Below are 57,671 nucleotides of genomic sequence, written 5' to 3' on the forward strand. Positions count from 1 at the left end.
TGAGGTTCTGAGGTTCTGAGGTTCTGAGGTTCTGAGGTTCTGAGGTTCTGAGGTTCTGAGGTTCTGAGGTTCTGAGGTTCTGAGGTTCTGAGGTTAATTTATTATTTATAACCAGACCATAAAAAAAGCTGAACTTTCGTTCAGCTTTTTTTATGTTAAATCTAAAGTCTTTTAATCTAAAGTAAAAACCTTTGTCCCTTAGCACCTCAGTACCTCAGCACCTCAGCACCTTTAAAATTAGTATACCTCAGAAGCTTCTTTCAATTTCTCCATATTGTTTACCAATTGTAACTCGGCAACAATTTTCTGGATATCACCATTCATGATATTTCCTAAATCATAAAGCGTTAAACCAACACGGTGATCGGTTACACGACCTTGCGCATAATTGTAGGTACGAATCTTAGCAGAACGGTCGCCAGAACTTACCTGAGACGTACGTTTTGTAGCATCTTCTGCTTCTTTTTTAGCCAATTCCTGTTCGTATAAACGAGAACGTAAAACGTTCAAAGCTTTATCTTTATTTTTATGCTGTGATTTCTGATCCTGACACTGCGCCACTAATCCCGTTGGAATGTGCGTTAAACGTACTGCCGATTTCGTAGTATTTACAGATTGTCCTCCAGGTCCAGACGAACAGAAGAAATCTACACGAACATCGTTCATATCAATTTGTACATCAAACTCTTCTGCTTCCGGTAAAACCATAACAGTAGCTGCCGATGTATGCACACGACCTTGTGTTTCTGTCTGCGGAACACGCTGTACACGGTGAACACCCGCTTCAAACTTCAAAGTACCGTAAACATCCTCTCCCGAAACTTCAAAAATAACCTCTTTGAAACCTCCCGAAGTTCCTTCGTTCATATCTACAACAGATGTTCTCCATCCTTGAGTTTCGCAGTATTTAGTATACATTCTAAATAAATCTCCTGCAAAAATACTAGCTTCGTCCCCACCCGTTCCGGCGCGAATCTCCACCATTACGTTTTTAGCATCTTCAGGATCTTTAGGAATCAACATAAATTTGATTTCCTCCTCTAGTTGCGGTAAACGTTCTTTTGCTTCATCCAATTGCATTTTGGCCATTTCAACCATATCAGCATCACTTCCGTCAGCAATAATTTCGTTTGCTTCGTCAATATTTGCTAAAACAAGAATGTATTCTTCTCTCTTTTCAACCAGTGCTTTTATGCTTTTATATTCCTGGTTAAGCTGCACATAACGTTTTTGATCAGCAATAACATCCGGCTGAATAATCAAATCCGAAATCTCATCAAAACGCTGCTTTACATATTGAAGTCTATCTAACATTTTCTAATTCCTTTTATTGGACTGCAAAATTACAAAAATTTTGTGGAAAATTCTAGTGTTGTTTTTTTGGGATTTTTTTACGCTGAATAACTTCATTAGCACTTGAATTAATTAACATTTTTATACCCAATTTTAAAAATCAGGTGTTTTTACTTGGTTATTTGTTAAAATTAAAAACGAGGTTTGCTTTACACATAACAAGCTATCAAATATTTTTTTTGAAATTAATCTAGTTACGGTTTTCCATAATAGTCCTTTTATCAAAGGACATATTTTTACAACCTTAAATTAATTGAAAATCTAAAACCTTGTAACATGAAAATCAACAAAGTATTAATTGCATTATCACTTTTTGCAACTGTATCAATAAATTATGCACAGCCAAAACAAAAATCTAATTCTGAAACCAGGCAGTTTATAGAAAATGCCGAAATAACTCAAATTAACAAAGATTGGAATATTAAAGCCGAATTTAAATCTGGACTTGGCGAAGTAGTTTCATTTTTTCCAGTTGAAGCAATTGATTTAAAATCAAACAAAAAAGTCAACTCATTGCAAATGGACATGACCGTTATATATCAATTTGCTGGAAGAAATACTAATTATTTTAAATCTTCATGGATTGATTTAAATGAAGTAGAAGAATTCATAGTTTTTATAGAACAATATGTAATTCCTAATCTAAAAGATAAAACCGAAAGAAAGCAATCTGTTACATATATTTTCAATTCAAGAGAAATTACATTTAGTTTTTATATAGAAAAAAGCACTAGAAGAATTTCTATTTATTTAAAAGATAATGGTTCTACTGATTATGAACATTATTTCTGGACAGAAACACAAGTAAGTAAAATTCCAGAATTACTTACAATGCTGAAAGAAATTAAATAAATCTATTATATACATTTTCACCTCGCTTTATTTATAAATCAGGTGTTTTTACGTGCTTATTAATTTAATTTAATTTAAAGACGATGTTTGTTTTTATAAAACTCAATTATTGAAGTATGACTTATAAAATGATAAAATAAATACTTTTAATTAAATCTGAATCGAAAAAAAATGAAAATATTTTTAGAAGACGTATTTAAAACATCTGGCACACCAACTTATACATTTGTAAAACCAGTAGAATATACAAAACTTTTAGTTTCCTTACGAACAAAGGGAAGAGGATTAATAATAGAAGGGCCTTCTGGAATTGGAAAAACCACAAGTATTAATAAGGCAATTGAAGAAATGGAAATTAACACTCCAATAACATCTCTTTCTGCAAGAAAAAAAGAAGATGTTGATTTAATTCAAATGCTTCCGGAAATTAGTGATTTTGGAATTGTAATTATTGATGACTTTCATGTTCTCCCTAATGAAACTAAAAAGGCTTTATCTGACTATATGAAAACTCTGGCTGATGAAGATTCTATATCTTCAAAACTCATTCTAATAGGCATTAATAAAGCGGGAGATTCACTAGTGTCATTTTCTCCAGACTTAAACAATCGAATTGATACAATAAGATTTGAAGCAAATCCTAGTGAAAAAATTGAAGAAATGCTTTCGTTAGGCGAGAAGGCTCTTAATATACTATTAAATATAAAATCAGAGATTGTAAGTGAATCTAAAGGTAGTTTTCATATTGCTCAATTACTTGCTAAAGAGACATGTATAAATTGTGAAATAATAGATGACCAATCAGATAAATTAGAAACAAACACTAGCATAGAAACAATAAAAGCAAAAGTCAATCAGGAGCTTGGGCGGTTATTTTACACAAAAGCTAGGATATTTGCAATTGGTTCTAAATTAAGAAAGGAAGGAAGAGCTCCATATCTTCATTTACTTAATTGGTTATCGAACAGTTCTGACTGGTCAATTCAAATAGATGAATTACTTAATCAAAATCCTAATATGAAATTGAGTATTAATCAAGTTGTAGAAAAAGGTTTTTTAAAAAAACTAATTGAAGATAATCCTCTTTTACAAGATGTTATTCATTTTGATGATCAATCTAATGTTCTTACAATTGAAGATCCTAAATTTCTGTTTTATATTAGAAATATTTTGTGGAACAAATTTGCTGAACAAATTGGTTTTGTTGGAGTCGAATTTACCAAACCATATGATTTTGCACTTTCATTTGCAGGGGAAAATAGAAATCTTGCTCAAATAATTAGCGCTAAATTGTTAGAAAGAGAAATTTCAGTTTTTTATGATGAAAATGAACAACATAGAATTTTAGCTTCAAATATTGAAGATTATTTAGCTCCTATTTATAATTCGGAAGCAAATTTTGTTATTGTTATTCTTAGTAAAGACTATCCAAAAAAAATCTGGACGAAATTCGAATCCGAACAGTTCAAACAAAGATTTGGAGAAAATACAATAATTCCAATTTGGTATTCAGACACAGACATTAACTTCTTTGATGAATCTAGGAAATATGGTGGATTAACATTCAATATTGATAAAGATATCGAAGAAGAAACAGAAAGAATTGTTAAAGTGATATCCAAAAAACTAGAAGACAAACGAAAAGAAACAAAAAAGGATTAAAAATGAGTTATGATTCTGTTTAAAATTTAACAATCATTCAAAACAAAACAACAATCTATTTACCCTAAATAATAATAAATATGTACAGAGGCTTTAATCTAAAAATACCTGATGATTTTAATAAGTTACAATTTTTAAAGACTGGTAGAGAAATTTTAGAAGAAACAAATCAAAATGTAAAGAAAACTTTAGAAGAGTATCTATTGAATTATGGTTCTTCATTAAATGGAAATAAAATTATTGAAGACTGGTTTCCGGAAATTAATTCACATGTGTTTTTATCACATTCTCACAAGGATAGAGAAAAAGCAATCATGATAGCTGGAATACTGTATGAAAAATTCGATATAACAACATTTATTGATTCTACTGTATGGGGAAATTCAAATGATTTACTAAAAAAAATTGATGATAAGTATTGCCTACATGCAAATAATGAAAACTATGATTATGACAAAAGAAATTATTCTACTGCTCATGTACATTTGATGCTATCAACCGCTTTAAATAAAATGATAGACAAAAGTGAATGCTTATTTTTTCTTAATTCACCAAACTCAATTTCTACATCATTGGAAATAAGTCAAAAAACTAATTCTCCTTGGATTTTTTCTGAAATTGCCACATCAAAAATTATCAAAAAAAAGACACCAGATAGAAAAAAAAGCGAAACAAGACTTTTTTCTACTGAAAGTATGAAATCATTAAATGAAAATGCGCAAATTAAGTTAAATGTAGAATATGAATTAGAACTTTCTCATTTAAAGGAATTAAACACTTCAGATTTTAATAGATGGCTAAATGTCTTTGCTAATTCTCCTGAAGAAGCTTTAGATCAATTATACTCACAACATAGAATTAACCCAAAATTTTTAAAATAATGTCTGACAATAAATTAAAGCATTTAGAATTCTTGCACAATACTATTAATCGAATGAGTACCAATTCATTTATAATAAAAGGATGGGTCATTACCTTGCTATCCGCAATATTTGTATTAGCCGAAAAGGAAACTAATCAAAATTATATTTATTTAATGTTTATAATTATTCCTGTTTTTTGGTACTTAAATGCATACTTTTTATTACTTGAAAGAAAATTTCGCTCGTTGTATAACGACGTTCGAATGAAAAGAGAAGATGAGATTGATTTTTCAATGGATATTAGTAATTACAAAAGCGGAAGAAATAAAATTAAAAATTGTTTTGCAGCTAGTTCAATTTGGCCAATTTATATTTTCTTATTGGTTATTGCAATTATCGTAAAACTAGAATTTAGTTCTAGTAAAATTACTGCTTTACTATTATCTATTCTTCCGTAACGCTCGCACTAGTCAAATCTTATCAACAAATAAAATGCGCAAAAGTTTTTTCAAAACCCTTTGCGCATTTCCTTTTATTACAAAAAGAAACTACTTCTTTCCCAGTAATTTCTTAAATATTTATTTTTCTTTTTCAACCTGAATCAAACGCTCATACTAGCTACAGACAATTTATACTGTATCAGACTGTAAATAAACCTTATGCAAATCATCAAATAACTCCATTTCTTCTTCCGGCAGAAGCTGTAATGCTATTTCAAGTAAAGTCAATACATTAATATCTGTTTCTTTATGAAAAACGGCTAAACTTCGGGCTTCTTTATTCATTAGAACAATACTGGCTTTAAGCAAATCTGAAACCATTAGATTTAATTCGTTATAAGAACATACTTTTAGCGGTATCGTAAATGAAGTGTCTTCTTTATGTTCTAGTTTTAATTTGGTAAAATAATTTCTTTTATTCATTAATTCTGATATTTTATCTTCGCTTTGCGTTTTCATATATTATAAGATTTGATTTACAATTTTAAACAAATATATAAAAAATCAGTAACATACAACCCCTTTCTTACATTCACTTAAAAACAATCGATTACTTGTAATTTCATTTCCATGAAAAGAGAAAGAAAAAGTGAAATTCCAGAAGTTGTAAAAGATCTAGGAATCAAGATTAAAGATATAATTGAAGAAAAGAAATTCAAGCGACGAGAGGTTGCTCATGATGCAGAAATGGATGTTGAAAGTCTAAGAAAATATATTAAAGGTTCGCAAGAAATGAAAGTAAGCACTTTGTTTAAAATTGCGCAAGCTTTAAAAATTCATCCAAGTGAATTGATTAAGGATTTGTAATCAACAAAAGAAATCAATTAAAATCTCTAAAATTGTATTAAAAATTATCGCTCAATAACAATTACCCTCCTGTTGGAGCATCTTTACTTATACATGCAAGTAAAGAATACTATCTAAGCCAAATACAACAACAAAATGCTGGAATTATTAGAAAGAATTAAAATATTAAATAAATACCAAAAAGAAATATCTGACTTATCAGAAGAAAGATTCAATATTTTCAGAATCTGCGGGGTAAACCATTACGAAGTAACACATTCGGCAATTTTAACGGAGCTTTTAAGTAATGATTCTTCTCATAGTTTCGGCACTGCTTTTTTAACAGCCTTTTTAAAAACATTAAAAAAAGAAAATTTACTCCCTGCTCCTCGAAGTGTTTCTTCTTAAATGTCACGACTGCTGTGCGAAGTCTCCTGACTTCGTACCCGATCCAATAATCTACAAAGAAAAAATATTCTAGACTAAATATAGCAACGTGTGCGAAGTCAGGAGACTTCACACAGCTCCTTTAGCATTTATAAAAACTTTCAAATTAAATATATATAAACTATTCAATTCACTACTCCAAAATATTGTTTTTCTTAAATATCGCGAAATGCTGTGCGAAGTCTCCCGACTTCGTACCCGATCCAATAATCTACAAAGAAAAAATATTCTAGACTAAATATAGCAACGTGTGCGAAGTCAGGAGACTTCGCACAGCTCCTTTAGCATTTATAAAAACTTTCAAATTAAATATATATAAACTATTCAATTCACTACTCCAAAATATTGTTTTTCTTAAATGTCACGACTGCTGTGCGAAGTCTCCCGACTTCGTACCCGATCCAATAATCTACAAAGAAAAAATATTCTAGACTAAATATAGCAATGCGTGCGAAGTCAGGAGACTTCGCACAGCGCCTTTAGCATTTATAAACACTTCCAAATTAAATCTATATAAACTATTCAATACATTACTTCAAAGTGTTATTTTTTTAAATATCGTGAAATGCTGTGGGAAGTCTCCCGACTTCATACCCGATCCAATAAGCGATTAAATTTACAAAATACTAATTTGTAAGAAAAATAATTATATTTGAATAAAAAAATGCAAGGCGGATACAAAATAAGAGATCAAAATTTACCTCATTTTATAACAGCAACAGTTGTTGATTGGGTGGACATTTTTACAAGAAAAAATTACAGAGATATAGTTGTAGAATGTTTAGATTTCTGCATTAAAAACAAATCTATGATTTTATATGGCTATGTAATTATGAGCAATCATATACATCTGATTGTACAATCTGAAAAGGGAGAATTATCAGATTTATTGAGAGATTTTAAAAAATTCACTGCTGTAAAAATTTTAGAAAAAATAAAATCTGATCCAGAGAGTCGAAGAGAATGGATGTTAGAACGTTTTAAATTAGCAACAGAAAGTCATTCAAGAAACAAAAATTATCAGTTTTGGCAATATAGCAATCATCCCGAAGAAATTTATACGAACAAATTTATGTGGTCAAAGTTAGATTATATTCATTTAAATCCTGTTCGTGCTGGTATTGTAGAAAAAGCGTCACATTATATTTATTCTAGTGCCAGTAATTATGTTTCGGACATTGGTTTATTAAAAATCGTAAAAGCAGATGTTCTCATTGTTGATGTATTGAACTTGAAAAATTTTACGCGATATAATGAATATTGAAAAATGGAAAATTACAATAAAAAATAGGAACGGGTACGAAGTCGGGAGACTTCGCACAGCATGCTGAAATATTTGCGTGGCAGTAAAATTAATTCCACCGGCAATAAGCGAATAAACACAAACCAGAAATGAAAAATAATATTACAATACTACTTTTAGTAAGCATAATAATGTTTACAAACTGCAATGCACAGACAAAGCCAATTGGAGAAGAGCCTTTAAATTTAGAAAACTTCAATTTTGACACCAAATTATTAGACTTATATCCTGAGAAAAATAAGAATAAACAATTTAAAAATTTTTATGACATAAAAGGAACGGTACATTCACAATTGGTTGAAAAAGATACCACTTACATAAATAATTATTCAGAAAATAAAAAAGCAATTGGCATAGAGTATCTTCAAAAAACTTCAACCTCAATTGACACGATGGCTGTATTTGAAAGTCAGCAGTTCCAGAAAATTAATGTGGGTACGACAATCGATGGTAAAATAAAAGTAATAAATACTGTCGCCGATGAGCTTTCTCAACAAGAATGCGATAAATTAATTAAGAAATTAACAAGCAAGTATGGTAATCCGAAAAAATTGAAAAACAGTTGGAATGAAACTTTTACAATATATGAGTGGACGACTACAAACAGAATTATAAGATTTGTATCTGCTTTTAATGATGAAAGCACAACTATGAAGATAGTGATTAACAAAGAAAATCAAACACTTTCATTGGGAGAGAAAGAAACGTATTATGTTGGTTATTTGTTCATTATAAATCCTTTATTAAAAGCCGAAGTTTTGGGCAAAATGAAAACAGGAGATTTTGTTTTTCTTGACGAAAAAATGGAATAAAAAAACGATAGCGCGGATTTGCAAAATGTGCTCGTAACATTGAGAAATAATATACAAATCATAAAAAAAGAAAAGCTGCAAAAATTATGCAGCTTTTTTACTTTTTCTAAAATCACGCCACAACACACTCCACATTATTTTCTTCAGCAATCTGCATATCGATTATTTTTTGAGCGATCGATCCTCTTTCGAATAAGCGGATGAATTTGAAAACAGCGCTCACAAAATATCCGGGGTTCGAAACTAATCGGGCGATTTCTGTTATTCTTTGGTCTCTTAGCTGAGTGCAGGCTTCTCTTTCGTTTTCTGGAACGGCTACAAATTCGTTGGCAAATTTCCAGGCTCCGTTTCTTGCCGTTTCCATACTGAAATCAATAAAAAAAGTATCTATTTTACCTGTAACTTTTAATATCCACGTAAGTGTCGGCCAGATTTTGATCAGGCATTTTTCGACACCTCCAACCAAACCGCTGAGAATGAAGTTTATTTTATCAAAATCGGCTTTTAAATCTTCGATATCTTCTACAGTGCTGATTTGTGCCGAGGCAATTCCTAAATCAAGATTAATATGGGCGTTCATCCCGAGAAGTAAATGCTGCAATACTATCGGCCAGAATTTATCGGCTTGTTCAAAGGCAAATCCCCAGCATTCAGATGGTTTTTCTTTGGCTTGATATTCATAATACGCTTTTAAATAACGGTTTGCAAAAATAACATCCAATTTTTCCATTCGTTCGCCATTTTGAAAAGAACCAGCCTGAATCCCTTCTTTTACTTTTATAGTTACTTCGCGATACAAAATGGCAAATAAACCTAAATTGCTTTGGTCTATTTTTGATTTTTCTATTATTTCATTCAATAATAAAATTACTTCGTCTATAGTATCAGCTTGTTTCATAGTTATTTATAATTGGTTAAAGTTTGTTTTTGGTAAAACGAATTTAATTATTTTAATCTTTCAATGAACGTCTTTTTGAAGTAATTATCTTATTTTTTCTTCTTCTTTTATATAAAAAAACATCCCAGAAGAAAACTCTCCTGGGATGTTACTATACTTAAAGCGAAAACAATAAAAATATTAAGCCCCTGCTTCTACTTTTAAAATTTCTAATTTTAAATTTCCTTTTTTGGCTGGCCATTCTACAAGATCGCCTACTTTGTAGCCAACCATTGCAATACCTTCATCTGAAAGAACCGAAATTTTGTTTTTACTTACTTTTACTTTTTCAGGACCAACCAAAAGAATTGTTTTTTCTTCGTTATTAATGTGGTCTTTATAAGTTATTTTTCGGTTTATTGAAACAATATCTTCCGGAAGATTTTTTCTCAATACCTGAGACGCGTGTTTTAATTCGCTTAATAAAAGTTCTTCTTCTTGTGGAGTTACTTTTTTTCTTCTTACGTGGTCTTTAATTAAATCGTATGTTCCTGTTGTTAAAATGATATTTTGTGACATGACTTTCTTGTTTGTTTCATTTTGCATAGGGTATAACATACAACTCTTCACTGAAAAGCCTATAGCTTTCAGTGATATTATATCCTAAAAAATTGAAGTATTAAATAAATAAACTATAAATAGCGAAGGTTCCCTGTCCAGAGTCGCGACAGGGCACAATGAATAAACTCTTTTGAGTTTTTTAAGAAAGTATCATCATGTAAATATAATAATGTGTACATCAAGCACATCAAACAGCTGTTTATTAAATAAAAATTTGCAGTTACCATTATTATTACAATTCTAATCTTGGCAAGATACATACATTTTCTTACAGAAAAAAAGATATTATCGCTTATTACTTTTATTTACAGGGATTTTAAATGAAATTGATGCAAATCATCCAATAATTCCATTTCTTGATCTGGCAGAAGTTGTAAAGCAATTTCCAGAAGCGTCATTACATTGACATCATCTTTTAAAACCGACATGCTTCGGGCATCTATCGATTGTATACAACCGATATTTAAAACCTCTATTACAAGCCATAAAACCGTACAAGAAATATCTTATATTTGTTTTAATTAAATCTTTCAAAACGAAATCCAAATATTTAATTCTTATCAAATCGAGAATGGCAAAAAATACTAGAATTCAAAAAAAATAAAGTTATATATACTTTGCGGAATTCTTGCGGAGATCTCTCCTTCGTCGAAATGAAAAAAATGAAATAACTCTGTGTGAAATAAAAAAACTTTGAGCCTTAGAGCCTTTGTGGCAAAAAAATTTAAAACATGGAAAACTTCGACTGGACTTCCTTCACAAAAAAAATAGCTATTAAAGCTAAACTAAGTGACATTTATAATGCCTGGACAATTGCATCTGAATTAGAAAAATGGTTTCTCGAAAAAGTATCTTTTTTTGATGTAAATCAGGAAACAATCGGCAAAGACCAAAACGTTCTGGAAGGCAATACTTATGAATGGTTTTGGTATTTATATGATGATGCCATGTTGGGTAAAATTACTTCTGTCAACGGAAAAAATCAATTGCAATTTACTTTTGAAGGAACTTGTCTTGTCGATATAAATTTGAGTAAAAAAGATGATTATACAATCGTTGAGCTTCGCCATCATAATATTCCAACAGATGATAATTCGAAAAAACACATCAGACTGGGCTGTTCAAACGGCTGGCATTTTTATCTAACCAATCTTAAATCGGTTTATGAAGGCGGCTTAGATTTACGCAACAAAGAGGACAGTTTAGACCCAATGATTAATAATTAAAATAAGTATTCTGCTATTTAAGAATACTTCGCATTTATATATTTAACGCATCAAATAAAAATGAAGACTTATTTTGTTGACTCATTTACGAATGAAAAATTTAAAGGAAATCCAGCGGCAGTTTGTCTTCCTGACATAGAATTAGATGCAGAAAATATGCAGAATATTGCTGCAGAAATTGGTTTTTCGGAAACGGCATTTATAAAACAAATAAAAGACAATACATACAGTATTAGATTTTTTAGTCCGAAAACCGAAATTCCTTTATGCGGACACGCGACACTGGCTTCGTCTAAAATTCTTTTCAGCACAACTTCATTTGAGAGCATCAAATTTATTAACTGCCATAATGTTGAATTGTTTATTGAAAAAGAAGCGCATAAAATAAAAATGCAATTTCCGGTTTACGATACAGAAGAAACCGAAGTGCCTCAAAAACTACTTGATGCACTGGGGATTTTTGAACCTCTGGAAAAAAGATACAGCCCAAACAATAAAATAATTTTACTTGAAATTGAAAATGCCCGTAAACTGGCAGATTTAAAACCCAATTTTACAGCCTTAATAAATTCGCATACGGGAATAAACGGTGTTTTGGTAACCGCAGTTTCAGACAGCGAAAATTTTGATTTCCATTACCGCTATTTCTGGCCTTGGGCAGGAACTGACGAAGATCCTGTAACGGGCGGTATTCAAACCTTTTTGACAAAATATTGGGCTGAAAAACTGAATAAAACCAAACTAAACGCTTATCAATCTTCTTTAAGAACCGGAACTATGAGTACAGAACTTGTACAAGATAAGGTTTATATTCTTGGAGAAGCTGTAATTGTTTTAGAAGGCAATTTTATTTTATAAATCTAAAAACAAACCCAATGAAACTATTAATAACCACACTTCTTTTAATTTCAAACTTTACATTATTTGCGCAATCAAATCAATTCGCAGGCGATTATACGCGTTCACTTTCTGAAGAAGGTAAACATATCATTGAATATAAACTGACTTTAAACCCAAACGGAACATTTGAATTTCATTCGTATCAAAAAATGCAGGGCGGAACTCCGTCTGAAATCAATAAATACGGAAAAGGAAAATGGAGCGCAAAAGAAAACCTGATTAGTTTTTCGGTAAATAAAAAAGAAGATTTAGACGAAAAATATACTTTAGATTTTAGTAATTCTACAGCTCGGTTTGTAACCAAAAATCCAAGAGACAAAAGTGATAAAGTGGTGAAAACGAAACTTCAGTTTTTAGAATCAGGAATTTTCTGGCTGAAAGGATTTGAGGTTTTTAAGATATAAATTAGAAATTCAAGAGATCGGGATTTAATTCTATTAAAAAAAATGAAATACAGAGAGATTAAACCAACTGGATTTTTAAAAAACTTTGTTCAGTGTTTTTGGTATTACGAAACTGACTGCGAAGTACAGCACACTATTTTACCCGATGGTTATTTTGACTTAATTGCAGAGTTTGAAAATGACACATTAATTACCGTAAAACTCACAGGTGTCTGGACAAAACCAAAAGATATCAGCATCCCAAAAAACATAAAATTCTTTGCTGTACGATTTAAACTTTTAGCAATTGAATATCTTTTTCAAAAAGAAATTAAAACTATTGTCGACACTACTATAAAACTGCCATTTACTTTTTGGAATCTTGACACTTATAAATCGTATCAATTTGATCTATTTGTTACTGATACTTTAAACAGCTTAGAAACTTCTCTAAAACATTTAAATGAAATAGACAGCAGAAAACTAAACCTTTTTGAGATAGTTTATTTGCAAAAAACAAAGACGGTTTTTGAACTTTCGAGCCAGATTTTCTGGAGCAGCAGACAAATCAACCGATACTTTAGCACTCAGTTTGGTATATCTTTAAAAGAATTTTTAAAAATTGTTCGCTGCAATGCTTCTTATGAAGAAATTTCAAACGGAAATTTAAGTCCACAGTCTGATTTTTTTGATCAGGCACATTTTATAAAGGAAATAAAGAAATATACGGGAGTTACACCAAAAGAATTAAGCAAAAATAAAAATGACCGATTTTTACAATTATCGAAGTTAGAAGAAAAATAGATTTGCGGTATTAATTTTAAATTTTTATCCAAATGAAAATAAGCAGACTTTCTCCCAACTTTGAAGTAAATGATATAAAAAAGACCGTTGCTTTTTATACAGAACACTTCGAATTTAAACTCATAATGGCTGTTCCTGAAACACAGGACGGTGTTGAGCAAACTTTAGACGAAAACAAAGAATATGTGTATGCCATGATGCAAAAAGACAGCATAGAATTTATGTTTCAGCGTTCGGATACATTTAAAAATGATATTGTTTTTTCAAAAGATTTACCAATAGGAGCCACCGTTTCATTTTATATGGATATTGAAGGCATAAAAGATTTTTATTTAACGCTTAAAAAACAGAACCTTGAAATAACCGAAATCAAAACAACTTGGTACGGAATGCAGGAATTCTATATAAAAGATCTTAATGGCTATATTTTAGGTTTTTCCGAAAAAAATGAATAAATAAAACAGCACAGATCCAAAGGTCTGTGCTATTAAAATTATACAATTAAAACCTCAAAGACTTCATAATAACCAACACAATAGCTTAAAAAACTTAGAATCTCAGCATCTCAGAACCTTAGCTCCTTCTTTTTATTAATACACCTTTTTATTGGTTTTATACCCAAATATGGCGGACTTATGACATTTTTTCAAAAGTCACTTTCTTAATTATTTACTTTCATATCATCAAAAAGAAATAATTACAAATTAACTAAAGCCCCATGTTATGAAAACTACAAAAATGGTATTACTTTTTATCATTCTAATCTCATTCTGTGCTTGCAAAAAGGACTCAAAGGGAGAAAAAGATAATTATTCAACCGTAAAAAAAAGTACTGCATCTTCTGAATGTTTAGCTCCTGCTAATTGGTTTACGATCGTAAACAACACGCGCCAGACGCCTCCGCCAAATGAAGGACCAACAAGCGTTTTTGCCAATAATCAAACAGTAACCAATTGTGACTTTCATCAATGGTCATGGCAAAAATTTCTTTGGCTGACAAATGAAGTCAATGGAAAACCATTCTTTATGACTAATCTGATTCAGGTGAATGCGGCAGGTCAGAAATTAGATCCTACTAACGGAATTGTTTTGACAGATACTGCTCAGGCAAGTTCTAAAAGTGATATTTTAAGAACTCCTAATTTTCCATCGGGTGTTCCTAAACAAACTACAGTCTATTATTCTATATTTATGGACCAACTTCTTTACGACACTATGATAAAATATGGCCCAATTGCCAAAAGTGATCCTTCTAAAGTAAAAGACATCACTTTTCCTGTAGGTGCATTAGAACTAAAAACCTCATGGATAGATGCGAGTGTTCTTAAAGATACTTCTTCTTATTTTGTTACTCAGGGAGTAATAAACGGAGTAAAAACAAAAGTAGCACTTTTAGGAATGCATGTCGTGGGAATTGTAGAAAATCATCCTGAATTTGTGTGGGCTACTTTTGAACATGAAAATCTTGCGCCTGCTTACGATTGGACTAAAGCTACCCCAACAGCCGATGCTCCTGTAACGAGCACAGTTGATTATCCGTTCTTTAATAAAAACAGCACGGCAACGGTTCAAAATATAACTTCAAAAAATGGAATTTATACAGATGTCTTTTCTGTTTACAAATATGGTGTTCCTGTAGAAAAAGCAATGAAAGGTTCTTTTAATGTGCAGCTTTATATGGAAACAAGCCAAAATGGTTCTGAAAACTTCAATAATATTCGTACTATTAACCAAAGCGTTAAAACACAGCTGAAAGGTATATGGAACAATTATTTTTACAACGGTTCGCTATGGATTAATACCGAAGGATACAAAGATACTCCGGCACAAGCAGCTTTATTAGACTCGTTGAGTTATAATCTTTCAAATTCTTCACCCGGAGATTTAACCAGAGGTTCTACAGCTGCTTACAATATTACTATGGAAACCTATGTTCAGGTAGGATTTGGAAAACCATCCTCTATACATGCCAATACAGTAGACAATCTTGTTAATTGCTTCTCCTGCCACAATACATCTAATAATTCGGCCGAATCGCCTCTTTTTATCAGCCATGTTTTTACAGGATATGTACAAAATCTGCAGGGTTTAAACAGAGCACAAATCAAAGACGAACATGTTAAAGAAATTGTTAAGCAATTCAATCAGCGTCTAAGGTTAAAACAATTAAAATCAAAATAACAACCGTTTTACTTTAATATATAAACACAAAAACCACAAGCTCTTGTTTGTGGTTTTTATGTTTTATTGATGAACATAAGATTAAAACAATATTTTTTTTCACACAGATCAAAGCCGATTTTTAGACTGCTTTATGTAAATTCTGTTCAAATCTCTTTTACTTTTTTGTAAACCAAAAAGAGATTAATGACTTTGCAACTTTGGTGCTTTAAATTTCAATACCACTTTTTAAATTGCTAATTTCGCTTTCGAATAAGAAAGAGAAAAATGAAGGTCTGTATTGCTGAGAAACCAAGTGTAGCACGTGAAATTGCATCCGTTTTGGGCGCTAATACCAAACACGACGGATATTACGAAGGCAATGGTTATGCCGTAACTTATACTTTTGGCCATTTATGCACATTAAAAGAACCTAACGATTATAAACCACACTGGAAAAGCTGGGATTTAAACAATCTCCCAATGCTTCCTGAAAAATTCGAAACTAAAGTCGTTCAGAATTCAGGAATCCAGAAGCAGTTTAAAATTATAAAAACCCTTTTTGATAAAGCCGAATTGGTTATAAATTGCGGGGATGCCGGGCAGGAAGGAGAATTAATCCAACGCTGGGTAATGAACGAAGCACATTACAAAGGCGAAATAAAACGCTTGTGGATTTCATCTCTAACCACAGAAGCCATAAAAGAAGGTTTTGACAACTTAAAACCCTCTGAAAACTACGATAACTTATTCTACGCCGGATTTTCAAGAGCGATTGGCGACTGGCTTCTGGGAATGAATGCGACACGTTTATACACCGTAAAACATGGCGGTTACAAACAAGTGTTGTCTATTGGACGCGTACAAACGCCTACATTAGCAATGGTAGTTGACCGATTTAAAGAAATAGAAAACTTTAAACCACAGCCGTATTGGGAATTACAGACTTTATACAGAGAAACACTTTTCAGCTACGAAGAAGGTCGTTTCCTGAAAAAAGAGGATGGAGAAATTCTGGCTGAAAAAGTCAAAGAAAGTGATTTCGAAATTGTTTCTGTTGATAAGAAAAACGGAAACGAATACGCACCAAAACTGTTTGATTTAACGGGTTTACAGGTTTATTCCAATCAAAAATTTGGGTTTTCGGCAGAAGAAACCCTTAAAATTGCGCAGACTTTATACGAACAGAAAGCCATTACGTATCCCAGAGTCGATACAACTTTCCTGCCGGGAGATATTTACCCAAAAGTAACGGGAATTCTGCAAAAACTGACTAATTACAGTCATTTAACAGAACCGCTTTTAGGAAAGAAAATTAAAAAATCGCCAAAGGTTTTTAATGATAAAAAAGTAACCGATCACCACGCAATTATTCCAACGGGAATAGAAATTAATCTGCCGTACAATCAACAGCAGGTTTATGACATAATTGTAAAACGTTTTTTAGCTGTATTTTATGATGATTGTCTGGTTGCCAACACCACAGTTATTGGAAAAGCAGCCGATGTAACTTTTAAAACCACAGGAAAAGAAATTCTTAAAAAAGGTTTCCGTGTTGTTTTTGAAGATCCAAATGCCAAAGAAAAAGAACCGGACTTGCTGCCGAGTTTTGTTGTGGGCGAAAAAGGCCCGCATGAACCTTCTTTTCTCCAAAAAGAAACCAAACCGCCTAATTATTTTACCGAAGCAACTTTACTGCGAGCGATGGAAACTGCAGGAAAACAAGTTGATGACGAAGATTTACGCGAATTAATGAAAGAAAACGGAATTGGACGTCCGTCAACGCGTGCAAATATTATTGAAACCCTATTTAAACGCCAGTATATTGTCCGCAATAAAAAACAGGTTTTACCAACGACAACAGGAATTCAGTTAATTGATACAATTCAGAACGAGTTGATTAAATCGGCTGAACTTACAGGTTCTTGGGAAAAACAGTTAAAAGATATTGAAAAAGGTACTTTTACGGCTGCTGCTTTTATCCGAAATATGAAACGAATGGTTGAAGCTTTGGTAACCGAAGTTCGAAGTGAAACCAGGCACGCCAATATTTCGCATGCTGCAACGATTCAGAAACCAGTTGTAAAAGCAGAGAAAAAGAAAGCTGCAGGAATCTTGGCAGAAACTTGTCCGAAATGCCAGAAAGGGAATCTTATAAAAGGGAAATCAGCTTTTGGATGCAGCGAATACAAATCGGGTTGTGATTTTGTGCTGCCTTATGTTTTTTCAGATAAAAAAATTACCGAAAGCCAGTATTTACGATTGGTTCAAAAAGGTTCAACTGTAAACATAAAAGGCTTCAAAACCGAAGCCGGAACGGTTGAAGGCTTAATTCGTTTTGAAGAAAATTACAAACTAAAATTAGAGCCGAAGAAAACCGCAGCAAAAAAGACCACGCAGGAAACTTCAGATTCATTAACGTGTCCGAAATGTAAAAAAGGAACCATCCTAAAAGGAAAAACCGCTTACGGATGTGCTGAATATAAATCGGGATGTGATTTTAAAGTTACTTTTGATGAAGTCCGCGCGAAACTAAAAGATCAAAAACCAACGAAAGAACTGGTCTACTCTATTTTAGAGGAAAGCGTTTAGTTTTTTCTTGCCACAGATTAAAGGGATTAAAATGATTTTTTTTGTTTTTTTGCCACGAATTTCACTAATTTTCACTAATTTTTTCACGCAGATTCTGCAGATTTAATTTTGATTCTGAATTTAAATCTGCTTGAATCTGCTGAATCTGCGTGAGACAAAATCATTTTAATCCCTTTAATCTGTGGCTAAAACATTTCCCATTTTTCAAAAAATAATTCGTGAAAATTAGTGTAATTAGTGGCAACATTTTTTTTCATACTTTAGTGCTTCCATTTAACATCAAAAACTCATAAATATGTTTCAGAAAATTACTCTTTTAGCGCTTGTATTGGCTGTTGTTTCTTGTCAGAAGAAAGAATCTGTAGAAAAAGATAAAATTAAAATCGCCGACTGGATCATCGGAAACTGGGAAAACAAATCGGCTGAGGGCGTTTTAACTGAAAACTGGCAAAAACTAAATGACAGCACTTTCAACGCATCTTCTTATTTTATAAAAGGGAAAGATACACTGCATTTTGAAACCATAGTTCTGGCTCAAAAAGGCGAAACCCTAACCTATTTCGCAACCGTAAAAGGACAAAACGAAGATAAAGCAGTTGCTTTTGCATCAACCGCAGGGTCTGATAAGCAATTGGTTTTTGAAAATTTAAAACACGATTATCCGCAAAAAATCACATATACAAAAGGCACAGATAATACTTTAACAGCTGAAATTTCTGGGAATTTACAAGGAAAACCGAGTTCAGAGAAGTTTGTGATGACGAAGAAATAAAACATTATATTTCAAACAAATTAAAATCCGTTACTAAATATAATTCATTCCTCCGGAATTCTTCACAATAGTAAAAAGAACCGGAGGTTCGATCAATTTGCAGGGCCGGTTTTTAATCCGGTTTGCGCAAAAATCATCCATAATCTAAAACTCAAAACCTCAGCATCTTAGAACCTTAACAACTTTAAAAAACTACTCATTCTCCCCAATTTTACTTACCATAAAAATCATCATAATACCTAAAAGCGCCATAATTAAAAACGCCCATTTCATACTTAGATATTCAGAGATAAAACCAACCATTGGCGGTACTAATAAAAACCCGAGATAACCAATTGTAGATATCGAAGTTAAGGCAGAACCGCTGCTTAATTTTGAAGATCTTCCAGCAATACTAAACACCAGCGGCACCACGCAGGAAACCCCAAATCCGATTAAAACATAACCAAAAATAGTTGGATAAGCATAAGGCAGAACAAAACAAATTCCAAAACCAACCGTAATTAATATACCACTGTAAAGCAGAATTTTTTTAGTTCCAAATTTCATTACACCATAATCTCCAAATATACGTCCTAATGTTACCGCAGTAGCAAAAAAGACAAAGGCAGCACTTGTTAATTTTGGAGAAGCCTTTAGAATATTTTCGAAATAAATACCGCTCCAGTCATACATCGTATTTTCGCAGGCCATAGATACAAAACAAATCATGGCAAACTTCACCAGATTTTTTTCGGGCATTGAAAAAAACTTCTTTTTAACCGGTACAGGTTCATTATGAATACTCATTGGATAAAAACAAGCCGTAAGGGCAAGCATAAAAACACTTACTCCCAATAAATGATGAGATGGTGCAATTTTTTGGGTCACCATTACATATCCTAAACCCGCTCCAGAAAAAACAGCAATACTCCAAACTGCATGAAAACGCGTTATAATTGATTTTGGATATAATTTCTGCACTTCAAGAGATTGTGCGTTAATAGATAAATTGAAAATATTACGAGAAGCTCCAAAAATTAAAAGTACAATAACCAGCTGCCAAACAAACGCGACTAGACCCGGCAGTGACAAAACAATATTAAACATTATGGCTCCCAAAAGCATAATATAACGACTGCTGTATTTATTCAATAACTTTCCTGTAAACGGCATGGTAAGCATCAAACCAATTGGAAAAGCGAATAAAACAGCTCCAAACTGAGCTTCGGACAAATGCAGTTGTGCTTGTATATGCGGAATTCTTGATACCCACGATGAATAACCAAATCCTGAAAGGAAAAAAAATACGGTATTTGCTATACGATATCCTCTGGGTGTGTTTTGAATTTTTTTGAAGAAAGGTAAAATCATGAAGTCTTTATTTCAGATTGCAAAAATAAAGCTTTTAAAACGAATTACTGTCTGATTTACATTTTAATAATACGTACAAATTTTCAGTTTTATTCTGTAAAAAACAAAAGACTTTTCTTTCTTATTTATCCCTGAAACCCTAAAGAACAAATGAATTTAAATATTATTTGTTAAAAAAACAATAATCTTTACATTTGTGCTGTTTTTATTTATTCTAAATAAGATTTAATTGCAAACCAATTTTTAAACCAATGAAATATTTTAATCCGAAAACGTCACGTTTTCTATTGACAATTAGTTTTGTCTTTTCGTTCTTACTCCTATCTGCGCAGCAAAATGGAAAAATTAAAGGAACCATCACAACTTCAGATGGTGAACAGGCAGCCGGAGTCAACATTATCTTAAAAAACTCAAAATACTGGACCGTATCTGACGAAAGCGGTAATTTCGATTTCAACAGAGTAAAACCAAACACGTATACATTACAAGTTTCTTTAGCAGGATATGAAACTTTAGAAAGCGAAGTTATTGTTACTGAAAGTGAAACTGCAACAGTAAATTTACAATTAAAAGTTTCTAACAAAGAACTAAAAGAGGTTGTCGTAAACAGTAAAAAAAGCATCTTATCTAAAAAAACAGATTACGTTGCCAGAATGCCATTAACGAATCTTGAAAACCCACAGGTTTACAGTGTTATCCAAAAAGAACTTTTACTGGAACAGGTGTCAGTAGACATTAGAAGCGCTGTGCAAAACTCTCCGGGTGTGGTTTCTATAAGTTATCCTTCTGGAGGTGTAGGTGTAATTTTTAGAGGTTTTTCTACGGGAGTTAATGCAAGAAATGGAATGGAAACTGTTTCCGGACGTTCTTCTGTTGATCTTGGTAACGTAGAACGTATTGAAATCATGAAAGGACCTTCCGGAACTCTGTTTGGTTCGTCTGTTTCTTCTTTTGGAGGTGTTGTAAACCTTGTTACTAAAAAACCTTTTGAAACTACTGCTGCCGAAATATCTTACACAACTGGAAGCTTCAACTTAAACCGACTTACAGCAGATATAAACACACCTTTAAATCAGGATAAAACAGTTTTATTCAGACTTAATCTTGCTGTTAACAGAGAAAAAAGTTTCCTTGATTATGGTTTCAACAATACACTTCTAATAGCGCCAAGTCTTACTTACAAAGCCTCTGAAAAACTTACTTTTAATTTTGATGCTGAGCTTTATAACGTAAACAACACAAGACGTACTTACAACACATATGCAGCAACTTCTGGAATTACAAATCCGAATGATTTGAAAATTGATTATAAAAAATCGATGTTCCATGATGATAACGATGCAAAATCAACAGCAACTAAGTTTTTTGCTCAGGCAGAATATGAAATAACAGAAAACTGGAGATCTACAACTGTATTTTCATTTGTAGGTGAAGATGTAGAGCGTAGTTATCAAAGTTATGCTGTTTGGAGTTCTCCAACACAAGCAGCAAGAAGAGTTGGTCTTTGGGGGCCTATTTATAATAACTACACCAACATTCAGGAAAACATCAACGGAAAATTTTCTACAGGAAGTATCAAACATAAATTCCTTGCTGGTGTAAATTACAGACTTTACAGTTCTAATTTTTCAGGAGGATCAACTTTTACACTTGATAATATAGACGTTACCACTCCTTTTGCCCCAATTAGAAGGAAAGCCGTTGATGCAGGACTTGTATTAACAACGTCGCCCGTTGCTGACCAAAAAACGCTTAGTGTTTATGCTTCTGATGTTGTAAATTTTACAGACAAACTTTCTGCCATGTTGAGTTTACGTTTGGATAATTTCGAACGTGCAAAAGCAGGAACTGTTGAAGGCTACAGCCAGACCGCTCTTTCTCCTAAATTAGGATTGGTATATGAACTTGTAGATGATCAGGTTTCGGTATTTGGAAATTACATGAACGGTTTCCAAAATATGCAGCCGGTAACGCAGCCAGACGCGACACAATTAGTTTTAGACCCAATTTATGCTGTTCAGTATGAAGGAGGAGTTAAAGCAGAAGCTTTCAACAAAAAATTAAGCGGATCTGTAAGTTACTACAATATTACAATTGATAACGCAACAAGAATTGATGCTGCGGGATTTACTATACAAGATGGAAAACAAGTAAGTAAAGGTGTTGATTTTGAGTTAATGACAACACCTCTTAACGGATTAAGCATTGTTGCAGGATATGCCTATAATGATAACAAAATTGTAAAAGCATCTGTTGCTGCTATTGAAGGAAACAAAGCAACCTCTGCTCCTGAAAATGTAGCGAACTTTTGGACTACTTACACTTTTCAAAACAAATTAAAAGGTCTGGGAATTGGTGCAGGTGCCAATTATGTAGACAAAAATTATTTTACAGCCGATAACACTTTTTACATGCCATCGTATACAGTTTATAATGCAACAGTATACTACGAAAAACCTTCATGGAGATTAGGTTTGAAGTTTAATAATTTAACCAATGAAAAATACTGGGATTTCTGGGGCACATCGCAGGCACCAACCAGCATATTGGCTAATTTAACTATTAAATTTTAAAACCTAATACACTTAGAACTGACGCCTCAATTTGATCAATTGAGGCGCTTTTAATTATAATAATTTCAGATTTATTTCTATGACATTTAAAAAACTCATTCTTAAAATTCATCTTTGGCTGGGATTATCTTCCGGCTTAATTGTAGTTATACTGGGCATTACAGGCTGTTTGTATGTTTTTGAAGAAGAACTGCGTCCTATTGTTCACGACTATTATTATGCTGATCAGGTAAAAGATAAAAAACTGCCAATAAGCAAGATTATAGAAATCGCAAAAGCAGAAAATAAAAATCCGAAGCAGTCAATTTCTGGATGTCATGTAATAAATGAAGATGATCGTACCGTCATTGTGTGGTTTTTTGAAGAATTGAATCCAGATGCATTTTGGTATTGGAATCAATATAAAACCACTTATCTCTATATAGATCCTTACAGTGGAAAAGTAAAAGAACAGGAAGATTATAATTTTGAGTTTTTTGTTTTTGTGCGAATGCTGCATCAAACTCTGTGTTTCAACAGTAAAATTGGAGATCCCATTACAGGAACGGCAACCATTATATTTATTATTTCTTTAATTACTGGACTTATACTTTGGTGGCCCAAAAATAAACAAGCAGCCAAACAGCGTTTTTGGTTTAGATGGAAAAACACCACAAAATGGAAACGTAAAAATTACGATCTGCATAACATTCTGGGATATTATATGATGATTTTTGCTTTGATAATTGCACTCACAGGATTAGTATGGGCATTTGAATCATACGATAAAGGAGTACAATGGTTATTTAACGGAGGAAAAACCTTCAAAAGAGAAAGAGTATTTTCTGATACTGCTCAATACTCAAAAACCAATTCGATTGATAAAATATACGCTTCTATAAAACAGTCAAATCCGAAGGCAAAAAGCTACTATTTATTTATTCCGAGAGAAAATGATTCACTGGCGGCTTACAATACATTCATTCGTTATAAAAGCCGTTTTGATGACACAGCCATCGATTTTGACCGATATACTGCAAAACCTCTGAGATCGACAAGATATGAGGACAAAAATAACGGTGAAAAATTCCGATTTTTAAATTATGATCTGCATGTAGGCAGTATTCTTGGATTTCCGGGAAAAGTGCTGGCTTTTTTTGCCAGTCTGGTTGCAGCGAGTCTGCCTATTACCGGTTTTTTAATTTGGTGGGGAAGAAATAACAAAAAAAAGAAATAAACGAGCAATTATAAGGGTTATCAGTGTTGTTAAAGAAATTATAATTTCTACATTTGTGTTGTTTTTACTAATTCTAAATAATCCCCCGTAACCCATTTAAAAAGAAAAAAATCATGAATTATTTTAACCGCAGCATGAAGCATTTTATGTATCTGGCAAGCTTGTTATTTATTTTTACAGGTGCAGTAAATGCTCAGCAAAATAACGGAAAAATTAAAGGAAGTATCACAACATCTGACGGTGAACCTGCACTTGGCGTAAACATCATTCTTAAAAACTCAAAATACGGTACGGTTTCTGACGAAGATGGCTCTTTTGAATTCAACAGAGTAAAACCCAATACTTATACCGTTCAGGTTTCGTTAGCCGGTTATGAAACACTGGAACAAGAAGTTACTGTCTCGGGCAATGAAACTACACCATTAAGTTTACAATTGAAAGTTTCAAATAAACAACTGAAAGAAGTTATTATAACCAATTCAAGAGGAAAAACATTTCCAAAACAAAGCACATTTGTATCAAAAATGCCTCTTAAAAACGTAGAAAATCCTCAAGTTTATAATGTAGTTTCGGCTGAATTAATGAAAGAACAGGTAATTACTAGTTATGATGATGCTTTAAAAAATGTTCCGGGAATCCAGAGATTATGGGAATCTACAGGACGTGGCGGCGATGGAGGTTCTTATTTTTCTTTACGTGGTTTTGAAGTTCAGGCCAATGTAGTAAACGGACTGCCTGGTTTAACCAGCGGTAGTTTAGATCCTTCAAATATTGAACGAATCGAAGTGATAAAAGGGCCGTCCGGAACTTTATTTGGAAGCAGTTTAGTGAGCTACGGCGGACTTATTAATACTGTTACTAAAAAACCATACAGCGGTTTTGGCGGTGAAGTTTCATACATTGCAGGAAGCTTTGGATTAAACAGGGTTACGATTGACGTTAATACGCCGCTTGACGATACTGACAGTGTGGCTTTTAGAATTAATGCGGCATATCAGACAGAAAACAATTTTCAGGATGCAGGATTTAGAACTTCTATTTTTGTTGCTCCTTCCCTGTCTTATAAAGTAAATGACAAATTGTCTTTTTTAATTAATACTGAATTTATGTCCGAAGAAAAAACAACGCCATCGATGTTATTTTTAGGACGAGAATCACAACTTCAGTTTGCGAATTTAAGTGAATTGAATTACAGAACCGATTTGTCTTTTTACAGCAATGATCTGCCAATGAAAAATCCGAGATTCAATTTGCAGGGACAAATGAATTATAAGATTTCAGACCAATGGACTTCACAAACTATACTTTCCAGAACCTCAACAAAATCAAGAGGATATTACTCTTATATTTACGACAATCAGGACGGGAATAAAGATTTTGCTTTTTGGATAACTAAAGAAAACTCTCAAACGGCTACAAGTGATATTCAGCAAAATTTTATTGGAGACTTTAAAATTGGAAATATGCGAAACAGGTTAGTTGTGGGTGTAGATTATTTTGAAAGAAATATTATGTTTGGCGGTTCTGGTTATGGCAAACTCTATAATGTTACGGCTCAGGGTGAAGTAAGACAATTAGACCCTGCAAATCCTTACAACTTATCTCAAACTTCTGTAGACAGGTTATTAGCTAATGAAGCAGGTCCCAATTACAATTCAAAAGATGCAACGTATAGTGCTTATGCATCAGATGTATTAAATATTACCCCTTCACTCTTAGTAATGGCAAGTTTAAGAGTTGATTATTTTGATACCGAAGGCAATATCAAAGTCGATACAGATGATTATACGCAAACGGCTTTTTCTCCAAAATTTGGAGTGGTTTATCAGCCAATTCAAGATCAGTTATCTGTTTTTGCAAACTACATGAATGGATTTAGAAATATTGCTCCTTCACCAATTTACGATGTTGATAATGTTTTTGTTGGCTCTATTGTATATGAACCTGAACATGCCAATCAATTAGAAGCGGGTATTAAAGCGGATCTTTTTAATGATAAATTAACAGCTGCTTTAAGCTATTACGATATTAATGTAGCCAATCTTGTTACAAGTACTCTTACTCAGGGAGGCATTCAGGGTGGTGAATCCAGAAGTAAAGGCTTTGAGTTGGATTTGAATGCTTCACCTGTAAAAGGTTTAAGCATCATTGCAGGATACAGTTATAATGACAGCAAAATTACCACAGGAGATATCGACAATGTTTGGTTAGACCAAGGGAAAAGACCTTTTTGGGCAGGGCCAAAAAATCTCGTAAATCTTTGGGCAACTTATAAGTTTGATCAAGGTGCATTAGAGAATTTCGGACTTGGTTTTGGAGGAAATTATGCCAGCGACAATGCTATTTTAGACAGCAATGTTACAGGAAAATTTGTTTTGCCGGCTTATACTGTTATCAACAGCTCAGTTTTCTACAACTCAAATAAATTCCGCGTAAGCTTAAACGTTAATAACATTACCAATAAAGATTATTTTAACGGAGGATGGTCTACAGTAAATCCGCAGAAACCAAGAAATGTGGCGGCAAGTTTTACTTATAAATTCTAAAATTTTGTCCAACTGAGTGACAATACTAACTTATTTTTCATTTAAAGCCTTGCTATAATCATTAGCAAGGCTTTTTCTTTGTTATACTTATTTATCACAAAATATTTACAATTATTATTGATAATTAATCTAAATAAGCATTGTTTAACTGATATTAAACGTTACATTTGCAACAATCAAATAATACCTTTTAACTAAAAATCCTGAGCATCAGCAAGGATTTTTTTTCAATATTAATTTTAAATCATATTACCATGAAATCAAAAACTTTTAAGTTAATAACGTTTGCTTTTTTAATGCTTTTTGCAGCACCTCAACTTTTTGCCCACGCACTTTGGATCGAAACTAAAGCTACGGGAACAAAAGGAAAAGCTCAGGAAATTTCTGTTTATTTTGGAGAATTCTCAGACAATGATATTACAAAAGCAGATAAATGGTTTTCTGATTTAAAAGATTTCTCTTTGGTATTGATTTCTCCATCAAAAAAAGAAACTAAACTTACAGCAAAAGCTTTAGACAATAAATACCAGGCTTTCTTTACTCCGGATGAAGATGGAGTTTATACAATTGCAATGCACCATAAAGTTAAAGATGTTTACGGAACTATGGTTTTAGACTATAACTCAAGCGCAACTGTAGTAGTTGGAAATAAAGCAGCAGGAAATGTTGCTGCGGCAAACAGTAACAAAATCAGTGTTTTTACTGAAAATGCAGATGTTTTGAAAAAAAATACAGCAATTAATGTTTCAGCCCTATATGAAGGTGCTATTGCAAAAGAGCAAAAAATTAAAGTTATTGCTCCAAACGGATGGGAAAAAGAATTATGGTCAAACGATAAAGGCGAAATTTCTTTTACACCAATCTGGCCGGGAAATTACATGGTAGAGTTTGCTTATACTGAAAAAACTTCTGGTGAGCATAACGGTAAAAAATATGATGAAATCTGGAAAATGGCTACATACTTAATTACAGTTAAATAATTTTTAAAACTGTTTTTCAGAATTTTATCTTCGATCAAACCTTGCTCTTATGAGCAAGGTTTTTTTGTTTATAAACGCTGCTTTTTTACTTACTTTTACATCCAAAATATTTTAAACAAATCCACATATATGTCAAATTCAACCAACCAATTAAAGAAAAGTTTAGGCCTTAGTTTTAATATTGCCGTATTAATTGGAGGAACAATTGGCGTTGGAATTCTCAGAACACCTGGGTCTATTGCAGGATTATTAAATAATTACTGGCTCATTATTGCTTCTTGGCTTTTTGGAGGTTTATATATTTTGCTGGGAGCTAATTCGTATTCAGAACTGGCTACAATGTTACCAAAAGCCGGCGGGTCTTACAATTATATTAAAAGAGCTTTTGGCGAATACGCCGGTTTTCTTTCAGGTTGGTTTGATTATATTGTCAATGCCATTCCTCCCGCATTTTACTGCATTGTAATTAGCGAATATACCATCATTCTATTTCCATCTATTGCCAATTATTCTACTGTAATATCCGTTTCATTATTAGCTGCTTTTGTATTACTTCATTTAAGTGGTGTCAAAAACGGAAGCGTGATTCAGCAAATCACAAGTTTCTTAAAAGTGATTTGTTTTGTCGCTTTAGTAATTGCGTGTTTTATGTATAGTGGAGTTGAGATTCCAAAAATAGAAACCGATAGTTCTATTTTTCAAATCGGACTTATTTTTGGATTTTTTAAATCTTTACAGCTTATTATCGGAACTTATAATGGCTGGAATGCTGTCTGTTTTTTTGCAGAAGAAAATGACGATCCCAGCAAAAATATTCCTAAATCATTATACAGCGGTGTCTTACTGGTTGTGGCTATTTACATTTTAGTAAACGCAGCATTTTTTCATGTATTGCCAATAGAAACTTTAGCCAAATCTAATCTGGCTGCAGCCGATGTTGCTAAAATTATTTTTGGAGAAAAAGGAGCTGTTATTGTTACCATAATTTCTATTTTCTCGTTAATTAGTATTCTAAATGCCTTTATGATGATTCCGCCAAGAATTCTTTACGGACTAAGCCGAGATGGCTTTTTTATTGAAAAAGGAACAACTGTAAACAAAGGCGGAACACCAATCGTAGCTCTTTTGGTTTCTTCATTTTTTAGTTTATTGCTGATTATTTTTGTTGGCTCGTTTGAAATCTTGTTCTCATTTGCCGCATTTATCTCCATTATCGTTTGGGGATTGGCATATTTTTCACTTTTAAAATTAAGAAGTGCAGAACCAAATTTACTTCGTCCCTATCGTTCGATTTTATACCCTTGGACAACAATAATTGCTATTGCAGCTTCTATCGCCCTAGTAGCTGGGTTTATTTACAGCGATCCTGCAAGTTTTGCTGTTATTGTTGGAATTACAGTGGTTTCTTATCCTTTGTTTTTGGTTTTAAAGAGGATAAAAAAGTAAACTGCATATTTCAACAGCCCGAATTTGAGGCTTTTAAAAACAACAAACCCGACAGGTTTTGAAACCTGTCGGGTTTAATTTTATAAAATAACAGAAAATCTATTTCTTACTTCAAACCAGCTAAACTCTGCTCGATTGTAGCAATTTTTGCAAGAGCATCGGCTTGTTTTTGTTTTTCTATATTTAAAACTTTTTCAGGAGCTCCGTTTACGAATTTTTCGTTCGAAAGTTTTGCTTCAACAGATTTCAGGAATCCTTTTGTATAATTTAATTCTTCTGTCAGTTTTGCAATTTCTGCTTCAACATCAATATTTCCTGTAATTGGAATGAAATATTCATTTGATTTTACACGGAAAGACAATGCCCCATCCACTTTTTCAGCAACATATTCAAAGGCAGAAACATTTCCTAATTTCGTTACAACTGAATCAAAATAAGTAGAAACATTTTCGCTGTTAATTCCTTTCAATTCAATTGCATCTTTAAAAGGAATATTTTTGTCTTTTCTGATCGTCCTGATTCCAGAAATTACTTCAATTGAGTTTTCAAAATCAGCAATTAATTCAGCGTCAAATGGTTTTAATTCTGGCCAAGTTGAAACGATTAAAGCTTCTTCTGGAGTTCTTTCTGCAATTAACTGCCAAATTTCTTCCGTTAAGAAAGGCATGAAAGGATTTAATAATTTCAAGTTACTTTCTAACATTTCGATCGCTTTCGCGAAAGTTACGCTGTCAATTGGCTGTTGGTACGCTGGTTTAATCATTTCTAAGAACCAAGAACAGAAATCATCCCAAACCAATTTGTAAATTGCCATAAGAGAATCTGAAATTCTGTATTTCTCAAAATTATCTTCAATGTCAACTAAAGTCTGCTGTAATTTTGCTTCGTACCATTCGATTGCCACTTTTGAAGATTCTGGCTGCGCAATAGTTTGTGAAACTTCCCACCCTTTGATCAATTTAAAGGCATTCCAAATCTTGTTCGAAAATCCTTTTCCCTGATTACATAATTCTTCATCAAACATAATATCGTTTCCGGCAGAAGCACTTAAAAGCAATCCCACGCGAACACCATCGGCACCAAATTTATCAATCAAATCTAAAGGATCAGGAGAATTCCCTAATGATTTAGACATTTTACGACGTTGTTTATCACGAACTAAACCTGTTAAATATACGTTTGTAAATGGTTTTTCACCTGCATATTCGTAACCTGCAATAATCATTCTCGCTACCCAGAAAAACAAGATATCCGGACCCGTTACTAAATCATTTGTTGGATAGTAATATTTAAAGTCTGGACTTTCAGGATCCATAATTCCGCCAAAAACTGACATTGGCCACAACCATGATGAAAACCATGTATCTAACGCATCAACATCTTGTTTTAAGTTGTCGGTTGTTAGTTGTTGGTTGTTGGTTTTGGCTTGTGCTAATTTTAATGCGTCTTCGATGTTTTCTGCAACTACGAAATCTTCTTTTCCATCTCCGTAATAGTATGCTGGAATTTGTTGTCCCCACCATAATTGACGAGAGATATTCCAATCGCGAATGTTGTTTAACCAATGCGCATAAGTATTTTCAAAACGTTTTGGATGTAATTTAATTTCTCCTGTTTCTAAAACTGATTTAATGGCTGGTTTTACCAATTCTTCCATCTTCAAAAACCATTGATCTGATAATCTTGGTTCGATAACGGCTTTAGTTCTTTCAGATGTTCCAACTTTATTCAAATGGATTTCAGTCTTCGCCAAAGCGCCGATTTCTTCTAATTCTTTTGCGATTTCAGTACGAACTACAAAACGATCTTTTCCTTGATAATGTAATCCGAAGCTGTTTAAAGTCGCATCTTCATTAAAAATATCAACGATTTCAAGATTGTGTTTTTCACCCAAAGTTTTATCGTTCATATCGTGTGCAGGAGTTACTTTTAAACATCCTGTTCCGAATTCAACATCTACATATTCATCTTCAATAATTGGAATAACTCTTCCGCAAATAGGAACGATCGCTTTTTTACCTTTTAAATGTGTAAAACGCTCATCATTCGGATTGATACAGATTGCAGTATCTCCAAAGATAGTTTCAGGACGTGTCGTTGCAATGGTCAAGAAATCTTCTGAACCTTCAATTTTATATTTTAAGAAAAATAATTTTCCTTGTTGTTCTTCGTAAATAACTTCTTCGTCAGAAAGAGTTGTTTTAGCTTCCGGATCCCAGTTAACCATACGGTATCCTCTGTAGATTAATCCTTTGTTGTATAAATCAACAAAAGATTTAATTACAGATGCAGACATATCCGGATCCATTGTAAATTTAGTACGTTCCCAATCGCAAGAAGCTCCAAGTTTTTTAAGCTGTTCCAGGATTGTTCCACCATATTTATCTGTCCATTCCCAAGCGTGTTTTAGGAATTCTTCACGAGTTAAATCATTTTTATTTATTCCCTCTGCTTTTAGTTTAGCAACAACTTTAGCTTCGGTAGCAATAGAGGCATGATCCGTTCCCGGAACCCAGCAGGCGTTGAACCCTTTTAGACGTGCTCTACGAATTAAAACATCCTGAATAGTATTATTCAGCATATGTCCCATATGCAAGACACCAGTGACGTTTGGAGGAGGAATTACAATAGTATACGGCGTTCTGTGATCTGGTTCTGAATGAAAATAGTTGTTTTTCATCCAATACTCATACCATTTGTTCTCGATCGTCTTAGCGTCAAATTGTGCTGGAATTGTCATTTATTAGGTTGTTTATTCGTTTAACTGTTTAATCGTTTATTTGGGCTAACTGTTTAATTATTATTTGGTCTGCTGACCATTTTTCAATCATTATCCGATTAAACGAATTAATGATTAAACAATTAAACTCCAAAATTGGTTCAATTTTTGTAATTATAATTAACAGCAAAAGTAAATAATTAAGTACACTATAAAAAACGAATTAATAATTTGTGTGTTAATTAAAACAATGTATATTTACTTACAATTAAAAAACAATTTCAAAATGAAAAATGTTGCCTCTTTTATTGCAGTCGTATTGTTTAGTGCAATAGGTTATGCACAAAACGGCCCAAAGATTGAATTTGCAGCCCCGGACAATACGATTGATTATGGAAAAATTTCTAAAAGTGATAACGGACTACGTTCCTTTGAATTCACAAATACCGGCGATGCACCGCTGTTAATTATTGGTGCCGAATCGACTTTGAGTTCAATAGTTGTTACTAAACCTGCCGCAGCAGTTATGCCGGGCAAAAAAGGTAAAATCGATGTAAAATACAATATGGCCAGCGGTCCTATTCGTAAAACAATTACGGTTGAAACTAATGCCGTAAATTATCCTGACGGCCGAGTTGCCCTTAAAATTAAAGGTGAAGTTTTATAAAAAAATTAAAAGCTAAAAATAGTAAAAGCCGTTTCTTTAATGAGAAACGGCTTTTTTGTAATCCTAAATCCGACAGGTTTTAAAAACCTTTCGGATTTGTTGTAGAAACTTACTAAAACGTAACTTTAACAAAGCTTGTTACGCATCAATAAATATTATTTTTTATCCGCACATTCTGCACTGTCAAATTTGTATTTTACGTTTTCAAAATCGATTGGTTTATCTTTAACCAAATACGTAACGCCCATTGTTGTCTGCATGGTTCCGTTTCCTAAAATAAGTTGTTTGTCGCGTTTTAAAAGTGCCATTGGATTTTTGAACGTTTTGTCTTTATTTACATTATCCTTAAAAGTATAATCTATAAATAAAGTATCACCGTGAAATTCACCCGCAACTTCACCCGTTCTTACGGTTGAAGGTGCAACTTTCATAATCATGTTTCCTGTTAGTTTTCCGTTTTTTAAAGTATTCAGCTTTAAAGCAATAGTATCTTTTTCGTAAACAGATTGGTAGCATTCCGAGCTTATAACAGTTTCTGCTTCAGCTTTTGCTGCCTCGGCCTCTTTCTGTTTCTCTTCATTTTTACAACTTTGGAATCCAATGCCAATTACAAGCAGACAAGGTAAAACTAGATTTTTCATATTTTAATATTTTGTTTCATGGTTATTTTATAAAATTAAATAAAAAAGAACTTAAGAAAAAGAGTTTTACAAAATATTGACTACAAAGTTAAACCCGACAGGTTTTTGAAACCTGTCGGGTTTATATAACATCGTAAATAGACTTATAAACTCTTAATTACAAATTCAGATCTTCGGTTTAATTCGTGTTCTTCTTCTGAACAGGCTTCATCGGTTTTACATTTTATAATTGGCACCGACTCTCCGTATCCTTTGGCAGAAACTCTCTTGGCTTCAACTCCGGACTGAATAATAAATTCTCTGGTTGAATTGGCTCTTTTTTGAGACAAATCGGCGTTGAATTTTTCGTTTCCTCGGGAGTCTGTATGCGAGCCAATTTCGATTACCATTCCCGGATATTTCTTCATTAATTCGACAACTCTGCCTAAAACCACTTTAGATTCTTTACGAATATACCACATATTGTAATCAAAATAAATTGGATCTGTTTTAATTATTAAACGATCTTTATCTCTTACAACGTCTTTTTCCTTCTCTAAAATTTCTTTTACTTTTTCGTTCTTTTTAACTTCTGCTGCAACGATTTCAGCTTCTTTGGCTTTTTTCTCTTTCTTCTTTAATTCTATTGCCGCCAGTTCTGTTTTTTTCTTGTTTTCTTCTTCTATAATCAATTCTTGTTTTCTTTTCTTTTCGGCATTTTCTTTTTCTTCAAGTTTAATTACTTCCAAAGATTTTAATGCCAAAGAAGCGTCATTAACTTTATCCCTTGTTTTATCTAAAGTTAAAGTTTTAGACTCATTTGTATATTTTTCCTTGAAAGCCGAAACTTTATAAGAAGCTTCGCAGGAAACGGTAAAACTAAATTTTCCATCGGCAGAAGTCGTAATGGTATTCAGGGTTTTATTCTCTGAATCCTGCAAAATTACAGTTGCATTTTCTAATGCCAGTTTAGTATCAACATCTGTAATAATTCCGGCAATAAACTGTTTGCAGTCTTCTACAATTAAATCTTTAATTTCTTTAAATTGATAAATATCGTCGCTGCCCTTTCCTCCTTCCCGGTTTGAGGCAAAATATCCTTCTTTGGTTTCTGAATTGATATTGAATGCAAAATCATCTAAATTTGAATTTAAAGGCAATCCAATATTAACGGGTTTTGAGTATTCGTTTCCGTTTATATCAGAGACAAAAACGTCTAAAGATCCATAACCTAAATGTCCATCAGAAGAAAAATACAGTTTATTATCTGCGGAAGCAAAAGGAAATTGTTCTCTTTTATCAGTATTTACTAATGGCCCGAGGTTTTTAGGAGTATCAAATGCACCTTTATTAATATTTACTGAATAAATATCAAAAGATCCCAGCGTTCCCGGCATATCCGAAGCAAAATACAATACTTTTTCATCGGCACTTAAAGCGGGATGTTCTACAGAATAATTTGGGCTGTTAAAAGGGAGCGATGTAATATTGGTCCATTTTCCTTCTACCAGTTCGGCTTTAAAAATCTGAAGGTGTGAAACTTTTTTATCGTCTCTTTTTTTCGTTCCGTTTTTAGAATTATTTCGGGTAAAATACATCGTTTTGCCATCTTTGGTAAAAACAGCGTTTGATTCGTGCATTCCGGTTTTTAATTCTTTGGCTAAATAATGTACGATAGAATCTGCAGAATTGATGTTCTTCAAAGGAATCGTAACCAAATTTAAATAGGCTGCATTATCCCATTTAAACTTTTTATCAAAAATTCCGGGTTTTAATTTAACGCCTGCAAAAACCAGATTACCATTGTATTCAACCGCTCCAAATTCTGAATTTGGCGTGTTTATTGGCAGATTTTTTATCTCAAATCGTTTTCCAATTGCTGTGACATTTTCCAGTGTTTTAATGTCTTTCTCGAAATTGGCACTATCTTCTGTATTAGATGATTTAGCGTAATATTCTTTTAAAACTTCATTTGCATCGTTGTAACTATTGGTTGCTTTTAAGGTTTGTGCGTATCTAAAATAGTATTCCCGGCCTAAATCATTATTGTAGTTTTTTACTAAAAGACGATAGTAACGCTGGGCTTTTACCAAATCGTTGGTATAGAAATACGAGTCGGCTAAGTTTTTAATTACTTCCTGCGAAGGTCTGTCGTCTGCCAGTTTTTGATATAAAACGATAGCTTCGGTATAATAAGTTCTGTCAAAAAATTTCTTAGCTCTAACTAATTCCTGATCCTGTGCATTTATAAACTGTATAGAAAATACGAATATAATAACGAGTAGTTTTTTCATATTTTTCATTTTAAAAAAATCTAGGTGATTTATCATATCCTTTCCCTAATAAATCCAAATCAAAAAGCAGCATAATTTCGTGAGTTCCTGAATTGAACTGTCCAAAATTGGTAAGCGTATAGTCGTAAGCATAACCTACTCTAAGTGTTGGGGTAATATTTATATTGAACAATGCACTTACCGAATCATCGATTCTGTAAGCGGCTCCAAATTCAAATTTTTCGTTATATAAAACATTTGCCGAAACGTCTAAAGTTATTGGCGCACCTTTAACAAATTTTGACATAAAAGCCGGTTTCAATTTCAATGCATCATTAAGCTGAAAAACATAACCAGCGGTTAAAAATGTATGTATTTCTTCAGATCCAAAAGCATTTATACCTGATTTTTCTTCTACATATTTTGACTTCAACAAATTAGGAACTGATAATCCAACATATAAATTGTCTCTAAAATAATAAGCTCCTGCCCCAATGTTTGGTTTTGTTGCGTTTATATTTTCTGCGAAAGCAAAATCAGTTTGCGGATCTGTAAATCTAAATCCGTTAAAATTGCTCTGCATTGACGAAAAACCTGCTTTAAGCCCGAGTGAAAGTTTGTTTTTTCCGCCTAATTTTAAAACATAGGCAAAATCAGCATAGACATTATTTTCTTTTTTAGCTCCGTCACCAATATCATCTGAAATAAATGACAGACCCACTTCTATTTTTTCATTAATAGCACTGTGTCCAAAAAAGGTAAATGTTTTTGGGGCTCCTACTGCACCCACCCATTGTGTTCTATACAATCCTCCAAAATTCATCATGGCAGGAACTCCGGTTGCATATGCCGGGTTTACTACGCTCATATTGTACATATAATGTGTGTATTCCGGATCTTGCTGCGCAGAAACTGATAAATAAAAGAGGAAATTTATAAGGAGTATTATTTTTTTCATTTGAAAATTATATTAAATAATATAAAAGAGATTTATCGATTTAAATAAAGACGGCCTTGTTTGGGCGGTTTATTGTCTTTATTAAAATGCAGTACATAAAAATAAACTCCGTTTGGTGCAACTCCGCCTGCAATACCCCTTTTTTCATAATTCATTCCATCCCAGGCTGGTTTATTATTATCTCCTTTATACATTCCGTTTCCGTATCTATTAAAAATTTCAAGCGTATAATTCGGATATAGAAATTCAATATCTTTTATTACAAATGAATCGTTTATGCCGTCTCCATTTGGCGAAAATCCATCAGGAATAAAAAAGTCGTTAGGTACATTATCACAATTTGTTAACGTAACTGTAACTTTGATATATTCTGACGAAAAACAATCTGAACTTGGGAAATTAAATCCATAATATTCTCCTTGTTCAATTAATGGTGTTGATGCCGCTAATAAATTCCCGTTGGTTTCTGCATCGTACCAAACTACAGTTGAAGATGCATTGGTATGGTTCGATAAGTCAGCAATTGTGGGACTGTTTAATCCACAGAAATTTTGTCCGTCTGCATTTAATTCCGGTGCCGGAGAATCGTTTACTGTCACCAAAACCATTGCAGGTTCTGATGTACAGCCTGCAGGAGAAGTTTCTCTAACAAAATAATTCCCAGATTCCAGAATAGAAGTACTGGCTAAAGGTGTTGTAGCCGTTGGCGAATTGTACCATTTATATTGATTTCCGTTTGGCACTAAATTAGCTACTGCCGCTTCATCAACTTTACAAAATGGCTGTGGGTTTACAATAGGCGGAGCGGGAATTGGATGTATAATAAAACTATCTAAAACGCTGTTTAGATTAATATCGCAATTGGTGCTGTTATTCTTTAAATTAGTCAATGAAATAATTGTCGATCCAGTATTTAAAAGCAAACCTGATGGTAGTATAAATTCGGTTTTTCCATTAGAAACAGGTAAAATAATTGTTTCTAAAGAACTTAAATTACTATCTAGCAGCATATACGAAATGGTTACATCTGTCAAAGTTCCTAACCCGGAAACTGTTACCTTAACAGGATCGTTAAGGCAGTAGTCGTTAACTAAAACTGTTACCGTTGCTGCGTTTGGCAGAGGATTGATAATTAAATCTCCTCTTATTGTGGCAGTGTTTGTACAGCCTGTTTCATTATTTGTGATATTAGTAATGGTTATAATTGATACACCACTCTTTATATTTAAACTTCCTGGAATGCTGAAATTTGAATTACCGCCTACAACCCGAATATTTGCCGTTTGACCTAGGGCCGAATTATCTCCCGAAATATTATATCGAATAGTATAATTGCCGTCTGCCAAGCGTAAAGCATTTGTAAGCTGTACTAATGCACTTTTGTTTTGACATGTGGGTTCTGGAGTCAGGATTGCGCCTTCTAAATACGGCAGGGTACGAATTTCTAAATCTGTAGATAAATCATCTATAATATTACTGCAGGTTCCTTTGCTAGTAACGTCAACAATTCCGGTCACGGTTACATAAAAAATTCCAACTTGCCTAAAATAAGAAGAACGTAAAGGGAAACTAAGTTTACCATTTACAAAAAAAGCCTGAATGGTTTCTGTTCCTCCGTTAGGTCCCGAAACATTAAAAGTTACTTTATATTCAGCATCAGGAATAGCTTCTGCTCCTTGAGTAATTGTTGCTGTATATACTGCTGTTGCTATTTGATTTTCGCAAATATCTTTCTCAATTTCAATCTTCGATCCAGTAAAATCTAATCTTTTTTCGAGTGTAATAGCTATAGATGTAGATTTATTAGGACAATTGTCATCTTCAGATAAAACGGTGTAGTTATACGTATACGTGCCGGGGCCATTAACTGCAAATACTTGTTTAAGATCGACAATTGGGTTTGATGAAGAAGTAACTCCCATACCACTCCATAGTCCTCCAGGATCTTGACCAGACAATAATGTCCTCAAATCAAAAGCAGTATAAGTGTCTAAATCAGTAGTTCCGCATAAAGTTAAATCTCTTCCAGTTCCTGAAACCGGCGCTCTGAAAACGGTAAGAATGATAGAAGTTGATAAAGGTGCTGTGTCACATCCCGGAACAGGAGGCACTGTATAGGTAAATTGATAATTACCCTTCATATAAGTTATTGTAATTAACTGGGGGACAACTTGACCTAAGCTATTTGTCCATACTCCATTTGTGTGTGGACTGATAACAGTACTATTGAATGCTGAAAATAAATTATAGGTGTTTTCGTCACTGCATTTTGTAGCATATGGAGCCGGATAGCCTTCGAAAGCCCCAATTGTAACAAAAACTTTTGCTGTATTATTAGTGCAGCCTGTACCAGGAGCTGTATAAGTATATTGGTAAGTTCCTCCCGCTCTAATAGCTTGTCCGTTTAAGATTCCTGTTGAAACGCTCAAACCTTTAGAGCCATTATCATCAGACCATGTTCCGCCTGGGGTGGGACTTCCTCCTAAATAGGAAAACAAAGGAATGGTTCTATTTGAGATATCTTCAACATTACAAATAGTTACAGAACCATCTGTACCAGCGCATTGTGAATAAATTTTTGGAGATAAAACCGTTAAAAAAACAAAAAACAATAAAAATTGTAAGAAATTAATGTAGTTTTTGACCATAAATTATTATTTTCGTTAAACATAATAAAATATGTGTTTACTTTCGTAAAAAACTTAATTTTCTTATTAATTTTATAAATATGTAGAAAGTAATTTACAATTTTTCAAATCAAAAACTAATTCATAAAAAAGCAATTACAACTCATCTTCTAATTTGAATCTAAATTTTAAAACAAGGCTGTTTCTCTCCACTTCAATAGTAATCCAGATAACTTCTTCGGACTTTAAAAGCTGATTTATCTGCTGTAAGGAATATTTGTACGGTCTTTCGTTATTGATACTTACAATAATATCGCCTTTAAGTAAACCGCATTTTTCAGCAGCTGACTGTTTTCTAATATTAACGATTTCAAAAATGGGTTTTAATGAAAATTTATATCTAAAATTTCCTCCATTATTTTGATTCATTTCGCTTTCGTTTAATGATGTAGCAACTTGAACTGTCTCTAAGTGAACCGTTTCCTGAACCCACTGCAAGCCATTATGCTGAATCGTAATTCCGCTTTTATTATAGGTAAAGGGTTCTGAGAATTTACCATTCTTTTTTAGATATAATTTTTGGTCTTTGTAATCTAATACCACTGTAAATCGTTTTAAAACTTCACCTCCAACAGAACCTATTCGATCCGGAACCATTTTTACGTTTTTAATAGATGATGAATCAGGAAATGCTACTATTGGTCTTTTAAAATCAAATTCATCTATTGAAAACATTTTTATTCTGGCACGATGTCCTTCAATATCGCCGCTGAAACCTTTTCCTAAATAATCCGGAAAATTCTTTTTGGGCAGCTTTATTTTATTGTTTTCAAAAATCCAAAATGCATCGCTGTTGCCAATATCAATTAACAATTTAGCTTTCACATCTACACTGTCAACCACCGCATTTGTATATATATAAGGCTTTGATTTTTCTATAGTTATGGGAATGGCTTTAAATTTTTTATTTAATTTATTTCTAAATTTTTCATTATTGGTATGAACAATTATTTTTCTTTTTTCGTAGTTAACTTCAACCAGATTGTTCTTGAAAAATTTATAGCCAATTATTCCATTAACCGGAATACCAATATGAGATGAAAGATTAAAACTTTGGTCCAAAATAACATACAACAGATGATTATCCGATCTTAATCCGTGGGTTTCGAAAGTATTTTTTGTTGATTTCAGTCCTTCAATTTCGTTTTCAGATCCTAAACCTCTCAGTCTGATTTTTTCGACATTATTAAATTTAACTTCCTGCATTTCATCCATACTAAACAAGATCGTTTCCTCGACGCCCGAATCTAATAGAAAATTCAGTTCGATTCCGTTTACCTTTATCGGAATAAAAATGAGGTTATTTATCAATTTAAAGGGAATTACGGCCTTTTTTTTATTGCTTTCAATAATAAAACTATCTTGAGCTTTTAAGCAAAAAGGCAGCAATAAGCCAAAAAACACGACGATATATTTTTTCATTGACAATATTTTATTATAAAATTAGTAAATATATTTATTATTGTTACATTTTTATAAGTACTCGTATTGTTTACGTTAAATTCGAAAAAAAAATGCAAATTTGCACTTCAATAAAAAATCTCATGCCAACAATTTCAAGCAAAGGCAGAAACATGCCCGAATCACCGATACGCAAGCTTGCTCCTTATGCAGATTTAGCAAAGAAAAAAGGACACAAAGTGTATCACTTAAACATTGGTCAACCGGATATCAAGACACCCGAAGTGGCCATCGAGGCGGTAAAAAATATTGATTTAACTCTTATCGAATACAGTCCGTCAGCCGGATATGAAAGTTACAGAAAAAAATTAGCTCAATTTTACCAGCGCCAAAATGTAAATGTTAACTCAGAAGACATCATCGTTACGACTGGTGGCTCTGAAGCCCTTTTGTTTGCACTGGCCACGATTACGGATCCGGGAGATGAAATCATTATTCCTGAACCCTTTTATGCTAATTATCATGCGTTTGCATCTTCTACAAGTGCAACTGTAGTTCCTTTGGTTTCAACTATCGAAACGGCATTTGCTTTGCCAAGTATCGAAGAAGTCGAAAAACTGATTACTCCAAAAACGAAAGCAATTTTAATTTGTAATCCGGGTAATCCAACCGGATATTTATATTCTGAAGCCGAAATCAAACAATTAGCCGGCTTAATTAAAAAATACGATTTGTATTTAATTGCTGACGAAGTTTATCGTGAGTTTTTATATGATGGAGATGACGTACATTTTTCTGTAATGAATTTAGAAGATGTACAGCAAAATGTAATCATGGTTGATTCTGTGTCAAAACGTTACAGTATGTGTGGTGCAAGAATTGGCTGTTTGATTACTAAAAATAAAGAAGTACTGGCAACGGTTATGAAATTTGCTCAGGCACGTTTAAGTCCGCCAACAATTGAGCAGATTGCCTGCGAAGCTGCAATTGATACACCTCAAAGTTATTTTGACGAAGTAATTAGTGAATATAAAGAACGCCGCAATACTTTAATCTCTGAATTGAATAAAATTGAAGGCGTTATTGTAACGAAACCAAAAGGTGCTTTTTATTGCATTGCACAACTGCCAATTGAGGATTCTGATGATTTTGCTCAGTGGCTTTTAGAAAGTTACAGCTTAAATGGTGAAACGGTAATGATTGCTCCTGCAAAAGGATTTTATTCGACTCCGGGAATGGGACTGAATCAGGTTCGAATTGCGTATGTTTTAAACAAAAAAGATCTAATTACAGCAGTAAATATCTTAAAAGAAGCTTTACTGGCGTACAACAATAGATAATACAAACTAAACTTAAACTTTCAAAAGACAATAACAATTCGCGTTATTGTCTTTTGTATTTTAGACCAAATTTAAATTATATCTAACAAGGATCGATTAAATAATAAAAACGATAGAAAAGGTTTCCTATTTATTAATTATCTTTACCGCCTTAAAAAGATATACCCATTATAATAGTAGTTTTTAATGATAAATAACGAAGATTTTTTAGACGAAATAGGTGACAGTCATTTCAGCAGTAATGCAAAAAACCCTTTAAGAGAGGATGCTTTTGATATAACTGATGAAGAAAAAATAGAAAAAATTAAAAAAGATGTTGAAAGCATTCTGCAGACTCTTGGAATGGATTTGACAGATGACAGCATAAAAGGAACTCCAAATCGAGTTGCAAAGATGTTTGTAAAAGAGATTTTTGGAGGTCTTAATCCTGCAAAACAGCCAAAAGCTTCTACTTTTGACAACAATTACAAGTATGGTGAAATGTTAGTAGAGAAAAACATTACGGTTTATTCTACCTGCGAACACCATTTACTGCCAATTATAGGACGTGCTCACGTTGCATATATTTCAAACGGAAGAGTTATCGGCCTATCAAAAATGAACCGTATTGTTGAATATTATGCTAAAAGACCTCAGGTACAGGAGCGTTTAACAATGCAGATTGTTCAGGAACTTCAAAAAGCTTTAGGTACAGAAGATGTTGCCTGCGTTATCGACGCTAAACACCTTTGTGTAAACTCAAGAGGAATTAAAGATATTGAAAGCAGTACAGTAACTTCTGAATTTGGCGGAAAATTCAAAGATCCTCAAACAAAAAGAGAGTTTTTGGATTATATTAAATTAGATACTCAGTTCTAATTTTTTACGATATTTCTATTATATTTATGGTCTAGCCTAGATGGAAGCAGCATTCTTTTATAGACTCGTCATTACGAGATAAAAGATATAGCTAACAGCAGGAATAGCTCCTAAAAAAAATCAACTAAAAAAGAATATGCCTTTATATACAACGCAACCGTTAAAAATATACAACTCACTTTCGGGTGAAAAAGAAAATTTCAAACCAATCCATGAAGGAAATGTTGGAATGTATGTTTGCGGACCAACGGTTTATAGTAATGTACATTTAGGAAACGTAAGGACTTTTATGTCTTTTGACGTAATTTTCAGGTATTTTTTACACTTGGATTATAAAGTTCGTTATGTTCGAAATATTACCGATGTTGGTCATATTGTAGATGATGTTGATGAAGGTGAAGATAAAATTGCTAAAAAAGCACGTTTAGAGCAATTAGAGCCAATGGAAGTTGTTCAGCGATATACTGTTGATTTTCACGACATTCTAAAATCATTCAACTTTTTACCTCCAAGTATTGAACCAACTGCAACGGGACATATTATTGAGCAAATCGAAATCATCAAAAAAATCATTGATACCGGAATTGGTTATGTAGCCAATGGATCAGTTTATTTTGATGTCGTAAAATATAATGAAACTAACAATTACGGAATTCTAAGCGGCAGAAACATCGAAGATATGCTGGCGAATACGCGTGATCTTGACGGACAATCTGACAAAAGAAACCCGCAGGATTTTGCACTTTGGAAAAAAGCAGAACCGGAACATATCATGAGATGGCCTTCTCCATGGAGCGATGGTTTCCCGGGATGGCACTTAGAATGTACCGCAATGAGTACTAAATATTTAGGAAATCATTTCGACATTCACGGAGGCGGAATGGATTTAAAATTTCCGCATCATGAATGTGAAATTGCTCAAAACGAAGCCTGCACAGGACAATCGCCGGTAAATTACTGGATGCATGCCAATATGCTTACGCTTAACGGAAAGAAAATGGCAAAATCTACCGGAAATAATATTTTACCGGGAGAAATTTTAAGCGGCGATAATACTATTTTAAGTAAAGCGTTTTCTGCTTCTGTAACCAGATTCTTTATGTTACAGGCACATTACAGAAGTATTTTAGATTTCTCTGATGATGCTATTACAGCTGCTGAAAAAGGATACAAAAGATTAATGGAAGCTATTGAAGCATTACCTGCAATAACTGCAGGTACTTCGAGTTCTGTTGATTTTGCTGCATGGAAACAAGCTTGTTATGATGCTATGAACGACGATTTTAACACGCCAATATTGATTGCCCAATTATTTGAAGCTGTTCGTTATATCAATTTATTAAAAGAAGGAAAAGAAACTATCTCTGCCGAAGATTTAAAATCATTTTCAACAGCAATAAATGCTTTTGTTTTTGACGTTTTAGGTTTAAGCGATGAGAAAGCTTCTGACAGCAATAATGATAAATTAGAAGGTGTTGTAAACATGCTTATCGGAATGAGAAATCAGGCCAGAGCCGATAAAAATTTCGCCCTTTCAGATCAAATTCGCGATCAGTTAATTGCTCTTGGAATTCAGTTAAAAGACGGTAAAGAAGGAACTTCTTTTAGTATCTAATAAAACAAAGTATTCAGCAATCAGTATAAAGTGTTTGGATTTAAACTTTACTTTAACTGATTACCAAATACTGATCACTGTTTACTAAAAAATATGTTATCAAAAATTCTAATATATCCGTTTGTAATATTGGTGCGCTTTTATCAAACTGCGATTTCACCTTTTACACCCGCTTCATGCAGGTTTGAGCCAACGTGTTCAACATACATGATTCAGGCATTGCAGATTCACGGATTATTTTACGGGGGATATTTAGGAATGAAAAGAATTTTAAGCTGTCATCCCTGGGGAAGGACTGGTTACGATCCCGTTCCAGAAAAGAAATGTTCACATAAACATTAACTTTTTATAAAGATTTGCTCCGCATTTAATATCTATTTTTACAAAACATAATAAAAAAATTACCATATATGACACATCCTTTAAATATCGTTTGGAATCCTTCAGAAGGAATAGATTTAGGATTTTTTATGATTCGTTATTACAGTTTAATGTTTGTAATTGCTTTTGGTTTAGGCTGGTTCCTAATGAAAAAGATTTTCGAACGCGAACATGAATCAATAGACAAATTAGATTCGTTATTTGTCTGGACTGTTTTAGCAACTTTAATTGGAGCTCGTTTAGGACATGTTTTATTTTATGACTGGGAGTATTTTAGAAATCATTTACTTGAAATCTTTTTACCTTTTAAATTCGAACCAAAATTTGAGTTTACAGGTTTTCAGGGATTAGCCAGCCACGGTGCCGCAATTGCTATTATTCTGGCTATGTATTACTATAGCAAAATGATCCTAAAACGTCCGTTGCTTTGGATTTTAGACCGTGTCGTTATTCCGGTTGCTAGCGGTGCTATTTTTGTTCGTTTAGGGAACTTTATGAATTCAGAAATTATTGGTCATGAAACAACCTCTGCTTTTGGAATTCGTTTTTTACATGATAAATTCAGCAAAGCAGAAGCCGTAAATGCAACTCAAATCGCAAATCCAAAAGAAGCTTACAATGCCATTGCAGCAAACCCAAAATTTACTGATTTATTAGCACAGGTTCCTGCAAAACACCCAACACAATTATACGAAGCATTTTGCTATATTTTTGTATTTGCTATCTTATTTTTCCTTTACTGGAAAACAAATGCAAGACTTAAATCAGGATACTTATTCGGATTGTTTTTAGTGCTTTTATTTGTAGTTCGCTTTATTGTAGAATTTGTAAAAGAAAGCCAGGGCGGTATCGAAGAAGAATTAGGTTTATTCTCAACCGGTCAATGGTTAAGTATTCCTTTTATTATAATTGGTCTTTTCTTCATCATTAGAGCACAAAGAAATCCCTTAGCGGCTTCATAGTAAAAGAAAGAAACTTTTAAAAATAATAAAGTCCAGTATAATTCATTTATACTGGACTTTTTCTTTTATTAAGTATGCAAACCTTTTAGGAGGAAACTGGGAAAATTAAAAAAAGATTCTGTTTTAAGTTAGCTTCTTTATATTTATTCCTACAATCAGTAATCCTATTTTTTTTATACATTTATTATAAGCCATTTTATTCTTTACATTTTTTTCTGATTTGTTCTTTAAAGTTTTGTTTTAGTCTCATTCGGATATCACGTTATATTATAACTTCAATTTTACTAACAGTATTCTCTAATTTCATAGCTTTTTGAGGAATGCTGACTATTTTTTTTTCATCTACTTTGTTTTTACAGCTTAAAAAAATGTAAAAAAACAAAGTAGGAGTAAGACCTGTTTTTTCGTAAGCTAGAAATCTTCACCTCTTTTAATTTTATCTACATCAATTTCATCAATAGTATCCTCCAATACCTGCTTCATGTTCTTTATACCAAAATAATTGTGTTTTACTATAATATCTTCAATTTCGGGATGCTCTACAAGCAAATCATATAATGCCGATCCCGCATTACTCCATAACCCAGGATTATGTGGCTTATATTTAATAATTGCAGGTACTTCTATGCTCGCAATCACAGCAGCAATATGAGCTTTTTCAACATCATTAAACATTTTAAATGGATTTTTACTTCCAAATTCTTCTCCTAATTCTTTTTCATACAAAGCAAAACTATAATAATTTAAAGCATAAATAAATCTATTATCGTTTGCCCTAGTATTGTTTTTAACATAGTCTACCAGACCTTGCCTGATACAAAAATTATTATTCAAATCTTTTGTAAAAAAAACAGTGCCAATTAATTGCTTCTCGGTAGGTTGAGAATCATTGTACATTTCATAATAATCCTCTAATAATAGCTTATTTATTCTAGGTTCCTTATCATAACCTAAAGAATTAACTAGACTTTTTAAAAAATCCTGATCATTAACAAGGAGCCAGTCTAAATCAGCTTGACTGTCATTAAATAAATATTTATTTCTTGCAATTATATAATGGGGTATACTAATTGAATAGCTGTTATCTTTATTTATTTTTATAACATCTTCCAAAAATAACGTTGGAATGATGAAATTATATTTTTTAATAACAAATTGATTATTTACATCAAATTCAAATTCAAATTGATTAAGAGTAGAGGATTTTCTATCAAATTTATTAGTAAAAATTGTTGTAAATGCACTGTATTTTTTTACTTTATTATCTTTTATTAAATCACTAATTCTTCTTTCAAATTCACCATTAGACAATGTCTTATAGCCTGCATTTTTTAATTCTTGTGTAACAAAAGGTATAAGAATAAGAAGATCTTTTTCTGAAGGCAAATAAGGATTATCTGGTCGATAATCTATATAATTTGCATTTTTCTGAAGCTTTATAATTTTTTTTATTTCAGTTACATCAATATTTAGAGTATCTTTTTTATGATTATTGACTATTTTTTTAGCATTTTCTTTGTCTTTACAGCTTAAAAAAAATGTAAAAAAACAAAGTACTAGTAAGCTAAATGTTTTCATAATAATGTATCTATTTTTTATCTTGTTTTGAATAATGTACTTTTGGCGTATAAAATCTGCAGGTTGAAGCAGTATAAGTTGATGTTCTGACAGGATGATTCATTAAGTGTTTACTTAACCTCCTCCATTTCAATTTAACAACCCCTTGTAGTTGAATTGCATCGTCTATATCTTCAGGCTTTTCTAGACTTTTAATTGCCTCAATAGTTGTTACTACATCTTTAGTTTTATCATAACTTACTACTACTCCTGTATGTCCATTACTCCCAGCATCGTTTTTCCAGATAAAAATATCCCCTACTTTAGGTTTATAACTTGTAGAATTGTGCTTTTCTAACCATTTTGAGTTATTTTGTGCATAAGTATACAGAGCAGAAGTGTTCATGCTTAAAACTTGTGAGCTCCATTCTATTTTTTGCAAATACCTACAAATTAACTCCGAACAATCCATAACATCTTCTCCTTGTTGCGAGGTTCTGTCTCCATCCTGACTGTACAAAACTTTATAATTTGATTTATCATCTGCAAGCTTTTGGTCTATTGCAATACTCTCCAGCCAGTTAATACCCTGCTGAATTTTTAAATCTGTTGCCACTTGCTTCTCTCCATATTTACAAATATCGGTTTCAAATACAACAGCTGTATTTTTGGTAAACACTTCTTGTTTTTCGGTATGATTTCTTTTTCCATTGGCAAGTGGTACATCATTTCCTACTTGTTGAGAAATAAGTTTTGTGTGTGATTGTTCATTAGCAATCTTATTTATTCCTTTCCACTTAAAAAATGCCATTGAAGATAAAACGGCAACTGCCACATTTGCAACAATTAAATCAGGGTTTTGTACAATATCTGCTCCTTCTCTTTTTGTATAATTGTTTGCATATTCGTAACCAGCCCTTCCTGTAAGCTGTACTAGGCCTCGTCCTCTAAGATCCCAGCCGTCATTGGGCTGCGTATTACCAAGTTCTACACCTTTTGCTGCGTTGGGTCCGTAAGCCAGTTTGGCAATCATTTCTTGATTGGCATATTGGGTAATTGTTTTTTTGCCATTTTTGATTTCTTCAATTCTGCCATATTGATAAGCTTCTCCTCTATGTGTTGCGAAATATGAAAAAATAATTTTGCGTTTTGTTTTGTTTTCATTCCATCTGCCTAGATGCAAATCATCTGCTAAGTAATTAAAACTTTCTCCTGCACCTTTTACAGTGAGCTCTTTACCGCTTTCTACAACGGCCTGTGCAAAAAAATGTGCTTTGTTCCAGCAGGTATCCATACCCAGCTCTTTCATATACTTTGTATATATTGCGCCAACAGTTTCTAAAATAGACAAATCTGTTTGTGTAAATATTTTTTTTAATTGCCCAGCCTTTACTGCAGCAATACAATTTAGACATTCTCCATCTTTATGATTTTTATTCCAAATAGAATCCTCTGCCCCCACCATCAATAAACTATTTATAAATTCTTGCTGTGGGTCGTAAACAACAGTTGTATTTACCGCTATTTTCTGTTCCTGGTAATCGTGAGCTTTTTTATCTGATTTTGCTATTCCCCTGGTTTCTTTTTTTGAAGGTTTAGGAACCGGCACTTTTGCAAATATATCTTCTTTATAATCTGGATTAATTACATTGACATTTTCCGTAGGTTTCGAAACTTTTTTGTAAAACTCAGCAGTTACATAATATTCATGAAATGCCCCTTCGTTTAACTCACCAGGTGCTGACTTTGCATTGACCAGCCATACTTTTCCTAGGTCGAACGTAAATTCTACATCGGCTTTTCCATTTTGCACATTGGTCTCCTTAGTTTGTATACTAATATCGCTAAGATCTTTTTTGCCTCCGTCATTTTCCCATAAAGTAACGTTTATGCGAAATTTTTCCATATTTAGGCAATGTATGCGAGCTGTAATAGTTTCGCCATAGCTAAATAGTTTGGTGGGCTTTTTTCCAAGGCTATCCAAAATTTCGACATGCAGTATCTTGCTTTCTGTATTTTTTTTGGTTTTAATATCCAAAACTGCTTTTTCGCCGTTGGCATCAACCAGCATTCTGATTCCTTTTCTATCAAGGCTCTGCTGGTAAAAGGTATAATCTACAGTTGCACCTGTCTTATTATTTTTGGTCATTTTTACCCATTCATTTCCTAATAATATCCAGACACTCCATTTGATATTTTCGTCAGGTATATTTTCTATTGGATCAATGAATTTAGATGGAGCAGAACTGCCAAAAAAATCATGTATAGAATAATACTCTTTTATTCCTATCACAGGATTGGGATTACCATATATTTTTACTTTGCTCATATTTTTTTACTATTTTACAGTACGGCTATTATTTTTTAAGAACAAATCGCCATTTCATCTTCCAACTCATCAGGATTTAACAAAGGATTAATCTGCTTTAAGGCATCACGATCTGCTTTTTGCATCTGCTGGCTTCCTACTTCGGCGACCTGTCCATGCTTAAAAATTTCTATACATTTTGGTCCGCCTACAGGGCATTCCGCTGTACTGTCTTCTGTCAAAATTTTGCCCTGATTGCTTAAGGTTACTTTTTCATAAGGATCATACCATTGGGGTATTGTCACCATGCAGGGTTTATTACCGCTTGATGTAGGCTGTAAGGTACATTTGCCAAAAGTGCCATTCTTTAAGGTTTGATTAATATCTTTGGTTGTGGCTATCAATTTTTTATTGGCTCCTTTGTCGTTCGCAAAATGTTTTTTTTGAGATTTTACCACTAAAATATCAGTGGCATTCGTGTCTTCACTAAACTTGCATTTGCACGCAGCGCCATCTACAACAACATATTTTTCCATAATCTTGATTCTTTATTATTATACTAAAAGCGATATCCTGCTGTCTACTGTAATTTTACTTTGATCTAAATTTTTAACTTCAACTTTAATTTTTCGTCTCATATCAATCAAATCACATTCTAAGTAAAGGTACTCAATGAGATAATTATTAGGATTCAAGTAATATTGGGCATCATAATGCTCTTCTACATTTTCATCTGTTGATTTTCCGCTTTGTATTACTTCTATTTGGTTAAAGTCATTTAAATAAGGTACTGCTTTTTGAATAACTAAAAATTCCAGATCGTCAGTATAAGCAATGGCAGGAAAATATAATTTTCTTTCCCTTTCAAAACTACGGGTATAGGATCTATGTATTCCGTTAAAATAGGCTCTTAAAAACCAATTCCCGGAAATTAATCTTACTAGAGATTTATCATCATCTATAGCATTTTCAATATTTTGGGCTAATCTCGCAAAGGTTTTTCCATCAAATAGTTCTTTAATAGCTTCTTTTTGATTTTCCCAGCGTTCTTTTAATTTGTGATAACTATTTATATCGACCCATTTTCCGTATTTGTTCACCACAATTCTTAAAGGATATAACAGTTCGGCTGTTTTTTCTGCAACCTTGTAAGCTCTTGTATCAATCGGTTTTTCATCAATCAATAACTCTGATATTTTATCAATTTGAAAAAAATAAAACTCATCATGATTTGTATCTGACTTTAACCATCTTAAACTAAAATTTTGTTCCAGAGTTTGTTTTTTATCATCTTTTTCAATCGTATACAAAACTGAATAGTCATGATTGAGTTCAAAAGGACGAAACGGCAGCACATAATCCTCACTTACAAATAAAACCTCTTCTCTCTTTTTTTGTTTATCCACTTCTTTCCCCATATTACACGGCTTCAATTAAATTTTCAAATGTTTATTTAATTCCAAAATTATTTTATCGCTCCTTCTTCCTCAACTTCTTTTAATTCCTCAATTTTTTTTTGTTCTGCTGCCTCGTTATGCGATTGAATACCATACAATTTTTGATCAGTTTTTTTCTTCTTTTCCGGAGCAGTATTTTTTTCGATTTCACGCTGGCATACTACTACTGAGTTTTCTGTAATTTGGTTCATTGCTCCATCATAATCAGCATTTATATATTGGTTTTTTTCATACCATTTGGACTGCAAATAAAAGACCCAATTGTAATTTTGAGAATCAGGCATTAGCAAATCAATTTGATTGTCTAGGTTTTGTCTGTTATATCCTGTAACCGCAAGAAAAAATAAACGCCCAAAATTTACTTTAACAGGTGCCTGTACTCTTATCGAAGCATATTCGATATCATTATAACTTTTCTTTATTAAAAAAGTAATCAATACAATAGCTTCCATTTCTTCGTCTTTTATTGCTGAATATTTTTTTTCGGGTGTCCAGGTAATAAATTTTCTTGGAGGTATTAACATCATAAAGCAGAATACCATGTAAATACAGGTGGGAACAACAAACGAAATAAAATGTGCACTCATTAAAAGAGTAAAATTTATTCCGTTTAAAAAAGTGTAAATAATAACAAACAGTATACTAGAATATAGTGGAATAATAAAGGAGAACATTAATTCAACACTTTGAGTTTTTAGATTAAACTTCTGAAATATTTTGCGATAGAACCATGTGTTTAAAATGCCTAACAACAAAGAAGCTGTCTGATAAAAGATAAACTCGTATCTAAGTTCTTTAAAGAGCTTGTTATAGCCTAAAAATGCTATAAGAGCATAGATTAATATAAATGATAAGATATATCCATAAAATTTCTTTTTGTACTTTTTTCCAAAATCTTCTACATTATCACTAATAAGCAAAGTAAGTATACCGCAAAGTGCTATAATTACAATTAAAAATACAATGAGCCTAATATCAACAAGGCTTAACAAATGCTTTTTTACCATTTTAAACTATTAATTAACGATTAATTCAAAAAAAGTGTAGATTATAATCTACATAATTTAACCGGTACTAATGTAGCTTTTTTATTTCATTTTATTTTAATAATTATAAATATTTTCTTTCATTTTAACATATTCAAACATAAAAAAAACGGGGCAGCACCCCGTTTCTATTAATATTGTTATTCCAACTACTTACTCTTTTTCTATCTTAAAACATTAACAACTAATTATTTAAAAAAATAATTCATCTTATAAAGAATACGAAACCCCAAATTCTATATTTCTGGTATTATAACCCGAATTTCTATCGCTTAATCCACCATTAGAAACGTGTCTGATATTCGGGCGAATATCAAATTGCAGCTTATTGTATTTTAAAGAAAATCCCACGGCTAAAACATCTGCGAAAGCAAAACCTTTTGACATTCTTTCTGTTTCCGTATCAGTAATCATTGGCCCAATACTTCCGAGAATATAAAACGAACAAACTTCACCAATAGGTTTACGAATTAAAAAACCACAATTGAGAACATATTCATGAATATTTTTTAACTGGGTGTATGTATCTCTTTTTTGCTGATAGTCTGGCGTTTCAGGCTTAACAAAATAAAAATTCAATAATTGATGTTCTGCAAAATTAATTTCCGGCTGAACCAAAATTTCGTATTGAAAATATCTTGTCTGCTTTAATTTATAATAGAGCTGTGCTTTATAAAAGTGATTTGTAAACGTATAGTTTCTATTATTAAATTCACTTCCAAAGCCATAATTAAAACCAAGAGAAAATCTTGAATTATCTTCTTGCGCCGCCATTTTTAAAGCAAAAAGAGACAATAAGACCAAAAGTAATTTTCTATCCATAAATCATCTTTAAATTACCTTAAATATAGCACAAAAAAAAAGATCCAGCTTTCACCGGATCTTTTAAATATAATTTAAGCATTAATTACGCTTTATTATGTTTGTCTTCGATTGTATGTTTTTCATCTTTAGAAATCGTATCAACCAATACTGGTGTTGCGATAAATAAAGAAGAATAAGTACCTACAATAATACCAATTAACATCGCAAAGATAAATCCTCTGATAGATTCTCCACCAAAAATAAACATTGTCAATAATACAATGATCATCATTAATGAAGTATTCAATGTTCTAGATAATGTAGTATTAATAGAAGCATTTACGATATCTTCGAAACTACCTTTACGGTTTCCGATGATAAATTCTCTTACCCTGTCAAATACAATTACAGTATCGTTCATAGAATAACCAATTACAGTAAGAATCGCAGCGATAAAGTGCTGATCCATCTCCATGTGGAATGGCATAAATTTATAACATAAAGAGTAAATTCCTAATACGAATACAACGTCGTGCGCAACAGCTGCAATCGCACCTAATGAATACTGCCATTTACGGAAAGATACCATTAAGTATAAGAAAATAACTGCCATTGCTCCAAGAACTGCCCAGTAAGAGTTTGTTTTAATATCTTCTGAGATTGAAGCTCCAACTTTAGAAGCTTGTAAAACTCCGATTTTTTTACCGTCAAAAGAGTTGATAAATTTATCGTAAGAAGTATTTGGGTAATATTTTTGTAATGCTTTGTATAATTTCTGGTTCACTTCTTCGTCGATAGCTACACCGTCTTCTTTAATTTTATATTTAGTTGTGATTTTTAACTGATCATCATCCCCTAAAATTTTAGCTTCAACCGGAGTTCCAAAAGCAGCAGATAATTCATCTGATACTGCAGTTGCATCAATTGGTTTTTCAAATTTAACCTGGAAAGTTCTACCTCCAACAAAATCAACACCTTCATCCAATCCGTTAATAAAGAAGATAGAAGTCAAACTTACTACTGTTACAATAGAAGAGAAAATATAAGTGAATTTTTTAACTTTAATAAAGTCAAAGTGGAAGTTTGTAAACCAATTTTTAGTAATACTTGTAGAGAAAGTTAAATCCCCTTTTCCTGCAATATTTCTGTCAATGAAAATTCTAGCAATAAAGATAGACGTAAACAATGAAGTTACGATACCAATAAGTAATGTTAAGGCGAAACCTTTAATTGGTCCTGTACCAAAGATAAATAAGATAGCTCCAGTTAATACGTGAGTTACGTTTGCATCAATGATAGAACGCATTGCACCATGCCATCCGTAAGATGCTGCTACAGCTTCTGATAATGTTTTACCTTCTCGTAATTCTTCTTTTGCTCTTTCATATATAATAATGTTCGCATCTACCGCCGTACCTAATGTTAATACAATACCTGCAATACCTGGTAATGTTAATACAAAACCAAAACTTGCCATAATTCCAAATAAGAATAGTAAGTTCAATAATAAAGCAAGGTTTGCATACCATCCAGCTTTACCATAATAGAATACCATCCAAACACAAACTAATAAGAATCCTAATACAGATGAAATAGTTCCTGCATCAATTGCAGCCTGACCCAAAGATGGTCCAACAACTGTAGATTGAATAATATCTGCAGAAGCTGGTAATTTACCTGCATTTAATACGTTAGCTAAATCTTTTGTTTCAGCAACATCAAAAGAACCTGTAATTTCAGATCTTCCTCCGGCGATTGGACCGCTTGTAACACCTGGCGCAGAATAAACGATGTTATCTAAAACAATAGCGATATAACCTTTTTGAGAGAAAGCTCTTCCTGTTAATTCTTCCCAAACTTTAGCTCCCTGACTGTTCATTTGCATAGAAACAGCTGGTTTACCCATTTGGTCAAAAGTATCTTTAGCATCAGTTACAACACCACCGCTCATTGCAGGTACGTTATCTCTGTTTCCTTTTAAAGCGTATAATTCTACAGCTTCAACATCTTTTGATTTAGCATCTTTTATAGTAGTTGGTTTGCTCCAAACAAATTTTGCATTGTGTTGGTCAGCACCTAATAAAATTCTGATTTCTGGTCTTTTGAAATAACCATTAACTGCTGCAGTATCTTTAGTAGCAAAGTATCCTAAAACCGGACCACCACCCTGAACAATCATTTTGTCAAATAAAGGATTATTTCCTTTTTTAGTATCAAGAGAATCTTTAGAATTGTCTGTCAATAAAGCATTCAATGAATCTTTAGCAACCGTTTTAGTTTCTGTTTTCTTAACTTCAGTCTTTTTTAAAGCTTCGTTAGCAGCAACTAAGAAGTTACCAACTTCTTCAATTTTGTAAGTTTCCCAAAACTCTAATTGAGCTTTCCCACCCAATAATTTTTTGATTCTATCTACATCTTTAGCACCTGGAAGCTCTACTAAGATTCTTCCTGTTTCTCCTAATTTTTGAATATTAGGCTGTGTAACGCCAAATTTATCGATACGCTCTCTTAATACTTTGTAAGCACTTTCGATAGACTCGTCAACTTTTCTTTTAATTACTTTTTGAGCTTGAGCATCTGACATTTGAAAATCGATACCACCGTCTCCTTGTAAACTTCTGTTTGCAAAAATATCTGGCGAAGCCAATTTTACAGTTCCTTTTGAGTTAGCCTCAAAAGCTTCGAAGAATTTATTTAAATAAGTCTTATTTCCTTCTAAATTCGCAGTTGCATCAGCTAACGATTTATTAAATACCGGGTTTTTAGAATTATTCGCTAAACCTTTCAATACATCTTTAACAGAGATTTGAAGAATAACGTTGATTCCTCCTTCTAAGTCAAGACCTTTATTTAGCTGTTTGTTTTTTACTTCATTATAAGTGAAGTCTGTAAAACCAAGACTGAATACTTTTTCTTTACCGATAGAATCTAAATATTTTAGCTCTTTATCAGGATTATCTCCTGCAAAAGCTTTAGCCTCACCTTTGACATTATTTGCCACAAAAGTGAATGAAAGTTGGTAAATACTTACCAATGCAAATAGTATTGCGAAAAATTTAATAAGTCCTTTATTCTGCATTATTACTAAAAATTAATTATGTTTTATGTTTGTTTTTGGTTTTAAATCCCCTAAAAATAAGCCCTGACATGAGTTTTTAAAACTAAAAAATCGAGATCACGAATTACTACATTTTTTTTAAATCGAGCAAATATATAATTAACGAAAAGATTAACCAATTTATTTATTAATTAATCTCAAAAAAAAGACTGCAAAAGTGCAGCCTTTTCCTTTTTTTCCTGTTTTTATTATACTAAAATCGATTTTAGAGCATCATTCATGCTGCGAACCGCATCTGCACTTTTAGCAAACAAAGCCTTTTCCTGATCGTTTAAGTTGATATCAATAATCTCTTCAATACCGTTTTTACCAATTATACACGGTACACCTATACAAATATCATTTTGCCCGTACTCTCCTTCTACAAAAACAGAACAAGCAATCATTTTCTTTTGGTCATTTAAAATACTATCAACTAAATAAGCTACAGAAGCTCCCGGAGCATACCAAGCCGAAGTTCCTAAAAGACCTGTAAGAGTTGCACCACCTACCATAGTGTCGGCTGCAACTTTTTGTAATACTTCTTCTGAAAGAAATTGTGTTACCGGAATACCGTTATAAGATGCTAAACGTGTCAACGGAATCATAGTAGTATCTCCATGACCACCAATTACCATTGCCGAAATATCATTTGCCGGTTTGTCTAATGCTAAAGAAAGGTAAGTTCTAAAACGAGAGCTGTCTAACGCTCCGCCCATACCAATAATTCTGTTTTTTGGCAAACCTGTAGCTTTTAAAGCCAGGTAAGTCATTGTATCCATAGGATTGGAAACTACAACTATTATAGTGTCAGGAGAATATTTTAGTACATTTTCAGCAACTGTTTTCACAATTCCTGCATTTATACCAATTAATTCTTCTCTGGTCATTCCCGGTTTTCTAGGAATTCCTGACGTAATAACCACTACATCACTTCCAGCGGTTTTAGAATAATCATTAGTAACACCAGATACTTTGGTATTAAAACCAGTATTTGTCGCACATTGCGTAATATCCAATGCTTTTCCTTCGGCAAAACCTTCTTTAATATCCAACAATACTACTTCGCTTGCAATTCCTCTATAAGAAATAACATCTGCACATGTAGCTCCAACATTTCCTGCTCCTACAATGGTAACTTTCATATTTTTAACTTTATCGGTTATTAATTAATTTATTTAATAAATCGACAATTCGTTTAATCGTTTAAGTAAAATTTAAACAATTAAACGAATTGACTCTTATCTTATACTTTATTAGGCATCGATATTTGCGTAAACTGCATTCTTTTCGATAAACTCTCTACGCGGCGGTACTTCGTCTCCCATTAACATAGAGAAAACTCTATCTGCCTCTGCCAGACTATCGATTGTTACCTGACGTAATGTTCTGAAGCTTGGATCCATTGTTGTTTCCCACAATTGCTCAGCATTCATCTCTCCAAGACCTTTATAACGCTGGATAGCTGCACTTCCTCCCATTCTTTCATTCGCCTGATCACGCTGAACATCATTCCATGCGTATTCCTTTTTATTTCCTTTTTTAACTAAATATAAAGGCGGTGCTGCAATATATACGTGTCCTTCTTCAATAAGTTCTTTCATGAAACGGAAGAAGAACGTTAATATTAAGGTAGAAATGTGACTACCATCGACATCGGCATCACACATAATAATTACTTTATGGTAGCGTAGTTTTTCAATATTAAGCGCTTTGCTGTCTTCTGCTGTACCTACTGTAACTCCTAAAGCCGTAAAAATATTTCGAATCTCTTCGTTTTCGAATACCTTATGGTGCATTGCTTTTTCAACATTCAAAATCTTACCACGTAATGGCAAAATGGCTTGAAAATTACGGTCACGTCCTTGTTTGGCTGTTCCACCAGCCGAATCTC

General features: G+C 32.8%; 48 protein-coding genes (1 of these 48 running past the window's edge). 27 read left to right on the plus strand and 21 right to left on the minus strand.

Features of this window, described 5'->3' with window-relative positions:
* Window positions 1-237 precede the first annotated feature (237 nt).
* On the minus strand, window positions 238-1,314 hold the full coding sequence (gene prfA / locus L1276_RS11435; protein ID WP_253787881.1) for a peptide chain release factor 1: 1,077 nt from the start codon (window positions 1,312-1,314) through the stop codon (window positions 238-240).
* A gap of 315 nt (window positions 1,315-1,629) precedes the next feature.
* Between prfA and L1276_RS11440 the strand changes: the two genes are divergently transcribed.
* The 4 genes from L1276_RS11440 to L1276_RS11455 all read left to right on the plus strand — a co-directional run bounded on the left by L1276_RS11440 (window position 1,630) and on the right by L1276_RS11455 (window position 5,188).
* Window positions 1,630-2,205: a hypothetical protein gene (locus tag L1276_RS11440; protein ID WP_253787882.1), complete on the plus strand. Its 576-nt coding sequence runs from the start codon at window positions 1,630-1,632 to the stop codon at window positions 2,203-2,205.
* Between the two features lie 171 nt (window positions 2,206-2,376).
* Complete coding sequence (locus L1276_RS11445; RefSeq protein WP_253787884.1) at window positions 2,377-3,867, plus strand: TIR domain-containing protein; 1,491 nt, start codon at window positions 2,377-2,379, stop codon at window positions 3,865-3,867.
* Window positions 3,868-3,947: 80 nt separating this feature from the next.
* Window positions 3,948-4,748 (plus strand): hypothetical protein, encoded by an 801-nt coding sequence (locus L1276_RS11450; RefSeq protein WP_253787886.1) that lies wholly within the window; start codon window positions 3,948-3,950, stop codon window positions 4,746-4,748.
* A complete protein-coding gene (locus tag L1276_RS11455) occupies window positions 4,748-5,188 on the plus strand; it encodes a hypothetical protein (RefSeq protein WP_253787887.1) in 441 nt (146 codons plus the stop codon). Before L1276_RS11450 ends, L1276_RS11455 begins: the two co-directional genes overlap by 1 nt.
* A gap of 171 nt (window positions 5,189-5,359) precedes the next feature.
* Here the strand turns inward: L1276_RS11455 and L1276_RS11460 are convergent, their stop codons facing one another.
* Window positions 5,360-5,689: a hypothetical protein gene (locus L1276_RS11460; protein ID WP_253787889.1), complete on the minus strand. Its 330-nt coding sequence runs from the start codon at window positions 5,687-5,689 to the stop codon at window positions 5,360-5,362.
* 111 nt (window positions 5,690-5,800) lie between these two features.
* Here L1276_RS11460 and L1276_RS11465 point away from each other — a divergent pair, with 111 nt between their 5' ends.
* From L1276_RS11465 to L1276_RS11480, 4 genes are all read left to right on the plus strand, one after another.
* Window positions 5,801-6,037 (plus strand): helix-turn-helix domain-containing protein, encoded by a 237-nt coding sequence (locus L1276_RS11465; RefSeq protein WP_111283324.1) that lies wholly within the window; start codon window positions 5,801-5,803, stop codon window positions 6,035-6,037.
* Between the two features lie 135 nt (window positions 6,038-6,172).
* On the plus strand, window positions 6,173-6,424 hold the full coding sequence (locus L1276_RS11470) for a PD-(D/E)XK nuclease family protein (RefSeq protein ID WP_253787891.1): 252 nt from the start codon (window positions 6,173-6,175) through the stop codon (window positions 6,422-6,424).
* A gap of 703 nt (window positions 6,425-7,127) precedes the next feature.
* Complete coding sequence (locus tag L1276_RS11475) at window positions 7,128-7,727, plus strand: transposase (protein ID WP_253788529.1); 600 nt, start codon at window positions 7,128-7,130, stop codon at window positions 7,725-7,727.
* A gap of 128 nt (window positions 7,728-7,855) precedes the next feature.
* Window positions 7,856-8,578 (plus strand): hypothetical protein, encoded by a 723-nt coding sequence (locus tag L1276_RS11480; RefSeq protein ID WP_253787893.1) that lies wholly within the window; start codon window positions 7,856-7,858, stop codon window positions 8,576-8,578.
* 112 nt (window positions 8,579-8,690) lie between these two features.
* Here L1276_RS11480 and L1276_RS11485 read toward each other — a convergent pair whose 3' ends face one another.
* The 3 genes from L1276_RS11485 to L1276_RS25265 all read right to left on the minus strand — a co-directional run bounded on the left by L1276_RS11485 (window position 8,691) and on the right by L1276_RS25265 (window position 10,504).
* Window positions 8,691-9,476 (minus strand): DUF5995 family protein, encoded by a 786-nt coding sequence (locus L1276_RS11485; RefSeq protein ID WP_253787895.1) that lies wholly within the window; start codon window positions 9,474-9,476, stop codon window positions 8,691-8,693.
* Window positions 9,477-9,656: 180 nt separating this feature from the next.
* Window positions 9,657-10,034 (minus strand): GreA/GreB family elongation factor, encoded by a 378-nt coding sequence (locus L1276_RS11490; RefSeq protein ID WP_253787897.1) that lies wholly within the window; start codon window positions 10,032-10,034, stop codon window positions 9,657-9,659.
* A gap of 347 nt (window positions 10,035-10,381) precedes the next feature.
* Entirely contained in the window at window positions 10,382-10,504 is a 123-nt protein-coding gene (locus L1276_RS25265) for a hypothetical protein (protein WP_256527388.1), read from the minus strand.
* A gap of 303 nt (window positions 10,505-10,807) precedes the next feature.
* Here L1276_RS25265 and L1276_RS11495 point away from each other — a divergent pair, with 303 nt between their 5' ends.
* The 8 genes from L1276_RS11495 (at window position 10,808) to L1276_RS11530 (ending at window position 18,913) form a co-directional block, all read left to right on the plus strand.
* Window positions 10,808-11,302 (plus strand): SRPBCC domain-containing protein, encoded by a 495-nt coding sequence (locus L1276_RS11495; RefSeq protein WP_253787899.1) that lies wholly within the window; start codon window positions 10,808-10,810, stop codon window positions 11,300-11,302.
* A 60-nt stretch (window positions 11,303-11,362) separates the two neighbouring features.
* Window positions 11,363-12,160 (plus strand): PhzF family phenazine biosynthesis protein, encoded by a 798-nt coding sequence (locus L1276_RS11500; protein ID WP_253787901.1) that lies wholly within the window; start codon window positions 11,363-11,365, stop codon window positions 12,158-12,160.
* A gap of 17 nt (window positions 12,161-12,177) precedes the next feature.
* A complete protein-coding gene (locus tag L1276_RS11505; RefSeq protein ID WP_253787903.1) occupies window positions 12,178-12,606 on the plus strand; it encodes a hypothetical protein in 429 nt (142 codons plus the stop codon).
* A 42-nt stretch (window positions 12,607-12,648) separates the two neighbouring features.
* Window positions 12,649-13,389 (plus strand): AraC family transcriptional regulator, encoded by a 741-nt coding sequence (locus L1276_RS11510; RefSeq protein ID WP_253787905.1) that lies wholly within the window; start codon window positions 12,649-12,651, stop codon window positions 13,387-13,389.
* A gap of 32 nt (window positions 13,390-13,421) precedes the next feature.
* Window positions 13,422-13,844, plus strand: a complete 423-nt coding sequence (locus L1276_RS11515; protein ID WP_253787908.1) for a VOC family protein — start codon at window positions 13,422-13,424, stop codon at window positions 13,842-13,844.
* 268 nt (window positions 13,845-14,112) lie between these two features.
* Window positions 14,113-15,570: a hypothetical protein gene (locus L1276_RS11520; RefSeq protein ID WP_253787910.1), complete on the plus strand. Its 1,458-nt coding sequence runs from the start codon at window positions 14,113-14,115 to the stop codon at window positions 15,568-15,570.
* 267 nt (window positions 15,571-15,837) lie between these two features.
* Complete coding sequence (locus L1276_RS11525) at window positions 15,838-18,141, plus strand: type IA DNA topoisomerase (RefSeq protein ID WP_253787912.1); 2,304 nt, start codon at window positions 15,838-15,840, stop codon at window positions 18,139-18,141.
* A gap of 295 nt (window positions 18,142-18,436) precedes the next feature.
* Window positions 18,437-18,913 carry a DUF6265 family protein gene (locus L1276_RS11530; protein WP_253787914.1) on the plus strand — a complete coding sequence of 159 codons (477 nt, stop codon included), beginning with the start codon at window positions 18,437-18,439 and terminating at the stop codon, window positions 18,911-18,913.
* Window positions 18,914-19,105: 192 nt separating this feature from the next.
* On the opposite strand, the gene L1276_RS11535 is transcribed toward L1276_RS11530, so the two are convergent.
* Entirely contained in the window at window positions 19,106-20,266 is a 1,161-nt protein-coding gene (locus L1276_RS11535; protein WP_253787916.1) for an MFS transporter, read from the minus strand.
* Window positions 20,267-20,517: 251 nt separating this feature from the next.
* On the opposite strand from L1276_RS11535, the gene L1276_RS11540 reads away from it, so the two are divergent.
* The 5 genes from L1276_RS11540 to L1276_RS11560 all read left to right on the plus strand — a co-directional run bounded on the left by L1276_RS11540 (window position 20,518) and on the right by L1276_RS11560 (window position 29,027).
* Window positions 20,518-22,839, plus strand: coding sequence for a TonB-dependent receptor (locus L1276_RS11540; protein WP_253787919.1), 2,322 nt, complete (start codon window positions 20,518-20,520; stop codon window positions 22,837-22,839).
* A 79-nt stretch (window positions 22,840-22,918) separates the two neighbouring features.
* Window positions 22,919-24,055 (plus strand): PepSY domain-containing protein, encoded by a 1,137-nt coding sequence (locus L1276_RS11545; protein WP_253787921.1) that lies wholly within the window; start codon window positions 22,919-22,921, stop codon window positions 24,053-24,055.
* A 113-nt stretch (window positions 24,056-24,168) separates the two neighbouring features.
* Window positions 24,169-26,601, plus strand: coding sequence for a TonB-dependent receptor (locus L1276_RS11550; protein WP_253787923.1), 2,433 nt, complete (start codon window positions 24,169-24,171; stop codon window positions 26,599-26,601).
* 254 nt (window positions 26,602-26,855) lie between these two features.
* On the plus strand, window positions 26,856-27,581 hold the full coding sequence (locus L1276_RS11555) for a DUF4198 domain-containing protein (RefSeq protein ID WP_253787925.1): 726 nt from the start codon (window positions 26,856-26,858) through the stop codon (window positions 27,579-27,581).
* 129 nt (window positions 27,582-27,710) lie between these two features.
* On the plus strand, window positions 27,711-29,027 hold the full coding sequence (locus L1276_RS11560) for an APC family permease (protein WP_253787927.1): 1,317 nt from the start codon (window positions 27,711-27,713) through the stop codon (window positions 29,025-29,027).
* 106 nt (window positions 29,028-29,133) lie between these two features.
* Here the strand turns inward: L1276_RS11560 and L1276_RS11565 are convergent, their stop codons facing one another.
* Entirely contained in the window at window positions 29,134-31,767 is a 2,634-nt protein-coding gene (locus L1276_RS11565) for a valine--tRNA ligase (protein ID WP_253787937.1), read from the minus strand.
* A gap of 265 nt (window positions 31,768-32,032) precedes the next feature.
* On the opposite strand from L1276_RS11565, the gene L1276_RS11570 reads away from it, so the two are divergent.
* Complete coding sequence (locus L1276_RS11570) at window positions 32,033-32,413, plus strand: DUF1573 domain-containing protein (protein WP_253787939.1); 381 nt, start codon at window positions 32,033-32,035, stop codon at window positions 32,411-32,413.
* Between the two features lie 155 nt (window positions 32,414-32,568).
* On the opposite strand, the gene L1276_RS11575 is transcribed toward L1276_RS11570, so the two are convergent.
* The 5 genes from L1276_RS11575 to L1276_RS11595 form a co-directional block, all read right to left on the minus strand.
* Complete coding sequence (locus tag L1276_RS11575; protein WP_253787941.1) at window positions 32,569-33,054, minus strand: hypothetical protein; 486 nt, start codon at window positions 33,052-33,054, stop codon at window positions 32,569-32,571.
* 143 nt (window positions 33,055-33,197) lie between these two features.
* Window positions 33,198-35,327 carry an OmpA family protein gene (locus L1276_RS11580; protein ID WP_253787943.1) on the minus strand — a complete coding sequence of 710 codons (2,130 nt, stop codon included), beginning with the start codon at window positions 35,325-35,327 and terminating at the stop codon, window positions 33,198-33,200.
* Between the two features lie 10 nt (window positions 35,328-35,337).
* Window positions 35,338-36,264, minus strand: coding sequence for a type IX secretion system membrane protein PorP/SprF (locus tag L1276_RS11585; protein ID WP_253787945.1), 927 nt, complete (start codon window positions 36,262-36,264; stop codon window positions 35,338-35,340).
* A gap of 32 nt (window positions 36,265-36,296) precedes the next feature.
* Window positions 36,297-38,912 (minus strand): gliding motility-associated C-terminal domain-containing protein, encoded by a 2,616-nt coding sequence (locus L1276_RS11590; protein ID WP_253787947.1) that lies wholly within the window; start codon window positions 38,910-38,912, stop codon window positions 36,297-36,299.
* 135 nt (window positions 38,913-39,047) lie between these two features.
* On the minus strand, window positions 39,048-40,373 hold the full coding sequence (locus L1276_RS11595; RefSeq protein WP_253787950.1) for a PDZ domain-containing protein: 1,326 nt from the start codon (window positions 40,371-40,373) through the stop codon (window positions 39,048-39,050).
* A 122-nt stretch (window positions 40,374-40,495) separates the two neighbouring features.
* Here L1276_RS11595 and L1276_RS11600 point away from each other — a divergent pair, with 122 nt between their 5' ends.
* The 5 genes from L1276_RS11600 to lgt all read left to right on the plus strand — a co-directional run bounded on the left by L1276_RS11600 (window position 40,496) and on the right by lgt (window position 45,508).
* Window positions 40,496-41,692, plus strand: a complete 1,197-nt coding sequence (locus L1276_RS11600) for a pyridoxal phosphate-dependent aminotransferase (RefSeq protein WP_253787952.1) — start codon at window positions 40,496-40,498, stop codon at window positions 41,690-41,692.
* 186 nt (window positions 41,693-41,878) lie between these two features.
* Window positions 41,879-42,550 (plus strand): GTP cyclohydrolase I FolE, encoded by a 672-nt coding sequence (gene folE / locus L1276_RS11605; RefSeq protein ID WP_253787954.1) that lies wholly within the window; start codon window positions 41,879-41,881, stop codon window positions 42,548-42,550.
* 136 nt (window positions 42,551-42,686) lie between these two features.
* Complete coding sequence (gene cysS, locus L1276_RS11610; RefSeq protein WP_253787956.1) at window positions 42,687-44,165, plus strand: cysteine--tRNA ligase; 1,479 nt, start codon at window positions 42,687-42,689, stop codon at window positions 44,163-44,165.
* Between the two features lie 93 nt (window positions 44,166-44,258).
* Window positions 44,259-44,507: a membrane protein insertion efficiency factor YidD gene (gene yidD, locus L1276_RS11615; protein ID WP_253787958.1), complete on the plus strand. Its 249-nt coding sequence runs from the start codon at window positions 44,259-44,261 to the stop codon at window positions 44,505-44,507.
* A 68-nt stretch (window positions 44,508-44,575) separates the two neighbouring features.
* Window positions 44,576-45,508, plus strand: a complete 933-nt coding sequence (gene lgt, locus L1276_RS11620; RefSeq protein ID WP_253787960.1) for a prolipoprotein diacylglyceryl transferase — start codon at window positions 44,576-44,578, stop codon at window positions 45,506-45,508.
* A 411-nt stretch (window positions 45,509-45,919) separates the two neighbouring features.
* On the opposite strand, the gene L1276_RS11625 is transcribed toward lgt, so the two are convergent.
* The 9 genes from L1276_RS11625 to gyrB all read right to left on the minus strand — a co-directional run.
* Window positions 45,920-47,086 carry a hypothetical protein gene (locus tag L1276_RS11625; protein WP_253787962.1) on the minus strand — a complete coding sequence of 389 codons (1,167 nt, stop codon included), beginning with the start codon at window positions 47,084-47,086 and terminating at the stop codon, window positions 45,920-45,922.
* A gap of 10 nt (window positions 47,087-47,096) precedes the next feature.
* Window positions 47,097-49,394, minus strand: a complete 2,298-nt coding sequence (locus tag L1276_RS11630; RefSeq protein WP_253787964.1) for a CHAP domain-containing protein — start codon at window positions 49,392-49,394, stop codon at window positions 47,097-47,099.
* A 35-nt stretch (window positions 49,395-49,429) separates the two neighbouring features.
* Window positions 49,430-49,909 (minus strand): DUF4280 domain-containing protein, encoded by a 480-nt coding sequence (locus tag L1276_RS11635; RefSeq protein WP_253787966.1) that lies wholly within the window; start codon window positions 49,907-49,909, stop codon window positions 49,430-49,432.
* Between the two features lie 18 nt (window positions 49,910-49,927).
* Entirely contained in the window at window positions 49,928-50,779 is an 852-nt protein-coding gene (locus tag L1276_RS11640; RefSeq protein WP_253787968.1) for a hypothetical protein, read from the minus strand.
* 59 nt (window positions 50,780-50,838) lie between these two features.
* The gene (locus L1276_RS11645; RefSeq protein WP_253787970.1) at window positions 50,839-51,837 is read right to left on the minus strand and encodes a TssN family type VI secretion system protein; all 999 of its coding nucleotides are present in this window, start codon (window positions 51,835-51,837) and stop codon (window positions 50,839-50,841) included.
* 249 nt (window positions 51,838-52,086) lie between these two features.
* Window positions 52,087-52,698 (minus strand): acyloxyacyl hydrolase, encoded by a 612-nt coding sequence (locus L1276_RS11650; RefSeq protein ID WP_253787972.1) that lies wholly within the window; start codon window positions 52,696-52,698, stop codon window positions 52,087-52,089.
* An 85-nt stretch (window positions 52,699-52,783) separates the two neighbouring features.
* Entirely contained in the window at window positions 52,784-55,759 is a 2,976-nt protein-coding gene (gene secDF, locus L1276_RS11655; protein ID WP_253787974.1) for a protein translocase subunit SecDF, read from the minus strand.
* Window positions 55,760-55,986: 227 nt separating this feature from the next.
* Window positions 55,987-56,922, minus strand: coding sequence for a malate dehydrogenase (mdh, locus tag L1276_RS11660; RefSeq protein WP_253787976.1), 936 nt, complete (start codon window positions 56,920-56,922; stop codon window positions 55,987-55,989).
* Between the two features lie 111 nt (window positions 56,923-57,033).
* A protein-coding gene (gyrB, locus tag L1276_RS11665) for a DNA topoisomerase (ATP-hydrolyzing) subunit B (RefSeq protein WP_253787978.1) crosses the window boundary here: on the minus strand, window positions 57,034-57,671 show its 3' portion. Its footprint extends 1,303 nt past the window's final position; 638 of the gene's 1,941 nt are visible here — the last part of the coding sequence; its start codon lies off the right edge, out of view; it ends in the stop codon at window positions 57,034-57,036.

Source organism: Flavobacterium sp. HSC-32F16 (assembly GCF_024171645.1).
Lineage (GTDB): Bacteria > Bacteroidota > Bacteroidia > Flavobacteriales > Flavobacteriaceae > Flavobacterium.

Bases quoted from the DNA above. Each gene is read 5' to 3' on its own strand.
- prfA (WP_253787881.1), bottom strand. From the start codon at position 1,314: ATGTTAGATAGACTTCAATATGTAAAGCAGCGTTTTGATGAGATTTCG.
- L1276_RS11440 (WP_253787882.1), top strand. From the start codon at position 1,630: ATGAAAATCAACAAAGTATTAATTGCATTATCACTTTTTGCAACTGTA.
- L1276_RS11445 (WP_253787884.1), top strand. From the start codon at position 2,377: ATGAAAATATTTTTAGAAGACGTATTTAAAACATCTGGCACACCAACT.
- L1276_RS11450 (WP_253787886.1), top strand. From the start codon at position 3,948: ATGTACAGAGGCTTTAATCTAAAAATACCTGATGATTTTAATAAGTTA.
- L1276_RS11455 (WP_253787887.1), top strand. From the start codon at position 4,748: ATGTCTGACAATAAATTAAAGCATTTAGAATTCTTGCACAATACTATT.
- L1276_RS11460 (WP_253787889.1), bottom strand. From the start codon at position 5,689: ATGAAAACGCAAAGCGAAGATAAAATATCAGAATTAATGAATAAAAGA.
- L1276_RS11465 (WP_111283324.1), top strand. From the start codon at position 5,801: ATGAAAAGAGAAAGAAAAAGTGAAATTCCAGAAGTTGTAAAAGATCTA.
- L1276_RS11470 (WP_253787891.1), top strand. From the start codon at position 6,173: ATGCTGGAATTATTAGAAAGAATTAAAATATTAAATAAATACCAAAAA.
- L1276_RS11475 (WP_253788529.1), top strand. From the start codon at position 7,128: ATGCAAGGCGGATACAAAATAAGAGATCAAAATTTACCTCATTTTATA.
- L1276_RS11480 (WP_253787893.1), top strand. From the start codon at position 7,856: ATGAAAAATAATATTACAATACTACTTTTAGTAAGCATAATAATGTTT.
- L1276_RS11485 (WP_253787895.1), bottom strand. From the start codon at position 9,476: ATGAAACAAGCTGATACTATAGACGAAGTAATTTTATTATTGAATGAA.
- L1276_RS11490 (WP_253787897.1), bottom strand. From the start codon at position 10,034: ATGTCACAAAATATCATTTTAACAACAGGAACATACGATTTAATTAAA.
- L1276_RS25265 (WP_256527388.1), bottom strand. From the start codon at position 10,504: ATGTCGGTTTTAAAAGATGATGTCAATGTAATGACGCTTCTGGAAATT.
- L1276_RS11495 (WP_253787899.1), top strand. From the start codon at position 10,808: ATGGAAAACTTCGACTGGACTTCCTTCACAAAAAAAATAGCTATTAAA.
- L1276_RS11500 (WP_253787901.1), top strand. From the start codon at position 11,363: ATGAAGACTTATTTTGTTGACTCATTTACGAATGAAAAATTTAAAGGA.
- L1276_RS11505 (WP_253787903.1), top strand. From the start codon at position 12,178: ATGAAACTATTAATAACCACACTTCTTTTAATTTCAAACTTTACATTA.
- L1276_RS11510 (WP_253787905.1), top strand. From the start codon at position 12,649: ATGAAATACAGAGAGATTAAACCAACTGGATTTTTAAAAAACTTTGTT.
- L1276_RS11515 (WP_253787908.1), top strand. From the start codon at position 13,422: ATGAAAATAAGCAGACTTTCTCCCAACTTTGAAGTAAATGATATAAAA.
- L1276_RS11520 (WP_253787910.1), top strand. From the start codon at position 14,113: ATGAAAACTACAAAAATGGTATTACTTTTTATCATTCTAATCTCATTC.
- L1276_RS11525 (WP_253787912.1), top strand. From the start codon at position 15,838: ATGAAGGTCTGTATTGCTGAGAAACCAAGTGTAGCACGTGAAATTGCA.
- L1276_RS11530 (WP_253787914.1), top strand. From the start codon at position 18,437: ATGTTTCAGAAAATTACTCTTTTAGCGCTTGTATTGGCTGTTGTTTCT.
- L1276_RS11535 (WP_253787916.1), bottom strand. From the start codon at position 20,266: ATGATTTTACCTTTCTTCAAAAAAATTCAAAACACACCCAGAGGATAT.
- L1276_RS11540 (WP_253787919.1), top strand. From the start codon at position 20,518: ATGAAATATTTTAATCCGAAAACGTCACGTTTTCTATTGACAATTAGT.
- L1276_RS11545 (WP_253787921.1), top strand. From the start codon at position 22,919: ATGACATTTAAAAAACTCATTCTTAAAATTCATCTTTGGCTGGGATTA.
- L1276_RS11550 (WP_253787923.1), top strand. From the start codon at position 24,169: ATGAATTATTTTAACCGCAGCATGAAGCATTTTATGTATCTGGCAAGC.
- L1276_RS11555 (WP_253787925.1), top strand. From the start codon at position 26,856: ATGAAATCAAAAACTTTTAAGTTAATAACGTTTGCTTTTTTAATGCTT.
- L1276_RS11560 (WP_253787927.1), top strand. From the start codon at position 27,711: ATGTCAAATTCAACCAACCAATTAAAGAAAAGTTTAGGCCTTAGTTTT.
- L1276_RS11565 (WP_253787937.1), bottom strand. From the start codon at position 31,767: ATGACAATTCCAGCACAATTTGACGCTAAGACGATCGAGAACAAATGG.
- L1276_RS11570 (WP_253787939.1), top strand. From the start codon at position 32,033: ATGAAAAATGTTGCCTCTTTTATTGCAGTCGTATTGTTTAGTGCAATA.
- L1276_RS11575 (WP_253787941.1), bottom strand. From the start codon at position 33,054: ATGAAAAATCTAGTTTTACCTTGTCTGCTTGTAATTGGCATTGGATTC.
- L1276_RS11580 (WP_253787943.1), bottom strand. From the start codon at position 35,327: ATGAAAAAACTACTCGTTATTATATTCGTATTTTCTATACAGTTTATA.
- L1276_RS11585 (WP_253787945.1), bottom strand. From the start codon at position 36,264: ATGAAAAAAATAATACTCCTTATAAATTTCCTCTTTTATTTATCAGTT.
- L1276_RS11590 (WP_253787947.1), bottom strand. From the start codon at position 38,912: ATGGTCAAAAACTACATTAATTTCTTACAATTTTTATTGTTTTTTGTT.
- L1276_RS11595 (WP_253787950.1), bottom strand. From the start codon at position 40,373: ATGAAAAAATATATCGTCGTGTTTTTTGGCTTATTGCTGCCTTTTTGC.
- L1276_RS11600 (WP_253787952.1), top strand. From the start codon at position 40,496: ATGCCAACAATTTCAAGCAAAGGCAGAAACATGCCCGAATCACCGATA.
- folE (WP_253787954.1), top strand. From the start codon at position 41,879: ATGATAAATAACGAAGATTTTTTAGACGAAATAGGTGACAGTCATTTC.
- cysS (WP_253787956.1), top strand. From the start codon at position 42,687: ATGCCTTTATATACAACGCAACCGTTAAAAATATACAACTCACTTTCG.
- yidD (WP_253787958.1), top strand. From the start codon at position 44,259: ATGTTATCAAAAATTCTAATATATCCGTTTGTAATATTGGTGCGCTTT.
- lgt (WP_253787960.1), top strand. From the start codon at position 44,576: ATGACACATCCTTTAAATATCGTTTGGAATCCTTCAGAAGGAATAGAT.
- L1276_RS11625 (WP_253787962.1), bottom strand. From the start codon at position 47,086: ATGAAAACATTTAGCTTACTAGTACTTTGTTTTTTTACATTTTTTTTA.
- L1276_RS11630 (WP_253787964.1), bottom strand. From the start codon at position 49,394: ATGAGCAAAGTAAAAATATATGGTAATCCCAATCCTGTGATAGGAATA.
- L1276_RS11635 (WP_253787966.1), bottom strand. From the start codon at position 49,909: ATGGAAAAATATGTTGTTGTAGATGGCGCTGCGTGCAAATGCAAGTTT.
- L1276_RS11645 (WP_253787970.1), bottom strand. From the start codon at position 51,837: ATGGTAAAAAAGCATTTGTTAAGCCTTGTTGATATTAGGCTCATTGTA.
- L1276_RS11650 (WP_253787972.1), bottom strand. From the start codon at position 52,698: ATGGATAGAAAATTACTTTTGGTCTTATTGTCTCTTTTTGCTTTAAAA.
- secDF (WP_253787974.1), bottom strand. From the start codon at position 55,759: ATGCAGAATAAAGGACTTATTAAATTTTTCGCAATACTATTTGCATTG.
- mdh (WP_253787976.1), bottom strand. From the start codon at position 56,922: ATGAAAGTTACCATTGTAGGAGCAGGAAATGTTGGAGCTACATGTGCA.